This window comes from Pseudomonas sp. H3_D04, from assembly GCF_054669175.1.
This window is the reverse complement of record NZ_CP162801.1, coordinates 2,235,343-2,293,013: the sequence shown is the minus strand read 5'-3', so window position 1 is coordinate 2,293,013 and position 57,671 is coordinate 2,235,343. Positions and strand designations below refer to the sequence as shown.

Below are 57,671 nucleotides of genomic sequence, written 5' to 3'. Positions count from 1 at the left end.
GTGATAAACCGGAACTGGAAGAGGCAAAGTTGTCTCTGAATCGCATCATCCAGAGTTCGATGCGCGCCAGTGACGTCATCACCGGCATCCGTGCGTTGTCGAAGAAGTGCGTTCCACAACGTCAACATCATGCCTTCGACAAAATCGTGACTGACACTCTGCTGCTGGTTCAGCACGAGATGAGTCATAAACACATCAAACAGCATTTGTCGCTGGATGCCGCCGACGCTCGCATCAATGGCGATCGCGTGCAGTTGCAACAAGTCATCATCAATCTCGTCATGAACGCCTGCCAGGCCATGGGCAATCTGTGTGAAGGAGCGCGCTCGCTGAACATTTGCACGAGGGTTGAGCGCAACGAAGTGATCATAGAAGTCAATGACAGCGGCGAAGGCATTGATGTCGCCGATTTGCCGTCACTGTTCAACCCGTTCTATACCACCAAGGCTGAAGGGCTGGGCATGGGGCTGTCTATTTGCCGCTCGATCATCGAATTTCATGACGGCAGGATCTGGGCCACGAGCATCAAGGGACAAGGCGCTACGTTTATGTGCGCCTTGCCACTGCTCTTGCCAGAACCGCCCGTCTTGAACCCGGCCCAGGACACCGACACTGACACCCAGTGGTCGACGGATTTGGGCGTCAGTTTCGGTTGAAACTGAGGCGAACAAGCGGTGCTGGCCGCCACCTTTGGGGATTTACACCTGCGGGCCAGCAGAGGCCTGATCGCGGGTTTTCCACAGCGACAGCAGCACACCGCTCAGCAGCAACCCCAGGGTCACGCTCAAGGAAATGACCGCGGGAATCTTGCCGATGATGCCGACCAGGAAGATCTTGGCACCGATAAACACCAGCACCAGTGCCAGCGCGTACTTGAGGTAGGCGAAACGGTGAATCATCGCCGCCAAAGCGAAATACAACGCACGCAGACCAAGGATGGCAAAGATGTTGGAGGTGTAGACAATGAAGGGGTCTTGGGTGATGGCGAAGATCGCCGGCACACTGTCCACGGCGAACACCAGATCGGCACACTCGATCAGCACCAGGGCCAGGAACAACGGCGTCACCCAGACCACGGACTTGCCGCTGGCGTCCGCCTGGCGGACGAAGAAGCGCCCTTCATGCAGTCGCTCGGTCACCCGCATGTGTTTGCGCAGAAACTTCACCAGCAGGTTTTCGCTGAGGTTCGGGTGGGCATCGACCTTGCTGAACAGCATCTTCACGCCGGTCAGTAGCAGGAAAATGCCGAACACATAGAGAATCCAGCTGAACTCGGCGATCAGCGCCGCCCCCAGGCCAATCATGATCGCACGCAGCACGATGACACCGAGAATGCCCCAGAACAGCACCTCGTGTTGATACTTACGGGGGATTGCGAGAAAGCTGAAGATCATCGCCATCAGGAATACGTTGTCCATCGACAACGATTTCTCGATCAGAAAGCCGGTGTAGAAATCCATCCCGGCGTCACCGCCTTTGATCTGCCAGACCCAGAGGCCGAACAGCAAACCGGCCGTGATATAGCCGGCTGACAGCAGCAGACTTTCACGAACACCGATTTCTCGCTGCTCACGGTGCAACACCCCGAGGTCGAACACCAACAGGCCTATTACGATGCTGATAAAGGCGAGCCACAACCAAGTGGCGGTGCCGAGAAACTCGGCCAGGAAGAACGGTTCCAGGGCAGTCATAAGCCCCTCCTCTAGGTGTCGAAGTTATACAAACTGCAACTCCGACATGGCAGCGGTTAGCTGTCAGAGGGGCCCGGCATTGCGAGTTCAAATCTAGAGGGGCGTGTGGGGTTTCTCAATCCCGCAAGGTTTGCAAGTTATTTCAAATCGCTAGGTCGTAGCGGAAGTCGGAGTGCCGATAGGCAGAGATCCTATCTGCATGCAGATGCCTCACCCTGGACCCAGGCGGACCGCTTATCGCCGATTCTGCAACTCGCAAGCGACTGCTGCAGGCCCAATAGCAATCGCTCGAGCACGATCGCGACTCAGCGTGTCTCGTCCTGCCCTGCCCCATCCCTCGAATGGATCACCAGGTAGCTGTCGACGGCATCGTCAATGGTGGGAAAGAATGCCGTTTCGCCAAGTCGCGCGAAAAGACCGAATCGCTTCAGCTTGTCTTTGACCGGGTCCTTCATCTCGGCCATGCACAACTTGATGCCTGCGGCGCACAGGGTTTCGTCCAACTCCAATAACATGTCGGAAGAAGTGACGTCGACACTGGTGACGGGTTCCGCTGCAACGACTAACCAGCGCACGGGCGTTGGCGATGCCGCCACTGCGTCCAGCACGCGGTCATTGAACAGCTCGGCGTTGGCGAAAAACAACGGCGCATCCCAGCGAAACAGCACCAGGCCGGGGATGAGGCTTGCGTCGGGATAGCGCTGGATATCGTGGTAGCCCTTGACCCCCTTGGCTTGTCCCAGCACTGCGGAATACGGCCGCCAACCATCCCACAGAAACTCGATGACGGCGACCACGATGGCCAGGCCGATGCCCTCGATTGCGCCGAACACCGCCACGCCGACAGTGCAGACGATCGACAACCAGAACTCCCAGCGCTGGATGCGATAAATGCGTCGCAGGTCAGCGACTTCAATCAGACCGATGGCCGACGCGATCACCACCGCTGCCAATGCACTGCTGGGCAAACTCTGCAACAGGTCCGGCCCCACCATCAGCAGCAGGGCCACGGCCAATGCGCCGACAACGCCGGTCAACTGGGTTTTGGCGCCCGCAGCTTCGGCGACAGGGGTACGAGAGGAACTGCTACTGATCGGAAAGCCTTGAAAAAATCCGGCCGCCAGATTGGCAAAACCGAGCCCTGCCATCTCCTGGTTCGGATCGACGTGGGTTCTGGTCCGTGCTGCATAGACACGAGAGAGCACACTGGTGTCGGCGAACGACACAAGTGCGACGGCGCAGCCGCCGATGAGCACGGGGATAATATCGGCTCGGGTGATCCAGGGGATGGTCAACTCCGGTAAACCTTGTGGAAGCGAACCGAGTACCGACACCCCCGCGCGTGTACCAAGGTCCAGCATACCGACAACGACAGTGGCGCCTGCCACTGCAATCAAGATGCTCGGCACGCGTTTGTAATCCTTGAGTAGCAGGATCACGATCAAGGTGGCTGCGCCGATCATGAACGCGGTCCAGTTGGTCTTTCCTTCCATCACCGCGGTGACGACGGCCCATATGTTTCTCAGCGGGCCGTCTGACTCAATCGAAAAACCGAAGAGCTTGGGTAATTGGCTGATGAGTACAGTCAGCGCGATGCCGTTCATGTACCCGTAACGGATCGGTTTGGACAGCAACTCCGTAATGAAGCCTAAGCGCATGATACCCGCCAGGATACACACGGTTCCTGAAACGATCGCCATCATGCCCGCCAGTGCGATGGCGCGCTGTGGATCGCCGCCCGAAAGGGGCAGGACGACCGCGAGAATAACGGCGGCCAGTGAAGAATCCGGGCCAAGCACCAGAATTCGGCTGGGCCCAAACAACGCGTAAGCGATCAGAGGAACGATGGTCGCATAGAGGCCGTAGATGCCGGGCACGCCCGATGCCACGGCGTAGGCGATGCCAACGGGCACCAACATCGTGGTGAGCACCAACCCGGCCATGATGTCGTGACGCAACCAGGCAACCCGGTACCCGCGTAGCGTGCGAAGTCCAGGAAGCCAGCGACCCCACCCGGTTTCGTTACCGACACCGCGACGTGCAATCCGGCCCGGTTCAGGGACGGGAGGCAAAGAATCCGAATTGCTCATAGCGCTGTGGCCTGCGGTAATGTGATTAGACAGTAGCTCAATCAGGCAAATTGTCCCGTCCTGATGCCCGATTCCGAGGGGGCGAATGCCGGGGTCGGTAGCTGCCAATGATGAAATGCAGTTAACGGCCAAGCGGACATCCGCCAAATGTCCACCGGCAGTGAACACGCGCTGGTCGCTGGTTTCGGCATTCGGCAAATTCGCGCGAAAAAGACGGCTAGACAGTCGGCACCGTTCCGCCGTCGATGACAAACTCACTGCCCGTGATAGATGAAGCTCGAGGCGAAGCCAGAAAGCCAATCAGGTCGGCAACCTCTGACGGCGTCGATGGGCGCCCGAGCGGGATGCCCCCTAGTGCGTCCATGATGATCTGCTTGCCGCCTTGATAGTCAGTCCCTGCCTCCTGCGCGAGTCGCTCGGCCAATGCGACCGAGGCTTCGGTTTCAACCCAGCCCGGCGAAACCCGGACAACACGGACGCCTTTGGGCGAAACCTCTTTCGATAAACTCTTGCTGTAAGTCGAAAGCGCAGCCTTGGCCGCTGCGTAGGCTGTCGTAGCGTCCGGCAGAGGCAGCCGACTCTGGATGGAGGTCACGTGAAGGATGACCCCTTCCTTTCGCTCCAGCATATCCGGGAGCAAGGCACGATCCAGGCGCACGGCCGGAAACAGATTCAGATTGAGCTCACGTTGCCACTGCTCTTCGTCCAGTGCAGCGAAGCCGCCGCCAGGTGCCGACGAACCACCCAGGACATGGATGATGATGTCCACACTGCCCAGTCGCTGTCGGGTCGCGGCGATGACGGCATCACAGCCTTCCCGGGTCGAAAGATCGGCCAGAACCAACAGGCCATCCGGCAGGGCACTGTTTGGCTCCCGAGCAGAGGTAATCACCTTCGCGCCCTCGGCCAGAAACAGGTCGACTACAGCTTTCCCGATGCCCTTGGTGCCTCCGGTGACGAGGACTCGCTTACCACTCAAGCCAAGGTTCAGCATGGCGTGATCTCCAAGGAGGCTATGCGATCGCTCTCCAGCGTGAAGACGTGACTCAGCTGAACCGGGCTACCGGGAAAATGGCCGGTAAGCCGTGCAATGACGGTCAGCCTGCCCTCTCCCTGCATTGCCTGCAGAGGTTGGACTTCAAAAGAGAAAGCCCGCCGGACCTCCTTCTGCCAGACGTCGATGGCCTGAATGCCTTCATGCGTTTTGTTTTCATCGAACACCCTGGCATGCGAGCAGAAGCAGCTCGCAAGTTGTGATAGGTCGCCGCCATTGCTGACATCGAAGTACGTCTCAACGGCGACGGGAAGCTTAAGGCTCATTTGTTGATCTCCTGGATGGATTACCTGGAGTGATCTTGCGACCTGACTGATAGTTTGCTCAACTGGGATAAACTTTATGACCTATCCCATAATCCAGGACAATTCATGTCAGACCCTCGTTTAGGCCTGAGCGAGCTGGACGCCGTTATAGCGGTTGCCCGCAGGGCTTCGTTTCGACAAGCCGCCATCGATCTGAATGTCTCAACCACCGCGTTAAGCAGCACCATCGCTAAACTGGAAGCAAGCCTCGAAACGCGGTTGTTCAATCGCACGACCCGCAGCGTGGCCGTCACCGAGGCCGGCAGGATTTTTCTGGAGCAGGTGGGGCCGGCCCTGCAGGATTTGCGCGCGGCGCTCGACGCGGTGCGATCTCACAATGCCGGCCCTTCGGGTACGCTGCGCATCAATGCGTTCGCCAGCGCTGCTCGAACTGCACTCCTGCCATTGGTGGTGGAATTCTTGCGGCATCATCCGAAGGTACACATCGACCTTGTCACCGAAGGCCGCCTGGTGGATATCGTCGCTGATGGCTTCGATTTCGGCGTACGTTCCGCGAGCCTCGTGCCGAGCGATATGATCGTGATCCCCCTCGGCCTGCCGCAACGGTACGCCGTGGTCGGTACACCGGCGTACTTCGACCAATACGGCAGGCCACGGACACCGCCTGATCTGCTCAACCATCGGTGCGTGCGTGTCCGTCTGCCCAATGGGGCGATTTTCCCGTGGCATTTCGAGCGAGATGGAGAAGTGACCAGGCTCGATGTGAGCGGGCCGCTCACGCTTGATGAACCGAGCGTCGTCAAAGCAGCGGTGCAGGAAAGCATGGGGCTCGGCTTTTTCATGGAGCAGGACGTTCGGGATGAAATCGAGGCCGGACAGTTCGAGCGGGTATTGGAAGATTGGACGCCGCCCAGAGACAAGCTCTGCCTGTACTACCCGAACCGCCGCAACCCCTCCGCCGCGATCAAGGCATTCATCGCCCTGGCTCGCGCCAATCCGCCCGCCAAAGATGGACCCGCGTAAACGTCGCCCATCGATTGTACAAACGAGCCTCACGCACTGATTAACCTGGCGCTACTCGGCATCAGGCGATCAAACCCAGCGTCAATCCTTTCAGGGTCGCGGCGGCTCGGGTCGAGCATTCCAATTTGCGAAATATGCTTTCCATGTGGGTGCGAACAGTGCTCGGACTGATGTCCAGCAGTCGCGCCACCTGCTTGTTACTAGCGCCGCGGCTGATTTCCAGGAGCACGTCACACTCGCGTGCGGTGAGTAACGAGCCCTTCGGCTGATGAGCCCGCCGCTCGCCACGGGCAGCGGCGATAACCGCGTCACAAACATCCTTGTCGAACAAGCCACCGGCGGCATCCTGTGCGAGCAGTCTGGCCGCCTCCGATTCGCCATAGGCCGTCCTCCATGGCCGGGCTTCCCTTAGTGCGACCCAGGCCACGGAGGTGGCGAACAGTCGGTGCTCGGCACACAGTGCATCACCCATCACGCCTCGAAAATAACCACTGCCATTCAGCCGTTCGTAAGCATGGGCTGCAATCTCCGCAGACACGGCCAGCTCACTGATAGGCCTCAGCGCCTGCTGCGTCCAGTAGGGGACGAGGTGCACCCGCTCCACGGCGCTATAAGAAAGCGCCCCGGCGGTATTCCAGAGCTGGTTGGAAACGGCTGCCCGGCCGAGACCGTAAACGAGCGCTGCCTTGCCGATCGCAGTCAGGGAGGGTTCATCTAGCCCCCACGAACGTGCAGCCTCCATCGCGACATGCGCCACCCGTCGCGAGTGCCCCGCCAGCCAGGGTAGCTTCAAGTCAATCACGTCCCCCACTAATGTCAGCGAGACCGAACGTTCGGCCTGCGCGTCGGCCGGGTGTTGCGAGAGGCCTTCCAGGTCTGCCAGCCACTCCCTGGCGTTATCCATGAGCAACGACGCGAGGGAGGCGGGATAACGCCGATCCGACTGGTCGCGAATCCAGCGCAGCGCCGCGTCCAGGCCATGTGCTCGACTGAGAATATCCAGATCACCTGCAAGCACCACCTGATAGGCGACCTCCGGAATGTGTTCATGGGTCAAGCCCAGCGGTCGGCCAGTCCCATCGTAGGTTTCGAATACGCCGCACAAGCCGGCCTCGACAGCGGCACCCAGTTCGAGGGTTCTCGCGACTTCGCCAGAGACCTCGCAGTGCACCACGGCAAGCGGGACCGCCTGATGCACCGCGTTCATTTTCTCTTTGCTCAGGGTCAGATCGAGCATCGCACGGCGGCCATCGACGTCATCACCCAGCAGATTTGCAAACCCTTCGGCGTTGGCGGTGCAACCTGACCAGCGCAGCAAGGCGACCTGCTCCGCTACCCTCTGATGCTCGCCCTCGCCGTGTGCGGCCTGCGCCAACCTCCGCGCCAGTGCGGCAACGCGTCGGGAATGCCCGAGAGGCTGTCCCATGCTGAGGTCCCCGACCTGGCCGATCGCCCGCAACGCTCCGCTCAATGAGATGTCCAGGTGCAACGCGCTATCCATGAAAAAATGCCTTGGGTCGGATAAATGACCGATGCCCACGAAGCAGGCCAGTCAGCAGAATTTGAGCTCCCACACAGGAGCTGATGCAATGAAAACATTCAGATCGAAAGCCGCCACCGTCGCCTTTGCCCTTGCAAGCACATTGGTCGCGGGTGTCAGTCAGGCCAAAGATACAACGCCTTCGGTGGTCATCGTACACGGCGCATTCGCCGACGGCTCCGATTGGGCCAAGGTCGTGCCGCTTCTTCAGGCCAAAGGGGTTGCAGTTTCGGTCGTGCAAAACCCGCTCACCTCGCTTGCCGACGACGTCGCCGCGACGCAAAGAACCTTGAACAATCAGCCAGGCCCGGTCGTTCTGGTCGGTCACTCCTGGGGCGGCACCGTGATTACTCAGGCCGGCAGCGACGAAAAAGTCCGCGCCCTGGTGTACGTCGCCGCCTTCGCGCCTGATGCCGGTCAAACAAGCGGCGAGCAAGGAAAAGGCGCGCCCACGCCTCCGGGCATCAGCCAGATCAAGGCTGACGGCAACGGTTTCCTCTACTTGACGCCAGAAGGCATGGCAAAGGACTTCGCCCAGGACCTCCCTGCGACGCAGACCGCCGTGATGACCGCGACGCAAGGCCCCATCAAAGCCTCCGCGTTCGAGGATAAAACGACCGTTTCGGCCTGGAAGACCAAACCGTCGTGGTATCTGCTCGCCACCGAGGACCGGATGATCCATCCCGATGTCCAGCGCTCTGCCGCCAAGCGTATCGGCGCCACCCTGGCGGAGCTGCGCACCAGCCATGTCCCCCAGCAGTCGCAGCCAGCCGAAGTGGCCAAGGTGATTCTCGAGGCAGTGAAAAAAGTCGGCGAGCAGTGATTGCTGCGTGCGGCGCCACTAATAACCCAGAACTCAACCGCTGCATCGATACGGAACGGACGCATGAATCATCTGAGTGAGCGCAACTACGACTTCATCGTGTGTGGCGCAGGCACGGCGGGCTGCGTGGTTGCTGCCCGCCTTGCCCAACAGTCCAACGCACGCGTGTTATTGATTGAAGCAGGCAACGAATACAACGGCCCAGAGGTTGTAGAACCCGCGCAGTGGCCGCTGAACCTCGGTTCGGAGCGCGACTGGGCATTCGAAGGACAAGCCAATCCCCACCTCAACGGTCGTCGTCTTTCCTTGAACATGGGCAAGGGGCTCGGGGGTGGATCCAGCATCAACGTGATGGTCTGGGCACGCGGGCATCGATCGGACTGGGATCACTTCGCTGCCGAGTCCGGCGACGCTGCCTGGGGATACGATTCGGTACTGGATTACTACCGGAGAATCGAGAACTGGCACGGCAGCCCGGATGCCGCACGGCGGGGTTCTGGTGGCCCCGTGCATGTCGAGCAGCCGGCTACGCCTCAGCCCCTCGCCAAGGCAATACTGGAAGCGGCCAGCCGTCTCGGTATTCCCCGATATGACAGTCCCAACGGCGCGATGATGGAAGGCCCGGGCGGGGCCGCGATCACCGATCTGCGCATTAATCAGGGCAGGCGCGAGTCCGTTTACGATTCCTATATCCGGCCACGGCTGCACCAACCGAATCTCACGGTCCTCACCGGCGCATTGGTGGCCCGTGTCCTTCTTGACGGCTCACGGGCGGTCGGTGTCGAAGTGATAATCGAAGGTCAACGCCACTGCTTCTATGCCGAAGCCGAAGTCGTCTTGTCCCTGGGCGCAGTGAATACGCCCAAGGTGCTCATGCAGTCAGGAATCGGCCCGGAGCGCGAACTGCGCACCCATGGCATCGTTCCGATCAGTCACCTTCCCGGCGTGGGTCAGAATCTTCAGGACCATATTGCCTTTGCCTGTACCTGGGAATACTTGCGACCCCAAGCTGTGGGCGGCGGTGGTTGTGAAACCACTGTGTACTGGAAAAGCGACAGTCGCCTGGACGCCCCAGACCTGCTGCACTGTCAGCTTGAATTTGCGGTGCCCTCCCCGGCTGAAGTGGGTATCCCGCCGCCGCAACAGGGTTGGACGACGTTCGCAGGGCTGGCCAGGCCTGTCAGTCGAGGGCGCGTGCGCCTATCGGGCGCCGGGCCATTGGATGCACCGCTGATTGAACCGAACTCGCTGAGCGCACCCGAGGACATAGCGTCGGCGTTTGCGTCGATCGACCTCTGCCGGGCAATCGGCAACAGCGAAGCCTTCAATGGGTTGGTAAAGCGCGAGGTGGTCCCCGGGCCAAAAGATCACCGCGCCATGGAGCAGTTCATCCGCAATTCTGCAGTGTCCTACTGGCACCAGTCCTGCACCGCGAAAATGGGCCGAGATGCGATGTCGGTGGTCGACCATCAACTCCGCGTGTACGGCATCGAAAAATTGCGGATCGCCGATGCCTCGATCATGCCGCGCATCACCGTCGGCAACACCATGGCTCCTTGCGTCGTCATTGGCGAGCGAGCCGCCGATCTCATCCTCGCGGCGCATGGAGTGATCGCTCCGGTCACAGCGCCACTCGGATAAGGCAATGAGAACACTGACAGCGGGCGGCGGTATCGCCGACCTTGCAAAGAAAGGGAGGCAATTGACGGTCGCCCCCCACAGCAATTGACCAAACACGCCTCGCGTCGCTATCTGGCGCCCTGCTGGTATTCACGGGGCGTGCACCCCAACTCGCGGCGAAAAACGGTGTGCAGGTACTGCGCCGATTTGAAGCCGCAACTGCGCGCGATGTCGGCGATGGCTGAATCAGTGTTCTCCAGCCCGTTAGTGGCGGCTGCCAGTTTGAAACCCAGGATCTCGTCGTGGACGCTGCAGCCTCGCACATCGCGAAAGTGCGATTCCAGCGATGAGCGAGACACCCCCACGTAGGCCGCCACTTGCGCGGACTTGATGCCCTGGCAGGCATATTGGCGAATGAACAGCAGGGCTTGCATGACATATGGGTTGCCCAAGGGTTGGTGCAAACTCGAGACCTGCACGTTGATCGCATCCGGGGGTATCAGGATGTGCATGCCGGTGGAGGGCATGCCGTGCAGCATCTGGTGCAGCAATCGCGCAGCGGTGCGCCCCATGGTTTCGGTGCCCTGGATGACCGAACTCAGGGGGACCCGGGTCAAGCAGCGGGTCAACGGGTCGTTGTCGATGCCAATCAGTGCCACCTGCTCCGGGACGGCGATTCCGGCGGTCAGGCAGGCTTGCAGCAACTGCCGGGCGCGGGCGTCACTGACGGCGATGATACCAATGGGTTTGGGCAGGCTCTGTAGCCAGTCGATCTGCTGCTCGACGGCGCTGTCCCAGAGTGGCGCGCTGGTGCCCATGCCCCGATAGACCTCAGCGTGCAGACCATCGCGTTGCATCAATCGTCGAAAGGATTTTTCCCGTTCCTGCGCCCAACGGTTGGCCTGCGCTTCCGGCAGGCTGAAGCAGGCAAAACGTGTCAGCCCTGCCTCGATCAAGTGCTTGTAAGCAAGGGTAATCAAGGCGTCGTTATCGGTGGCCACATACGGGATACCTTTCGGATAGGCGCGCTCATCCTCGTAGGAACCGCCCACCGCCACCACCGGTAACTCGATGCCGGCCAACGCCTCACCGATCAGCGGATCGTCGAAGTCGGCAATGATCCCATCCCCCTGCCATCGTTCGATGCCTTTCAGGCGACAGAGAAAATCCTCCTCCAGAAAAAGGTCCCAAGAGGCACGGGTGCTGCTCAGGTAATTGCCGATGCCGCTGATGATGCCGCGGTCATAGATCTTGCTGCCGTTGAACAGCAGCGCGATGCGGTGCACGGGAGGTACGGTTTTCATTGTTTTTATTATGGTCTGGAGGCAAGCCGTCCTGGACGGCGATTGGCACAGACTAGGCGCCCGGTCGACGAATCTCAATACTCAAAATCGCACCCTGTGTTGATGATTTTCGTAATCAGCGGTAACGGGGCCGTTGCTAGTATCGGGACACCGCCAAGAACAACAAGGACATTTGCCTGATGCCGTACTTCCCCAATGTCGACCAGATTCGCTACGAAGGCCCTGACAGCAACTCGCCTCTCGCCTTCCGGCACTACGACGCCGACAAAGTCATCCTCGGCAAACCCATGCGTGAACACCTGCGCATGGCTGCCTGTTATTGGCACACCTTCGTCTGGCCAGGGTCCGATGTGTTCGGTGCAGCAACCTTCAAGCGCCCGTGGCAACACACCGGCGACCCGATGGAGGTGGCCATTGACAAGGCGGCCGCCGCGTTCGAGTTTTTCTCCAAACTGGGTATCGACTATTACTGCTTCCACGACACGGATGTCGCCCCGGAGGGCAATTCGCTGAAGGAGTACCGCCACCACTTCGCGCAAATGGTTGATCACCTGGAGCGACATCAGGAAGACAGCGGAATCAAGCTGCTGTGGGGAACCGCCAACTGTTTCAGCAACCCACGCTTTGCCGCCGGTGCCGCCAGCAATCCGGACCCCGAAGTGTTTGCCTGCGCCGCCGCCCAGGTGTTCAGCGCCATGAACGCCACCCAACGCCTGAAAGGCTCCAATTACGTGTTGTGGGGCGGTCGCGAAGGTTACGAAACCTTGCTCAATACCGATCTGAAACGTGAACGCGAACAACTGGGCCGCTTCATGCGCATGGTGGTCGAGCACAAGCACAAGATCGGCTTCAAAGGCGACCTGCTGATCGAGCCCAAGCCGCAGGAACCGACCAAGCACCAATACGATTACGACAGCGCGACCGTTTTCGGCTTTCTCCAGCAGTTCGGTCTGGAAAAGGAAATCAAAGTCAACATCGAGGCCAACCACGCAACCCTGGCAGGCCATAGCTTTCATCACGAGATTGCGACGGCCGTCTCGCTGGGCATTTTCGGCAGCATCGACGCCAACCGCGGTGATCCGCAAAACGGTTGGGACACCGATCAGTTCCCCAACAGCGTCGAAGAAATGACCCTGGTGACCTATGAAATTCTCAAGGCCGGCGGGTTCATGAATGGCGGATTCAACTTCGACTCCAAGGTCCGCCGCCAGAGCCTCGATGAGATTGATCTGTTCCATGGCCATATCGGTGCAATGGACGTTCTTGCCCTGTCCCTGGAACGGGCAGCCACCATGGTTCAGAACGACCGACTGCAGCAACTCAAGGATCAACGCTACTCCGGCTGGCAGCAGCCGTTCGGGCAGGCGGTGCTGACGGGTGACTTCAACCTCCAGTCACTGGCCGAACATGCATTCGCTAACGAGCTGAACCCGCAAGCCGTCAGCGGCAGGCAGGAGATGCTCGAGAACGTCGTCAACCGGTTCATCTATCGCTGATCGCCAGCGAAGTCAGCCGGCAGCGGGGCTGTGACATTTACGCGACAAATCTGTGTCCGCAACGCCTGCCGACTCTCTACAGTCCTACCAGCCCGATACTCATCATCAGGCAGTGTCTTTCCAACAACAATAAAAGGACGCACCACCATGAAGAACGTAAAACGCACGCTATTGGCCGGCGCCTTGGCTCTGCTGTCGTTGCCGGTGATGGCCGATGCCGCCCACCCGAAAATCGGTTTCTCCATTGATGACCTGCGGCTGGAGCGCTGGTCACGGGACCGCGATTACTTTGTCGCAGCAGCGGATAAAATGGACGCCAAGGTCTTCGTGCAATCGGCCGATGGCAACGAGCAAAAGCAGATCTCGCAAATCGAAAACCTCATTTCCCGCGGCGTCGATGTGATCGTCATCGTGCCGTTCAATGCCACCGTCCTGACCAACGCCGTCGCCGAAGCGAAGAAGGCCGGAATCAAGGTTGTGTCCTATGACCGTCTGATTCTCAACGCCGATATCGACGCTTACATTTCATTCGACAACGAAAAGGTCGGCGAAATGCAGGCCAGCGGCGTGCTGCAAGCAGCGCCCAAGGGCAATTACTTTCTGCTGGGTGGCGCGCCCACCGACAACAACGCAAAAGTTCTGCGCGAAGGGCAGATGAAAGTGCTGCAACCGGCCATCGACAAGGGGGACATCAAGATTGTTGGCCAACAATGGGTGAAGGAATGGAGCCCGACCGAAGCACTGAGCATTGTTGAAAACGCCTTGACCCGCAACGACAACAAAATCGATGGCATCGTTGCCTCCAACGACGCCACGGCAGGCGGCGCCATACAGGCATTGGCGTCTCAGCAACTGGCTGGCAAGGTGCCGATTTCTGGGCAAGACGCGGACCTTGCAGCGGTCAAGCGAGTGATCGATGGCACTCAAACCATGACCGTGTATAAGCCGCTGAAACTCATCGCCTCAGAAGCCGCCAAACTCTCGGTACAACTGGCGCGTAACGAGAAACCCGCCTATAGCTCGCAGTACGACAATGGCAGCAAAAAAGTGGACACCATCCTGCTCACGCCAACCCCGTTGACCAAGGACAACATTGACCTGCTGGAGCAGGACGGGTTCTACACCAAGGCACAGATTGCCGGGAAATGAACAGCAGAGCGTAACGTCTCAACGGCCCGCTGCAGGAGCCCGGCCAGCCCCTGGTTCCTGCAGTGTCAGCCACATACCTCACGCTCATGAGTCTCTGCCATGCCCGATTATCTGCTGCAAATGAACGGTATCGTCAAAACCTTCGGCGGTGTCAAAGCGCTCAATGGCATCGACATCAAAGTCAGGCCGGGTGAGTGCGTTGGACTGTGCGGCGAGAACGGCGCCGGCAAGTCCACACTGATGAAAATCCTTTCGGCGGTCTACCCCCATGGCACCTGGGACGGCGAAATTCTCTGGGATGGTCAACCGCTCAAGGCCCAATCCATCAGCGAAACCGAAGCCGCCGGTATCGTCATCATTCACCAGGAACTGACGCTGGTTCCCGACCTGTCGGTGGCCGAGAACATTTTCATGGGCCATGAACTGACGCTGCCCGGTGGACGCATGAATTACCCGGCGATGATCCACCGTGCCGAAGCCTTGATGCGTGAACTGAAAGTGCCGGACATGAACGTGTCGCTGCCGGTTTCGCAGTACGGCGGCGGCTATCAGCAACTGGTGGAAATTGCCAAGGCACTGAACAAGCAAGCGCGCCTGCTGATCCTCGACGAGCCTTCATCGGCCCTGACCCGCTCAGAAATCGAAGTGTTGCTGGCCATCATCCGCGACCTCAAGGCCAAGGGTGTTGCCTGCGTCTACATCTCCCACAAGCTCGACGAAGTAGCCGCCGTGTGCGACACCATTTCAGTGATCCGTGACGGCAAGCACATCGCCACGACCGCCATGGCGGACATGGACATTGCGCAGATCATCACCCAGATGGTCGGACGGGAAATGAGCAACCTCTACCCTACCGAGCCGCACGACATCGGCGACGTGATTTTCGAGGCCCGCCACATCACCTGCTACGACGTCGATAGCCCCAAACGCAAACGGGTCGACGATATTTCGTTCGTTCTCAAACGTGGGGAAATCCTCGGAATTGCCGGCCTGGTCGGCGCCGGCCGTACAGAACTGGTGACCGCGCTGTTTGGCGCCTACCCCGGCCGTCATGAAGGCGAGGTCTGGCTGGACGGCCAACCCATCGATACCCGCACGCCGCTCAAGTCAATCCGTGCCGGCCTGTGCCTGGTGCCCGAGGACCGCAAGCGCCAAGGCATCATTCCAGACCTGGGCGTCGGCCAGAACATCACCCTGGCCGTGCTGGACGGTTACTCGAAACTGACCCGCATTGATGCCGAAGCCGAGCTGGGTTGCATCGATCGGGAAATATCGCGCTTGCACCTCAATACCGCGAGCCCGTTCCTGCCGATTACCAGTCTCTCCGGCGGCAATCAGCAAAAAGCCGTGTTGGCGAAGATGCTGCTGACCAAACCCCGGGTGCTGATCCTCGATGAGCCCACCCGGGGTGTGGATGTCGGCGCCAAGTACGAAATCTACAAGTTGATGGGAGCGCTGGCGGCCGAAGGCGTGTCGATCATCATGGTTTCCTCGGAGCTGGCCGAGGTGCTAGGTGTTTCCGACCGAGTATTGGTCATCGGCGAGGGGCAGTTGCGTGGCGACTTCATCAACCGCGAACTCACCCAGGAACAGGTGCTCGCCGCCGCACTCAGTCAATCTGGTGGCTATAACAATAATGATCGGATACCCGCGTAATGAATCAGGTCAAACAACTTTTTACCCGCTACAAAATGCTCGCGCTGCTGGTTGCCGTGGCAATGATTTGGATGTTCTTCAGCTGGCAGACCGAGGGCGGATTTCTAACACCGCGCAACCTGTCCAATCTGCTGCGGCAGATGTCCATCACCGGGATTCTTGCCTGCGGCATGGTGCTGGTCATCATCAGTGGCGAGATCGATTTGTCGGTCGGCTCATTGCTGGGCTTGCTCGGTGGGGTGGCGGCCATCCTCGACGTGATCTACCACATACCGCTGCTGGCGAATCTCAGCCTTGTCGCCCTGTGCGGACTGCTGATCGGTCTTGCCAACGGCTACATGGCCGCGTACCTGCGCATCCCGTCTTTCATCGTGGGGCTGGGGGGCATGCTGGCTTTTCGCGGCATTTTACTGGGGATTACCGGCGGCACAACCATCGCCCCGGTGTCGCCGGAGTTTGTCTACATTGGCCAGGGTTATTTGCCACACACGATGGGCATGGCCCTGGGCGTTCTGCTGTTCGCATTGACGCTGTTCCTGACCTGGAAACAACGGCGCAATCGCGCGCTCCATGGTCTGGCGCCACATTCACTGGCGCGTGACGTTTTTCGAGTGCTGTTGATCGGTGCAGTGCTGGCCGGATTCGTCCAAACGCTCAACAGCTATGACGGCATCCCCGTGCCGGTTCTGCTTCTGCTGATTCTGCTGGGTGTGTTCAGCTACGTGACCAGTCAGACCGTATTCGGTCGACGCGTCTATTCCGTTGGCAGCAACATGGAAGCAACGCGCCTGTCCGGTATCAATGTGCAAGCCGTGAAGCTCTGGATTTTCGGCATCATGGGCGTAATGTGCGCGCTCGCCGGCGTGGTGAACACGGCGCGCCTCGCCGCCGGCTCGCCCTCGGCCGGCAGCATGGGCGAACTCGACGCCATCGCTGCGTGCTTTATCGGTGGCACCTCCATGCGCGGGGGCTCCGGTACGGTCTATGGTGCACTCCTCGGCGCGCTGGTCATTACTAGCCTGGACAACGGCATGTCCATGCTTGACGTCGACAGTTACTGGCAGATGATCGTCAAAGGCAGCATTTTGGTGTTGGCCGTATGGATAGACGTGAGCACCCGGACCGGACGACGCTGATCCGCTGCGGGATGAAATCATTCACGACCGCATTGGACATAAGCCCTTTTTCTCAAGCCGAAGCCTCCCTATTTCAATGCCGAACATAACCGCCCAAGCAATTTAGGGTCGTTGATCTTGTCGAGGGAGGTTCAGCTGGCAAGCACTGAGTATTCAAGAGTAGGACAGAGGCAGACGCCATTTGCGGTGGATCCGTCTGGAATTGGTCAAATTCACCATCGAGCAGGCCATCATCAAGAAGGCAGCCAGGCTCATCCACAGCTATTCGAAGCCGACGCTGAGCTACTGATCAACAATGACGAGTTACTTAAGCACGAGGTGTTTGGCCCGGTGGTCGTCGTCGTTGCGGTTAATGACCGGCACCAACTGCAGCAAGCCCTGATTTTCGGGGGGATTCACCAAGGCGATTCATGAAGCTCGGCGGATTTACGGTATCGCACATTACACGTAGCACATGAGCGCCAGGCTCCTGAGCGCGGTTTCAATGCTGTCCATCTAGCCTGGCAATTGCGCCTTGACCTGATGTGCAAATTCCGGACTCCCATTGACGAACCTGCTCAAAATGCTCGGGGAAAAGTGCAGCCTTCGAATGAACACCAGCCGCTCTTCCAGTTTGAGCGTAACAGCCAAATGAATCGTGCCCATTGTCAGTCCTTTTCTTTCAGCATATCTTGTACAAAACCTATACAAGGTCGCTAGAAATGTACAATAAAAAGGATTGGCCACTGACGCTGTACTTCGACGGTCAATGTCCACTGTGTGCGCGTGAAATCAAAATCCTGAATCGACACGCCACAGAGAGTCGACTGCTTTTTATTGACATCAGCAGCGGTGCGTTCGACGCCAAGGCACTCGGGTTCACTTTCGAGCAAATGCAGTCCTCGCTGCACGCCCGTTTCGCCGATGGCCGCTGGGTAACCGGTCTGGACGCCACCTTGTGGAGCTGGCGAGCCGCAGGCCTGGGGTTTTGGGCTGCGCCATTGACATGGCGTGCCATCCGACCGCTGCTTGCTTTAGGTTATCGCTGCTTCTGCCGCTTACGCCCCCATTTGGCATGGCTTCCTCACCCTGATGGCCGCCGTCGCTGTGGGGATGACCGTTGCGGGGTGCCGGAGTCAAAACCCGCACCAGACGAGCGGCCCACGTTGAAAACAAAGCAGCCCTAGAACGCTTCGCTTTGACATTGGCCCGACGAAGGAACTGGGTCATAGCTGATCGGGTGCACAACGTGTTTTCTGGTGCGCAGCAGGCACTCTCCTACTGCCAAGGATTGCCGAAACATGAAGCGCAGCATGGCTGCGAGGAATCTAAATGAACCCATCAATAGCCAAGCATTACCGTGAAATTCTCGTCGCCGTAGGCGAGAACCCTGAGCGTGAAGGACTGCTGGACACGCCCAAGCGCGCAGCCAAAGCGATGCAATACCTTTGCAACGGTTACACGATGAGTCTGGAAGACGTGACCAACGGTGCCCTGTTCGAATCGCAAAACGATGAAATGGTCATCGTGCGCGATATCGAGCTGTATTCATTGTGTGAGCATCACCTGCTGCCCTTCATCGGCAAGGCTCATGTCGCGTACATCCCCACAGGAAGGGTATTGGGTCTATCAAAGGTCGCCCGAGTCGTCGATATGTTCGCCCGCCGCTTACAGATCCAGGAAAACCTCACAAAACAAATTGCTGATGCCATCCATCACATCACCGATGCGGCCGGCGTGGCCGTGGTCATTGAGGCAAAGCACATGTGCATGATGATGCGGGGCGTGGAAAAGCAAAACTCTGTGATGACGACCTCAGTGATGCTGGGGGCCTTTCGCGAGTCATCCGCTACGCGTCTCGAGTTCCTGCAACTGATTGGGCGACGCAGTTAAGGCCCAAAATCCGTACAAGGTGTGGGAGAGGCAAAATGAACAGTTCCTTTGAGATGAACTCACTCGGCTACGGCTACCGCGCCTTGGTGATAGGCGCCAGTGGAGCGCTCGGCGCGGCGTTTTGTGAGTTGCTCAACGAAGATCCAAGATGCTCGGTTGTTCGTGAACTGGGGCGCAACAGTGCTCCAGGATTGGATCTGGAAAAGCCCGACAGTATCGCCAGCGCAGCCGCCGAATTAGCCGAAGAAGCCCCGTATCAGTTGATTTTGCATGCAGCCGGTCTGCTTCATCGCGAAGACATCAAGCCTGAAAAAAGTTACACCTCTATTGAAGCGGATGCGCTTCAGGCGATATTCCAAGTCAACACACTCGGGCCTGCACTGATTTTGCGTCACTTCTTGCCCTTGCTTGACGCTCGCGGCGCAATGGCCGTGCTCTCCGCCAAGGTCGGCAGTATTGGCGATAACCGTCTGGGCGGCTGGTATGCCTATCGCGCCTCCAAGGCGGCGTTGAACATGTTGATTAAAACGGCTGCGATTGAACTGGCACGAACACGCCCTCAGACCCGTTTACTGAGTCTTCATCCAGGCACGGTCATTTCGGGCCTGTCCCAGCCCTTTAAAGGCGCTTCTGCCGCCAGGCCTGCAAGCCTCGCTGCCCGCGAATTGTTATCACTGATTGACCGCTTGGCGCCTGCCGACAGCGGCAATTTCTTTGCTTATAACGGAGAACGCCTACCGTGGTAGGCAGGGAGTGAACCTTGAATCTGCAAGCGTTGACCGAACGGGCCGCCAATGGCGAAGTACGAGAGTTGGAGCTGCTGTCTCTGGAAGGCGGTTTTTATCTGGCGCGAGTCGGGCTGGATCACGGCCAGTTCACGTTGCTGGACGATACAGCGAAGCCTATGCACCTTCGCTCCATCAATCACCTGCGTGAGTTGTTGCAGTTTGTCCCGCCATTCCCCTGCGTGCTTGTGCAGCAGTGCGTCCATGACGAGATGTGCGGCTCACGTGAAGGGCGCATTGAGCCGTTACGCATTCCTTTCTCGCTGACTGCGCCTTGGTGAGTCACCTTCCGTTGGACTCTGTCGAATGAATAAGACTCACCGACTATGCCTGGTTTTGGGCGACCAGTTGTCTTTTGACCTGGCCTCATTGAAGGGGCTGGACAGCGAGCGTGATACGGTTTTACTGGTCGAAGTGATGGAGGAAGCCAGTCATGTGCCCCATCACCCGCAAAAAATCGCACTGATCTTCAGTGCCATGCGCCATTTTGCTGAGGCATTGCAGCAGCGTGGCATTCGCGTGCAATACGTCACGCTCGATGATCCGCAAAATAGCGGCTCGGTGCCGGGCGAGTTACGGCGCTGGCAGTCGCTGCTGCAGCCGGATGAGTTGCACCTGACAGAATGCGGTGACTGGCGCCTGGAGCAGTCGCTCAAAGATTGCGGCTTGGCGATTCAGTGGCATACCGATACCCGTTTTTACTGCACCCGATTCGAATTTGCATCCTGGGCCGAAGGCAAAAAGCAGCTGCGCATGGAGTTCTTCTACCGCGAGATGCGACGCAAGAGTGGCTTGTTGCTCAACGGCGATGGCAGCCCGGTCGGCGGCGCCTGGAACTTTGATGCCGAAAATCGCAAGGCACTGCCTAAAGGCGTTAGAGCCCCCTCACCCCTCCGTTTTTCGGCCGATGCCATCACCCAGGACGTGCTGGCGCTGGTTGCAAAAAACTTTTCCAGCCACTACGGCGCCCTCGACACCTTTGACTACCCGGTGACTCACGCCGATGCCCAAGCGCTGTGGGACTACTTCCTTGACTGGGGTTTGGCAGCCTTCGGCGACTACCAGGATGCGATGGCCAGTGATGAACCCTTCCTGTTCCACGCGCGGATCAGCGCCGCGCTGAATATTGGCCTGTTGGATCTGCGTCAATTGTGCAGCGACGTCGAGGCTGCTTACTGGGCGCACAGCATTCCATTAAACGCTGCCGAAGGCTTTATCCGTCAACTCATTGGCTGGCGTGAATATGTACGCGGCGTCTACTGGCTGAAAATGCCCGACTACGCCGGCGGCAATCTGTTTGGCAACAGCAGGCCGCTTCCAGAGTTCTATTGGACAAGCGACACCAAGATGAACTGCATGGGCCAGGCGATCGGCCAAAGTTTGAAACATGCCTATGCCCACCATATCCAACGGTTGATGGTCACCGGCAACTTTGCGTTGTTGGCCGGCATCGCGCCGAGCCAGATTTGCGACTGGTACCTGGCGATCTACATGGACGCATTCGACTGGGTCGAGCTACCCAATACATTGGGCATGGTCATGCATGCCGATGGTGGTTACCTGGGCTCCAAGCCTTACTGCGCCAGTGGCCAATATATAAAGCGTATGTCCGACTACTGCCGTAACTGCGCGTACAAAGTCAGTGAAAGCACGACGGACGACGCCTGCCCTTTCAATTCGCTTTACTGGCATTTTCTAATGCGTCACGGCGACCTTTTGCGCAGCAATCAGCGCATGGGCATGGTCTATAAAAACCTCGATCGTATGACTGAATCCAAGCAGCAAGCACTCTGGGATCGTGGCCAGAAACTGCTCGCCAAACTGGATGTCGGGGAGTCGTTTTGAAGAAGAGTGAACTACCGATCAAAACCTGTGCGGTCTGCGGATTGCTCTGCCCTACTAGAAAGATCTTCCAGTCCTAAAAACTTTCGTGCTGCTACGCCGATCTCTTCGACGGAGGATTCGCGATGCCAAATTCAGATCTGCTCCCTTCCCTGCGACTCAAGATCTATCAAAACCAGCTTGCCTTTGAGGCCGCCATCATGGAACTCACGCTTTGCGTCGAGCAGCGTGGATCGGTTCAAGGTAAGCAACGGACAAGCAAGTCCTCAAGCTAATAGCTAGTTTAAAGATGTATGGCAATTGGAGAAGGCCTGAAAGGCTCTCGTCTGGCCGAATATTTTTATCGCCATAACCAGCAAAAATATGGTCGGAATAGGCCTGCGCACCCTAGTCATACGATCTCCAATCATTAACCAAAGAAGCAAAAAATCACCCCTCCAACGCAATACCAGAGCCTGCAGCGCCCGAAACCCTCTTGCCCGGCCTACTCGAATACGATACAAACCAATCCAGTTGTACGACAACATTATAAAAATGCCCCCGCCACCTGAGTCGGCCTATCACTCTTCGAGACCTGCCATGCCCCGCCCTACGTATGCCCAAACCATACCCTTCCCCCGCCATCTCGCCGTGATCATACTTTTGTGCATGGGCTGCGCGTTCGCCGGTAACCATGTGGCGGCACGGGTCGCTTTTGACGATGGCGCGGGTGTGTTGTTGGCGATTTTGATGCGTTCTGGCGGGACCTTGCTGGTGCTCGCCATCCTGGTGTTGTGGCAAAAACAAAGTCTGCGTCCGCCGCCGGGTACCTGGCACTGGCAGTTGCTGTTGGGCCTTCTGATTACCGTGCAGAGCCTGTGTCTGTACTCCGCTGTAGCACGAATCCCAGTGGCGCTGGCGCTGCTGGTGGCCAACGTGTTTCCTATCTTGCTGGCGTTGCTCACCTGGGTAGTGGGTGGCCCGAGACCGACTGCACGCACCGCTACGTTGATGGGTTTGATTCTGGTTGGGCTGGTGTTTGTGTTGGATGTCCCCGGGCGTGTGTCGACCACGACCAACGTCAGCCAAGAATGGCTGCTGGGCGTCGTGTTCGCGTTCTGCGCCGCCAGCGTATTCGCATGCGCGCTGTGGATTACTGACCACAAGTTGTCTCAGGTACGTGGTTCGGTGCGCAGTCTGTTGACCATTTTTATCGTATTCGGCAGCGTCAATCTTGCGGGGTTGGCTGGCGCCCTTCCAGGCGGACTAAATCTGCCCGCGACGTCAACCGGATGGTTGGCCCTTGCCACCTTGGTGGTGCTGTACGGCACGGGTTTTATCGTACTGTTTATTTTGGTGCCTCGGCTGGACATGCCACGCAATGCGCCGGTAATGAACATCGAGCCGCTGGCGACGTTACTGATGGGCTGGATTGTGCTGGATCAGATGCTCAGTGCGGGGCAGGTTCTGGGTGGGGCGATTGTGGTCACCTGTATCGTTTTGCTGACGTATCGCACATCAGCTATCAAGGCTGACGAAAAAGCGCGACGGGCACAGTGCTAATAGCAGGGATACTGCTTGGGGTTAAACAACGTAACCGCCGTCCTACCCGAGAACTTAGGTAGTCATCCATTGTGACTTCATTGAACGAGCGCCCTTTGGAAAATCGGAGGTGTGGAATGAACCCAGTAACACCTGACGGTCGTTACTTTGTTGTCAAAGGGCAGCTGTGGCGATGTTCTAATCCATCGCTTAAGGAGGATGTGCGGCAGAGTCTCGTAGATGAGCTCATGGCAGCTCGACGTGAGGTGAAGAAAGCTAAGGCTTCGGGAGACGCATCGCAAACGAAGCTGGCCGGGAAAAGGTGCAAAAGGCCAAGGTAGCGCTCGGTGAACGGGGCCCTGTCTGGTGGGAAGATGATAGTCCTGACCTCAACAGGTACCGGGTGACGAATACTCCGTATGCGGAGTGGTTCAGCTCGCTTCATGAAGCCGAATAACTGCCGGTTCAAGGTCAATATCTGAGTGGTGATGCCAGTGGCCAATTTGAGCACGCCTTCGACACGACTATCGGCGCCCCGGTCAGGGTTGTAGCCCGCTCAAACCGACATCACTTGGCCGGTATCCTTCAAGACGTCAGTCAGGCACAGCGGTTCGGCATTCAACCGGGGCGCGAAATACCATGCTGGCGCAGTTTGCGGTAGAGCGTATTACGGCTGATCCCCAGGCGGGCGGCGACATGAGCGATGTGCCAATGTTCCGCCTCAATCAACGTTAGCAGTGTCTGCCGTTCGGACACTCCAAGTGGGTTTTCGGCTAACACGGCTGGAACTGCCGGTAGCAACTCCGCCAAGTCCTCCAGAGTGACACGTCCCTCCATCGACAACGCTATCAGTGTGCGCAGACACGTGCGCAGCTGCCGGACATTACCCGGCCAAGGATGCGTCAGCAAGCGCTCTCTAACTCCGGCCTCGAGCCGAATCCTTGCACCTTTTGCCTCTTCGCGCAGTAGAAGGTCGAGCAAACGACCCTTGTCTGAACGCTCACGTAACGGTGGGAGCTGCACGGAGAAACCGGCAATGCGATAAAACAAGTCTTCGCGAAAACGCCCTTCGACCACACAGGTGTGCAGATCCTGGTGGCTGGCACTGATAAGGCGAATATCGAGCGGACGTGCCGTCGCGCCGCCTAGGGGCACCACCTGACGTTCCTCCAGCACCCGCAGCAGGCGAGTCTGCAACGCCAGGGGCATATCGGCGATCTCATCGAGAAATAGAATGCCGCCATGGGCTTGCTCCAGCTTACCGATCATTCCGTCCTTGCGTGCGCCAGTAAAGCTGCCGCCGTGATAGCCGAACAGCTCGCTCTCGATCAGCGTTTCTGGAATGGCCGCGCAATTGATCGCTACAAACGGCTGGCTAACCCTGGAGCTGGCGCGATGCAGCGCAGCAGAAAAAGCTTCTTTGCCTGTACCGGTTTCACCTTGTAAAAACACGGGTACGTCACGCTCCAAAACACGCAATGCGCGAGCAAAGCCGCGTTGCAAGCGCGGATCTTCGAGACACACTTGCCCGTCGTCAATTTTGGGGATTGCAGGAGTGCCGGAAGGCACTCGGCGTAAGGGTTCTCGCAACTGTCCGTAGAGCTGGCGTCCGTCCAGCAGCCGCATTGGCCAGCAGACACTTGGCTGCGAGCTGGCCTGACTCATCACCTGATCGAGAGGTGTCTCCAGCAACATCGTCAGAGATTGCCCAACCACCTGCTCACGGCTGAGGCCCAGCAGCTCGAGCGCCGCATGATTGACTGAACAGATACAAGCGCTCTCGTCGAAACTGAGCAACCCCTCCCCCAATAGCCCGACGTAGCCGGACTCCGGGTGGGAAGCGCAGCAAGTATCGCTGCGGATCATGCCCCAGGAAATAACAGCTCTCGATCAAATGGGCTGTCAGGTTGGTCAATGCCATTGCTTTGAAGTGCTGCTGAAGACCTTGTTCCTCTCGCACAGAAGAGAGGTTAAGAACGGCGAGCAACTCTCCGCTCGCATCAAATACTGGGCTGGCCGAACAGGTTAAGCCGGCATGCTTGCCACGGAAATGTTGATCACGACGGATAGTGACATGCTGTCGCTCGACCAGGCAGGTGCCGACACCGTTGGTTCCCTCACAATCCTCGCTCCATACCGAACCGAGCCAAAGTCCGGAACGCTGCAATTCGGCTCGTTCGGAGTCATTGAACACGCTGTCGATCGCCACACCGCGAGCGTCGGTGAGTAGCACCACGTGGCCATCACGTCCGAGCTGTTGGTGCAAGTTGCTCATCTGCCAGTGAGCCACAGCGATGATGTGTTCCAGTGGCGCGCGGTGATCCTGCAAGCGTGGATGCTCAACCACGTTAGGTGCGCGGCGACTGGCAGGATCGAGCTGATATTGATCCAGGCACCGGCGCCAGGATCGTGTGATAGCCAAGTCAGCAATAGGGCCATGGGTGGCGTGAGTACCCTGCACGGCTTGCAGCACTTGTTGTGCATGGGCGTTGATCAAGGCCGGCTTCATTATTCTTGTTCTCCGTTACGGTTAGGACACGGGTCTGTTCGCAGCTTATATGAAAAGATCGCAACCAGCGCTTTTTGCACCGAGTGACACTCTGTCATCCACCATTTTCAGAATCGTGACAGATCTGCGAATCCAAGCCTGAGCAACACCGCAGCAGCCGCTCTGCAATGGGGCTTTCGCGAAGGTGGCCCGAGCCTTGCTCAGGGGCAAGTTGTACAAAAACAACAAGATCGGAGAAGCCCCATGAACATCGCTTTTGAAACACCTCTGCACACGCCAACTGCTCAACTCGCGGCTTGGGTCGAAAACCTCGGCGAGCGTCTCGCCCAACGTGATGTGGACGGCGTACTGGAACTGTTTGCCGAAGAGTGTCACTGGCGTGACCTGCTACTTTTCAGCTGGAACCTGGTGACCCTCGAAGGCAAGCCTGCCATCCGAGACATGCTCGAAGCACGCCTCGACCAGACTCGTCCTGAGCGATGGAAACTGGAAGGTGAAGCGACGCTGAATGACGGTGTGCTCGAAGGTTGGATCAGCCTGGAAACCGAAGCGGCGCGAGGTAAAGGCTACGTTCGCCTAAAAGACGGTGTGTGCTGGACGCTGTTGACAGCCATGCGCGAGCTCAAAGGCTTTGAAGAACCCAGTGGCCGCCGTCGTCCAATGGGTGCAAGTCATGGTCACACCCACGCCGACAAACGCAACTGGTTAGAGCGTCGCCAAGATGAAGAAGCTTCGCTAGGCATTACCACCCAACCTTACTGCCTGATCGTTGGTGGCGGCCAAGGTGGGCTGGGGCTCGCTGCGCGGCTCAAGCGAATGGGCGTGCCAACTCTGATCGTCGACAAAGCCGAGCGTCCTGGAGATCAGTGGCGCGGTCGCTACAAGTCGCTGTGCCTGCACGACCCTGTCTGGTACGACCATATGCCTTACCTGCCCTTCCCCGATCACTGGCCAGTCTTCACCCCAAAAGACCAGATTGGAGACTGGCTGGAAATGTACACCAAAGTCATGGAGCTCAATTATTGGCCGCGTACCGAATGCGTGAGTGCCAACTTTGACGAGCAAAGTGGCACCTGGAAGGTTGAAGTGCAGCGCGATGGCGAGCGTTTGACTTTACAGCCTACACAGTTGATCCTCGCCACTGGCATGTCTGGCGTCCCCAACGTTCCTGTTTACCCGGGTGCTGAGATTTTCAATGGCCAGCAGCACCATTCCAGCCGCCACCCCGGCGGGGACGCCTGGCGCGGCAAGCGCGCGGTTGTCATCGGTGCCAACAACTCTGCTCACGATATCTGCGCCAACTTGGTGGAGAACGGTGTCGAGGTGACCATGGTGCAGCGCTCCAGCACCCACATCGTACGCTCCGACAGCTTGATGGAGCTGGTCTTCGGCGGGCTCTACTCTGAAGACGCCCTGGAGACAGGCTTGACCACCGACAAGGCTGACATGCTATTCGCCTCTATCCCCTACAAAGTGATGCCAAGCTTCCATCAACCCATCTTTGAGGCGATCAAGGAGCGTGACAAGGACTTCTACGAGGGTTTGACCAAGGCCGGCTTCATGCTCGATTTCGGTGATGACGAATCTGGCCTTTTCATGAAGTACGTCCGCCGTGGTTCTGGTTACTACATAGACGTCGGCGCCTGCGAACTCATCGCTAACGGCACGATCAAGCTCAAAAGCGCGCCAGGCCTGGGTGTCGAACGCATCGAAGCAGATGCCGTCGTCCTCAACGATGGCAGCCGCCTACCTGCAGATCTGATCGTCTACGCCACGGGCTATGGCTCAATGAATGGGTGGGCGGCGAAGCTGATTTCCCAGGAAGTCGCTGACAAGGTCGGCCGTTGCTGGGGACTGGGGTCTGGAACCACGAATGATCCTGGTCCGTATGAGGGCGAATTGCGCAACATGTGGAAGCCCACACAGCAGGAAAACCTCTGGTTCCACGGTGGCAACCTACACCAGTCACGGCATTATTCGCTGTATCTGGCGTTGCAGTTAAAGGCGCGCTTCGAAGGCTTCGACACATCCATCTACGGCCTTGCAAAGAGTCATCACACTGGCTGAGTCAGAAGGCGCCCAACCGAGGTTGGGCGCTCAATCGGCACGGAAACGCTGGCTGAGCGATCCTTGAAAATGCTCCAGCAGAAAATCCAAGAACACTCGTGTTTTGGCCGGCAAAGCTTTTCGGGACGAGAAGTACACCGAAACGACACCTAGATCCACATACCAATCCGGTAACAAACGAACCAGATCACCGCGTTGCAACCAAGGCCACGCGCGCTCCATCGGTACCAGCCCGACACCCAACCCCATCAATGCACAGCTACACAATGCTTCTGGATCGTTCATTATGGCCGTCGGTTTCAGGTTGACATCAAACCGCCCTTCTCCAGCATCCCGAAGTGTCCAGTTGAGCAAACGCCCTGTGCTGGTCGAACGCATTACGATGCCATCCACCCCCTGCAAATCGCCAGGAACAACGGGCATTGTCCGCCCCTCCAACCACTGCGGAGCTGCAACAGCGACAAGATGAAGTTTGGCCAACTCTCTCGCTACGATTCCCGGAGATAATTCAATACCGCCACCAATGGCCACATCAAAACCTTCACCAATCAAATCGACGCGACGGATTTCCAAGTGCCAGTCCGGAACTACCTCGGGGTAACGCTGTTTGAAACTTTTGAGTAGTGGCAGGACATAATCGTAAGCGAAAGACGGAGACAAATTGACCCGTAATCGCCCTGCCGGGACTTCTCGGGCATCACCTATTTGCGCGATAGCACCTTGGATGGTTTCGACGCTGCCCGAGACTTGCTGGTAGAACAATTCTCCTGCCTCAGTGAGGGTCAGGCTTCTTGTGCTGCGCTGGAAGAGTCGGGTGCCTAAATTGGCTTCGAGCCGTGCCACATTCTTACTCACGGCAGCAGCGGAAATCCCCATACGCCTGGCTGCTTCGGAAAAGCTGCTGGCCTCCGCGGCGCGAACGAACGATTCCAGATTGCCGAGGGTTTCCATGGTCATCTCCAACTTTTGGTTGAAGGTGATTCTACCGATTGGAGACTAATTTATCCCTGATGCTTTGGTCATGATTGTGCCTACCGGATCATTACGATTGGAAAGCAAAGACTCATGACAAAAATTCTAGTTACTGGCGCGACAGGCAGATTGGGCAATGCAGTCTTGCGTTCACTGGTACAAAAAATCCCGGCATCAAATGTTGTGGCAATGGCACGTGATACTGAAAAGGCTGAGCCTCTGGCTGCCTTAGGCATAGAAGTGCGCTACGGGGATTACACCGACTACGATTCGTTGGTGGCGGCATTCGAAGGAGTTGAAAAAATCTACCTGGTATCAGCCGTTGCGTTCAGTGATCGTGTTGCCCACCATACAAACGTGATCGTTGCTGCCGGCCGGGCGGGTGTTCGCCATGTGGTTTACACCAGTATTCAACGGATCAACGATGAGCTGGCACCTATTGAAGGGGTGACGGAGAGCGATATTGCTACCGAGCGACTTCTTGAAAAGTCGGGCCTCACGTACACGATTATTCAACATCCGTTATACGCCGACGACTTGCCCTTCTTCATCGGTGCCAATGCGGCAAATGAAGGCTTCAGTGTCCCAGCAGGCCAAGGTCGAATTGGGCCAGTCACCTACGCAGAGCTTGCAGAAGCAGGTGCTGCCTTGCTCACCCAGACTGGGTACGAGAACCGCACCTGCTTGCTAAATGCAGGACAGACGTGGTCATTCCAAGATGTCGCAGACGGGTTTTCTCGATTGACGGGCATGCCCATTGAGTACCAGCCAATTTCCGCTGAAGCATTCATTGCAGCTCGGGAAAGTGAAGGCTGGCCAACTGCGGTCGCGAAATTCATCAGCGGCTGGGGTAACGCCATCGATAATGGCGCTTTTGACCAGAGCAGTCGTACGCTTGAAAAACTGTTGGGCCGTAAGCCAAAACATTTGGAAGGGATGCTAAAGGAAGTCTTCAAACTTTAAGTAAAGCCACTTCCCCAAGCCCAATCTCTTGTAGCAACCGCTGGAGAAACGCCAAGCCGTTTAACCCCACTTTCTGCACCTAATCATTTTCTGTACGCCGGCAAGACTCCGGCAAAGCAGGCTGTGATCAGGTTCGGAAAGCCTGGAGGCATACAATCCCCAAACCGCTGGCGCTCCTGCGACACCACATATTGGCAATGACCTGGACCTTGAAGGACTCGAAATAGGGACGGCATTCTTGTGGAATGGGCGTCCGCTTAAAAAGGCTAAAAAGAGTGAGAGATGTACGGGTCCGGCAATGCGTCATCTATCTGGAAACGGCTATCAGCAAAGCGCGGATTTCAATGTACTCATTGATGTACTTAAAATTCGTGGCTGCAGGTAGATTTCGGTAGAATTCGCCGGAACGAAAAAAGAGGCCGAAGCCTCTATTTTCTAGATTTGCAGAGCTCAATGGAGCTCTGCAAAACAACATCTGGAGCGGGAAACGAGACTCGAACTCGCGACCCCGACCTTGGCAAGGTCGTGCTCTACCAACTGAGCTATTCCCGCGTCTTGGTGTGGCGCATTCTATAGAATCCAGAAGCCCCGTCAACCCTTTGATTCAAAAAAGTTTTATTTCTTTTCCACGTCGGTCTTCAGATGCGGCCAGGCAGCCCGCAGGTATTGGACCATGGACCACAATGTCAGGCCGGCAGATACCAGCAGCAAGGCATAACCGATCAAGACCCAGAAGGTAAAGTCCGATGGATTGGCCAGCAGGATCACCAGCGCCAGCATTTGCGCGGCGGTTTTCCATTTGCCCAGGTTCGACACGGCAACGTGAGCCCGTGCACCGAGTTCGGCCATCCACTCGCGAAGCGCCGAGACGACAATTTCGCGGCCGATGATGACGGCCGCCGGCAGCGTGAGCCACAGGTTGCCGTGTTCTTGCACCAGCAACACCAGCGCAACAGCCACCATCAGCTTGTCAGCCACGGGGTCAAGGAACGCCCCGAATGGTGTGCTTTGCTCCAGACGACGGGCCAGATAACCGTCCAGCCAGTCTGTGGCGGCGGCAAATGCGAAGACCGAAGCGGAGGCCATGTAGCTCCATTGGTACGGCAGGTAGAACAGTAAAATGAAGATCGGGATGAGCAGGACGCGTAGAACGGTAATCAGATTAGGGATATTCATCGGCACAACTGGCTACGAGGTGAGGTGGCATTCTACTCGCTGTGCAGATTTGCATAAATCAACTCTGCGAGCTTTTTACTGATCCCGGGTGCTTTGGCGATCTCTTCGATGCTGGCACGAGACAGCTCCTGCAATCCACCAAAATGTTTTAACAAATCGCGGCGGCGTGTCGGTCCGACGCCTGCAACGCCCTCAAGTGTCGAGGTGCGCCGGGTTTTACCACGGCGGGCCCGGTGCCCGGTAATGGCGAAACGGTGGGCTTCATCGCGTATCTGTTGAATCAGATGCAGCGCGGGGGAATCACCGCGCAAGGTAAATTCGTGAGCTGCGTCGTTGAGGTACAGGGTTTCAAAACCGGCCTTGCGCGTCGCCCCCTTGGCCACGCCCAGCAGAATCAGGTCAGGCACCGCCAGCTCATTGAGCACGTCGCGGGCCATCGACAGCTGACCCTTGCCGCCGTCCACCAGCAGAATGTCCGGCAACTTGCCCTCCCCGTCCTTCAGTTTACTGAAGCGCCGCGTCAGGGCCTGGTGCATGGCCGCATAGTCGTCGCCCGGGGTGACGCCTTCGATGTTGTAACGACGATAGTCGGACTTGATCGGGCCTTCCGGACCGAACACCACGCACGACGCCACGGTGGCTTCGCCGCTGGAGTGGCTGATGTCGTAGCACTCCAGGCGCTGTGGCGGCTCGTCCAGGTTCAAGACTTCTGCCAGGGCATCGAAACGCGCGGCGACGTGTTGACGGTTGGCCAGCCTCGCGCCCAACGCCTGCTCGGCATTGGTGACCGCCAATTGTTGCCAGCGTGCTCGCGTACCCCGTACCCGATGGCTGATGGTCAACTCGCGACCGCGCAGCTCTTCGATGGCCACAATGAGGGTCGGAAAGTCTTCGTGAACCACGTTGACGATCAGTTCGCTCGGCAGGTCGCGCTCAGGACTGGTAATGAAGTACTGGCCCAGAAAGGCAGCCATGACCTCGGAAACGTCCTCGTCGATGCCGACCTGAGGGAAGAAATTCTTGCTGCCCAACACCCGCCCACCGCGCACGCTGATCAGGTGAACACAGGCACCGCCCGGATTGACGAACGCAGCGATCACATCGATATCGCCGGTTCCGCCTTCCATGCTTTGCTGATCCTGGACTCGACGCAGCAGCGAAATCTGGTCACGCAACTCGGCGGCGCGCTCGAACTCGAGGTTGATCGCCGCCTCTTCCATGCCCGCGGACAACTCGTCGGTCAGCGCATTGCTGCGGCCTTCAAGGAACATCACTGAGTGGCGAACGTCCTCGGCATACACTTCAGGCTCTACCAGCCCGACACACGGGGCCTTGCAGCGCTTGATCTGGTATTGCAGACAAGGGCGCGTGCGGTTCTTGTAATAGCTGTCTTCGCACTGGCGAACAAAAAACGTTTTTTGCAGCAAGCTCAAGCTTTCGCGAATCGCGCCCGCGCTGGGATACGGACCGAAATACTTGCCCTTGGCCTTTTTCGCACCGCGATGAATGCTCAGACGAGGAAACTGGCCATCCGAAAGAAAGACGTAAGGGTAGGATTTGTCATCGCGCAGCAGGATGTTATACGGCGGACGCCACTCCTTGATCAGCGTCTGCTCAAGCAGCAAGGCTTCCGTTTCGTTGGCCGTGATGGTGGTTTCGACCTGGGCGATACGGGCGACCAGCGCCGCCGTCTTGGGCGCGAGACCGGATTTGCGGAAGTAGCTCGACAGGCGATTTTTCAGGTTCTTGGCTTTGCCGACATACAGAAGGCGAGCATCGCTGTCGAACATGCGGTAGACGCCGGGGCGCCCACTGACGGTCGACAGAAAAGCGCCTGGATCAAAGACTTCGGTCATTTTCAGAGGCTGGCATCGACCATGCCGTGACGCACCGCCAACAGCGTCAGCTCGACATCACTGCTGATCGAGAGCTTCTCGAAAATGCGGTAACGGTAAGTGTTGACCGTTTTGGGCGACAGGCAGAGCTTGTCGGAAATGATCTGGACTTTCTGACAGCCGACAATCATCAATGCGATCTGGATCTCGCGTTCCGACAGCGCGTCGAAGGGCGAATCGTTGGTCGGCTGAAAGGATTTGATCGCCAGTTGCTGTGCAATCTGCGGGCTGATGTAGCGTTGCCCGGCAAACACCAGGCGAATGGCCTGGACCATTTCCGGCAACCCGGCGCCCTTGGTCAGATAACCGGCGGCACCGGCCTGCAGCAGCCGCGTAGGAAACGGATCTTCCTCGCACACGGTAACCGCGACGACTTTGATGTCCGGATGACTGCGCAATAACTTGCGCGTGGCTTCAAGACCGCCGATCCCGGGCATCTTGACGTCCATCAGCACCACATCGGGTTTCAACTCACGCGCTTTAAGCAGGGATTCCTCCCCCGACTCAGCCTGGCCGACTACTTGCAGGCCATCGATGTCAGCCAGCATTCGTGTAATGCCTGTACGAACGAGATCATGGTCATCGACTACTAGCACCCTAATCAAGCAGACACCTCGCGATATGGTCTTATTGGGTTGCCGGACACCTTAGCAAAAAGCGACTGGCAGACCTAGCGGCAAGCGCTATATAAAAAGTTTCAATACATCTTGAAAGGCTTGTCGCTAGCGTGTTTCAGCGGTACAGCTCATCGAGATCACGCTGCATTCTCAGGAAACACTCGTCTTGGCCGGCTACCTTCAGTCCTTTTCTCTCGTACAGCGCTTTGGCCGGATTCGTTTCAAAAACTGTCAGGCGTAATGCTGGACGCCGTTCCTTGCACGCCATGGCCAATACCTGATCGATCGCCCAGGAACCGGCACCCTGCCCCTGAAACGCTTCCAGCACGTGCAATTCGCGGATATACAAAGCCCTGGAGTCGCGACTGAGGCTCACATAACCCAGCAAGACATCGTCCCGGACAATCAACCAGTTCTCGCGCCCGGCCCAGGCGACATCGAACGCCTCGTCCTGCCAGAGCAGGTCATTTTGAATGTAATAGCGGAGCATGTTGCGACAGGTCAGTTCGCGAGCGAAATCAAGGTCGCCGGATGTTGCCGGGCGCCAGTCAAAAGCCATTAAAACCTCCGCAGGTGCCAACGATCAGTGTCGTCATGGTTCGCCCTTGTGACATCACTCGTGAGCGACGCCCAAAGTGTGTCACAAACCTCGACCACTCAAGCGATAGAAAGGGTGATCGGTCATCGATAGCATTTTCTGATTGAAACCGCGCACCGGCCTCTAGTAAGCTCGGGGCATTCATCGGAGACAGACCATGTTCAACGCCCTCTTACAGCTTCGTACCGCCAGCGCCTCACGCTCGGTTACGGCTGCCCGGGCGACTGACGTTTGTGCTCCGGTCAGCTTTTATTTTGGGTATTGGTTTAGCCACTGGCGCGCCTGATACCCACACGGCGCCCACTTTAAACGGGTCGCCACCAGAGAATTCTCAACCCCCGGTCGGCTTCCCGACCGGGGGTTTTGTTTTTTCAGCTCCTGATTTTTTTGCGACACACCAGACAACCAGAGGATTTACGAAATGAACTACGCCACCTATTACCGTTACGACAGTTTTTCCGCCTGGCGATTTAGCAGCCTCCGCTCGGGACAGCCTGCCGCCTCCGATCGGTCACCCACAGGTGGCAAGCACACACACGCAGCCAATCCGGCCAATTGTCGAACACCCCAGTAGGGCCGAGCGCGCGGGAACGAACCCGCCGCCAGCCCAGGAAGCCTGAATATGAACTCGTCCGTCTCTGCTCTGCCGCTGTCCACCTTGAGTCCCGCCAATGAAGCGCTGACCCTGCGTCTGCCCAGCTCGTTGCAACTCAAGCAGCAACTGCCCCTCAACAACGCCCTGACCCGGCAAGTCGCCGCCCACCGCGACGCGGTCCGCGCGATCCTCAACGGTGAAGATTCCCGTCTGCTGGTCATCGTCGGCCCTTGCTCGATTCACGATCCCCAGTCCGCCCTCGAATACGCCACCCACCTCGCTCGCCTCGCCGCCGAAGTCAGCGACCAGCTGTTGCTGGTAATGCGCGCCTACGTCGAAAAGCCCCGCACCACGGTCGGCTGGAAAGGCCTGGCCTACGACCCGCAGCTTGACGGCAGCGATGACATGGCCGGCGGCTTGACCCTGTCCCGTGAACTGATGCGCGAAATGCTGCGCCTCGGCTTGCCAATTGCCACCGAACTGTTGCAACCGATGGCGGCCGGCTACTTCGACGATCTGCTGAGCTGGGTCGCCATCGGTGCCCGCACCACTGAGTCGCAAATCCACCGGGAAATGGCCAGCGGCCTGAGCATGCCCGTCGGATTCAAGAACGGCACCGATGGCGGCGTGGCCGTTGCCAGCGATGCCATGCGTTCGGCCGCCCACCCGCATCGTCATTTCGGTGTCGACAGCCAGGGGCATCCTGCGATCATTCAAACCCCGGGCAATCCCGACACCCATCTGGTGTTGCGCGGCGGTCATCGCGGGCCGAACTACGATCGCGACAGCGTCGCCCAAGTGAACAGCGACTTGACCCGACTCAAGATCCCCGCACGGATCATGGTCGACTGCAGCCACGCCAACAGCGGCAAAGACCCGGCTCGTCAGCCCGCCGTATTCAACGATGTGCTTGAGCAACGCCTGCAAGGCGATCGATCGCTGATCGGCATGATGATCGAGAGCCATTTGTTCGAAGGCTGCCAGCCCTTGAGCCCATCGCTGCGCTACGGCGTATCGGTGACTGATGGCTGCCTCGGCTGGACCGGAACGGAACACCTGTTGCGACAGGCCGTCGACCGGCTGCGGGAACAGAACGGCGTTCAGCGACCGGCGTAACCACCGCCGACCTCCCAGCCCTCGGTTCGAGGGCTGGGCGTCTGAAAAGCGAATCGGTTGACAGGTAAACGGCGTTGACACAGTAGGCCGTTGCATTGATGCGCTCGGCGAGCGACAAAAAGATGTCCAAATATTCCGAACGGGACCTCAGGCTCTTTCGAACTTTCCTACGTTTTCTATACCTTTTTCATCAACTTACAGCGGATTCCTCATACATCGCCGAGCCGCTGGTGTGCTTTAGAGTGAGCCCATATTCACCTCTCTGAACCATCGCGAAAAAGGAATGAACATGCTACGGAATGCAACTACTCAGTATCCAATCCTGTTGATCCACGGCCTCTTCGGCTTTGATCGCATTGGCAAAGTCGAACTCTTCCATGACGTCAAGCAGGCCCTCAGAAGTGCCGGTGCAAGAGTGTTCATCCCCCACCTCTCGGCTACCCAAAGCAACGAAGTGCGCGGTGACCAACTGTTGGCACAGATCGAACGGGTGCTGGAAGGAACCGGCGCCCACCAGGTCAACCTGATCGGTCACAGTCAGGGTGCCCTCGCAGCACGTTACGCCGCCGCCATCGCGCCGGAGGTCGTCGCGTCGGTGACTTCGGTCAGCGGCCCGAACCACGGCTCGGAACTGGCCGATTTCCTGCGCAAGGCCCTCACACCGGGACGCCTGCCGGAACACGTCGCGGCCACGGTTGCCACGCTGTTTGCTGACTTTCTGTCGTTGCTCAGCGGTCATCAGCATTTGCCGCAGAATGCCATCGCTGCGCTCAACGCCTTGACCACCGAAGGTGTGGGCGCGTTCAACGACAAATACCCGCAAGGACTGCCGAAAACCTGGGGCGGCAAGGGGCGCGAACTGGTGAACGGCGTGCGTTATTACTCCTGGAGCGGCACATTGCAGGGTGACCTTCTCGATAAAGGGCTGGGGGCGGTCAGTCCGCTGCACGGTTTCCTCCAGGCCTTCTCTCGCTACTTCACCACCGAGGCAGAGCAAAATGACGGCATGGTGGGCCGCTACAGCTCCCATTTAGGCAAAGTCATCCGTTCCGACTATCCGCTGGATCATCTGGACAGCCTCTGTCAAACCGCCGGCCCGCTGCGCAAGGGCATCGATCCAATTGCCTTGTATGTGCAGCATGCCGAGCGCCTGAGAAATGCCGGCCTATAATCTGTCCGGAACTTTGTCGAGAAATAGGCCACTGAATCCGGTAGGCTCCGCACTTTACTGAACATTGAAAGGAGAATTTTCCATGGCTAAAGCCACTGCCCGTCACATCCTGGTTAGCTCGGAAGACAAGTGCAACGAACTCAAGGCCCAGATCGAAGGCGGCGCTGATTTCGCCGAAGTTGCCAAAGCCAACTCCACTTGCCCATCCAGCCGCCAGGGCGGCGACCTCGGCTCGTTCGGTCCAGGACAGATGGTCAAGGAGTTCGACACCGTCGTCTTCAGCGCACCTATCAACGTGGTGCAAGGCCCGGTCAAGACCCAGTTCGGTTACCACCTGCTGGAAGTGACCAGCCGTCAGGACTGATCAGCACTCTGATATTCTGCACAGCGGCCCGCCTTTTGGCGGGCCGTTGTGTTTCGGATACGTAATACGGCTGGCGAGGGACGCGCCGCTAGCGTACAAATTGCGGTTATCGACCACCCGGCTCTAAGGCTGACAATGCGACTGGCTTTCCCCACTTTGTTGTTCACTGCCATGGCCCTGCTGTTGAGTGCCGTCGGTGTGAATGCTGCACCGCAACATGCGTTGACCGTGTACGGCGAACCGGCGAAGTACCCCGCCGGCTTCAGTCATTTCGCCTACGCCAACCCGCAAGCCCCCAAGGGCGGCACGATGCGTCGCTCGGCCATCGAGATCGGGCATTTCGACCATATATTGCCGTACATCGACAAAGGCATTGGCGTCACGCAGATCGACGGCTTGCTCTACTCGCCCCTGGCCCAGCGTTCGCTGGACGAACCCTATACCGTGTACGGTCTGGTGGCACAGAAAATGGAGCGCTCCGACGACGGTATGTCGCTGCGCTTCTATTTGAATCCGAAGGCGCGTTTCGCCGACGGCACACCGATCACCGCCCAGGACGTGCGCTACACCTTCGACCTGCTGATGACCCAGGGCAGCCTGCGCTATCGCACCCAGTTCGCCGACGTCAAAGGCGTCGAAGTCGAAGCGCCGCTAACGGTCCGGTTCGACTTCAAAAGCAACGAAAACCGTACCCTGCCCCTCGACATCGCCACGTTGCCGGTATTTCCCGAACACTGGTGGAAGACCCGTGACTTCGCCAATGGCGGTGGTTATGAGGCGCCATTGGGCAGCGGCCCTTATAAGGTGGGCAAGGTCGACTCCGGCCGCAGCATCACCTTCGAGCGCAATGCCACCTGGTGGGGCAAGGATTTGCCGGTCAGCCGCGGCCTCTACAACTTCGATCATTTCAGCATCGAGTACTTCGGCGATACCGACGTCGCCCGCCAGGTCCTGCGTGGCGGCGCCTATGACTACAACCGCGAATTCTCCGCGACCGGTTACTCCATCGGCTACGAAAGCCCGGCCCTGAGCGACGGTCGCCTGCAAAAAGCGCATCTGGCCACAGAAGCTCCGCAATCGGCCCAGGGTTTTGTCTTCAACCTGCAAAAACCGATATTCCAGGACCGACGAGTGCGCCAGGCCCTGGCCATGCTCTGGGATTTCGAGTGGAGCAATCGGCAGATGATGCGCGACCTGTACATCCGCCAGCAAAGCTTCTTTTCCAACACCGACCTCGCCGCCCGCAAACTGCCGGACGCCGGAGAGCTGGCCATTCTCGAACCGCTGCGTGGGCAGATTCCCGACGAAGTCTTCACCCAGGTCTTCGAAGCGCCGAAAACCGATGGCAGCGGTCTGATTCGCGACAAACAATTGCAAGCGCTGGACTTGCTCGAGCAGGCCGGCTGGAAACCCGACGGCGACCAACTGGTCAACGCCGATGGCACGCCACTGAGTTTCACTTTTCTGGTCAGCCAAAACGGCATGGACCGATTGCTCCTGCCATACAAGCGCACCTTGAAACAGATCGGCATCGACCTGAACATCCGCCGCATCGACGCGTCCCAGTATGTGAATCGCCTGATGAGCCGCGATTACGACATGATCGTCACCGGCTACCCGGTCACCACTTCACCGGGTGGCGAGCTGTTCAACTACTTCGGCTCGGTCTCGGCCAACGACCCCGGCGCCAACAACTACATGGTGCTGAAGAACCCGGCGGTCGACACCCTGATCAACGGCCTGGTCCGCGCCAACACCCAGCCCGAAATGCTGCGTTACGCCCACGCACTGGACCGGGTGCTGCAATGGAACTACTACTGGATTCCCAACTATTACCCGCCGGGCACTTCAACGGTGTGGTGGAACCGGTTCGGCATGCCCAACGAGCAGGCCAGTAATGACGAAGCCATCGAAAGCTGGTGGGAAGTGAGCACCACGCCGCTGACCAACCAGCAGATGACGGCGGAAAAAATCCGCCGTGGCACACCCGGAGGGCCGCATTGATGTGGGCTTACATACTGCGGCGTCTGCTGCTGATCATCCCGACGCTGGTGATCATTCTTCTGGTCAACTTCGTCATCGTCCAGGCTGCACCGGGCGGTCCGGTGGAGCAGGCCATCGCGCATTTGCAAGGCATCGGTGGCGCCAGTGTCGGCGGCGGCTCCGGGGAGACCATGTCCGGCACCTCCCGGGCCAGTCGCGGTCTCGACCCGCAATTGATCAAGGACATCGAAAAGCAGTACGGCTTCGACAAGCCCGCACACGAACGCCTGTGGCTGATGCTCACCAGCTACGCGCGCCTGGACTTTGGCAAGAGCTTCTTCCGCGGCGCCACCGTCACCGACCTGATCCTGGAAAAAATGCCGGTGACCATTTCCCTCGGGCTATGGGCGACGCTGATCACGTACCTGGTGTCGATCCCGCTGGGCATCCGCAAGGCCGTGCATCATGGCAGCCATTTCGACATCTGGAGCAGCACGGCAATCATCATCGGTTACGCGATGCCGGCGTTCCTGTTCGCGATGTTCCTGATCGTGGTCTTCGCCGGTGGCACCTCGCTGAACTGGTTCCCTGTGCGCGGACTGGTGTCGGACAACTTCGAATCGCTGTCGACCGTGGGCAAGATCGCGGACTATTTCTGGCACTTGGTGCTGCCGGTGACGGCGTTGGTGATCGGCGGTTTCGCCACGCTGACGATCCTCACCAAGAACTCGTTCCTCAATGAAATCACGCGCCAGTACGTGGTCACCGCACGGGCCAAAGGTTTGAGCGAACGACGCGTGCTGTACGGCCATGTGTTCCGCAATGCGATGTTGCTGGTGGTGTCGGGGATTCCCCAGGCGTTCATCAGTGTGTTCTTCGCCGGGTCGCTGCTGATCGAAGTGATTTTCTCCCTCGATGGTCTGGGGCGCATGAGCTATGAGGCTGCCGTGTCGCGGGACTATCCGGTGGTGTTCGGCTCGCTGTTTATCTTCACGCTGTTCGGGCTTTTGATAAAACTGATCGGCGACCTCTGCTACACCCTGGTCGACCCGCGTATCGACTTTGCCGCGAGGAACGCCTGATGTTCAAGCTCTCGCCGTTAGGCCGTCGCCGCTTTGAACGCTTCAAGAAAAACCGTCGGGGCTGGTGGTCGCTGTGGCTGTTCATTGGCCTGTTTCTGCTGACCTTGGGCGGTGAGTTGATCGCCAACGACAAACCGCTGGTGGTCAGTTATCAGGGCCAGTGGTACTTCCCGGTATTCAAGCGCCACACCGAGCAGGAGTTCGGCGGGCAACTGCCGTTCCAGGCTGACTATCGCAGCGACTACGTGCAAAAGCTAATTCACAAGGACGGCGGCTGGATGCTGTTCCCGCCGATCCCGTTCAGCGATGACACGCCCAACTATGAACTCAATACACCGGCGCCGAGCCCGCCCTCCAGCGTCAACTGGCTGGGCACCGACGACCAGTCGCGGGACGTCATGGCCCGGGTGATTTTCGGCGCACGGGTGTCGATCCTGTTTGCGTTGATGCTGACCTTCGTCAGTGCCTTGATCGGCATCGCCGCCGGCGCTTTGCAGGGCTATTACGGCGGCTGGGTCGACCTGCTGGGTCAACGCTTGCTGGAGGTCTGGTCCGGTTTGCCGGTGCTGTACTTGCTGATCATTCTGTCGGGGTTCGTCGAACCTAATTTCTGGTGGCTGCTGGGGATCATGGCGCTGTTTTCCTGGCTGGCGCTGGTCGACGTGGTGCGCGCCGAGTTCCTGCGCGGGCGCAATCTGGAATACGTCAAAGCCGCCCGGGCGCTGGGCCTCACGGATCGAAAAGTGATTGTCCGGCATATCCTGCCCAACGCCATGAACGCGACCTTGAGCTACCTGCCGTTCATTCTCACCGGCGCCATCTCCACCCTCACGGCCCTGGATTTTCTCGGTTTCGGCATGCCGGCCGGCAGCGCATCGCTGGGCGAGCTGATCGGGCAAGGCAAGCAGAACCTGCAAGCGCCGTGGCTGGGGCTGACGGCGTTTTTCACCCTGGCGCTGATTCTTTCCTTATTGGTGTTTATCGGCGAGGCGTTGCGCGATGCCTTTGATCCCCGATCCTGACGCGGACTGTAGATATGAGTACCAACCTGATCGAAATCCGTGACCTCAGCGTGGCCTTCAATGGCCAGACGGTGGTGCGCAATCTGTGCCTGGACATCCATCCCGGCGAATGCCTGGCATTGGTCGGCGAATCGGGCTCCGGCAAATCGGTGACCGCCCACTCGATCCTGCAACTGCTGCCCGAGACCGGCACCCGGACCACGGGCAGCATTCGCTATCGCGGCAAGGAGTTGCTCGGTGCCCCGCCCCAGGTGTTGCGTGAGCTACGCGGCAACCGGATCGCGATGATCTTCCAGGAACCGATGACCTCGCTCAACCCGTTGCACAGCATCGAAAAGCAGATCGGCGAAACCCTGCTGGTGCACAAGGGCCTGACGGGCAACGCGGCGCAAGCGCGGATTCTGGAGTTGCTGCAACTGGTCGGCATCCAGAAACCCAAAGAGCGGCTCAAGGCCTATCCCCATCAGCTGTCCGGTGGCCAGCGGCAACGGGTAATGATCGCCATGGCCCTGGCGTGCGAGCCGCAGTTGCTGATCGCCGACGAACCCACCACGGCGCTGGACGTGACAGTGCAGCGCAAGATTCTGATTCTGCTCAAGTCCCTGCAACAGCGTCTCGGCATGTCGCTGCTGTTGATCAGCCACGACCTCAATCTGGTGCGCAGCATCGCTCAGCGTGTGTGCGTGATGAAGGCCGGGGAAATCGTCGAAGAGGCCACCTGCGAAACGATCTTCACCGAACCGAAACATCCCTACAGTTGCGTGCTGCTGAACGCCGAACCGGAAGGCGAAGCCCTGCCCCGGGACGAGCGCGAGAACGTTCTGGAAGTGGACAACCTGCGCGTGCAGTTTGCCCTCGGTGGCGGCTTGTTCCAGCGCAAGACGTATTTAAACGCGGTGGACGGCATCAGCCTCAACATTCAGCGCGGCAAGACCCTGGGTATCGTGGGCGAGTCCGGTTCGGGCAAATCAACCCTGGGCCAGGCGATTCTGCGTTTGCTCGATTCCGAAGGCAGCATTCGCTTTCAGGGCGAGGCACTGGACGGTCTGACGCAAAAGCAGTTGCGGCCATGGCGCAAGAAGATGCAGGTGGTGTTCCAGGACCCCTTCGGCAGCCTCAGTCCACGCATGTCCGTGGCACAGATCATCAGCGAAGGGCTTGAAGTGCATAGCCAATTGACCGCTGATGAATGCAAAGCCGAAGTGATTCGTGCACTGGAAGAAGTCGGCCTCGACCCGCAAAGCCGTGATCGCTATCCCCACGAGTTCTCCGGTGGCCAGCGTCAGCGCATCGCCATTGCCCGGGCGCTGGTGCTGAAACCGGCGCTGATTCTGCTCGATGAACCGACCTCGGCACTGGATCGCACCGTGCAGAAACAAGTGGTCGCCCTGCTCCGCCAACTTCAGGAAAAACACGGCCTGACCTACCTGTTCATCAGTCATGATCTGGCGGTGGTACGTGCCCTCGCCCACGACATGATCGTGATCAAGGACGGCAAAGTGGTAGAAAGCGGTGCCAGCCACGACGTATTCGATTCGCCGCAGCATCCGTACACCAAAGAGCTGTTGGCGGCGGCGCATACGCGGTAGGCATAATCGCGTCCACATCGATGAACCGCGTCGCGGCCTTCGCGGGCAAGCCTCGCTCCCACAGGTTTTGTGGTTATCGCTGAATTTGTGGCTCGACACAAACCCTGCAGGAGCGAGGCTTGCCCGCGAAGAGGCCCGCCAAGACAACACACATTCTGGACATGAAACCCATGAACACCACCGAAAGCCTCAAGGACTACCAGCGCGTTCGCTTGCTGGCGATCCGTTCGCTGTTCGAGATCATCGAGCAATCCAGCGAGGGCACGGTGATTGTCGACCGCGACGCGAATATCGTCTGGATGAACGAGCGCTATGCCCGCCGCTTCGGCCTGGAATCAGCCGAAGTGGCCATCGGCAAAGCGTGCGAAAGCGTGATACCGGGCAGCTTGCTACGTGAGGTGGTTCGCACCGGTCGCCCGATTTTGCTGGATATGCAGGACACGCCGAAAGAACCCCTGGTGGTCATGCGCTTGCCGATCCACGACGACGCGGGCGCCGTCATCGGCGCCATTGGTTTTGCGCTGTTCGACGAATTGCACAGCCTGTCTCCGATGCTCAAACGCTACCTGAGCATGCAGGAAGAACTGGCCTCTACCCGCTCGTTGCTGCGGTCGCGGCAGACCAAATACAACTTCGCCCACTTCATCGGGACCAGCGCCGCCAGCCTGGAAGTCAAACGCCGCGCCCGGCGCAGTGCCAGTGCCGAGTCACCGGTGCTGTTGCTCGGCGAAACCGGCACCGGCAAGGAGCTGCTGGCCCAGGCGATCCACGGCGCTTCACCCCGCGCGCACAAAGCCTTCGTCAGCATCAACAGCGCAGCGATTCCCGAGTCGTTGCTCGAAGCCGAATTCTTTGGCACCGCGCCGGGCGCCTTCACTGGCGCCGATCGCAAAGGCCGGGCCGGCAAGTTGCAGATCGCCCAGGGCGGCACGCTGTTTCTCGATGAAATCGGCGACATGCCGCTGCCGCTGCAAAGCAAGTTGCTGCGCGTTTTGCAGGAAAAGGAATTCGAGCCGGTCGGTTCCAATGAGGTCATCCAGAGTGATGTGCGAGTGATCGCAGCGACCTCCACGGACCTGGAAGCGGCGATCAAGCGCGGCGAATTTCGCGCCGATTTGTATTACCGGCTCAACGTGCTGCCGATCAACGTGCCGCCTCTGCGCGATCGTCTTGATGACTTGCCAGCGCTCAGTGAAGCGATCCTTGAGGAACTTCGCAGCCAGCATGAGCTGAACACCGAAGCCTTGGACCTGCTGGCGCATCACGCCTGGCCGGGCAATATCCGTGAGCTGCGCAACGTACTGGAACGCGCGGCGCTGCTCAGTGATGACCTGGTGCTGAATGCAGGGGACATCCGCGCGGCAATCGGGACGTTCACACCAGTGACGCGTGTGGCGCCGAGGGTCGTTGAGGCCGTTGCGCATGAAACGTTCAGCGAGGCGCGGGAGCGGTTTGACCGGCAATTGATTGAATCTGCCCTGGCGCAATGCGGGGGCAAGGTGATTGAAGCGGCGGCGCGGCTGGGGCTGGGGCGGTCTACTTTGTATAAGAAGATGGTGGCGCTAGGGATTGCCGAGTCTCCATAAAGAGACATTGATCTCTATTGGTAGATTGGGCCTCTTCGCGGGAAATCCTCGCTCCTACGGGACCAAGGCGCTCTTGTTTGTGCGGACGACCGCAAATCATGCAGGAGCGAGGCTTGCCCGCGAAGACACTCTCACAGCCGCAAAAAAATCTCGAATAAGAGACAAATCATTCAGAATCACCTTATACATAAATAAATATCCTTATATTTCAATGCCTTAAATAAATGGCACGAATCTCGCTAAAGCCCTCTCCCACAAAAGTTCCACCCTACAAAAATAACAATCCAGGAGACACACCATGAGTGTGATCATTGCCTTGGCAGCCCTCGCGCTGCTGATGCTGGCTGCTTACCGTGGCTACAGCGTTATTCTCTTCGCCCCGATTGCCGCCCTCGGCGCCGTCTTGCTCACCGACCCTTCCGCCGTCGCCCCTGCCTTCACCGGGGTGTTCATGGAGAAAATGGTCGGCTTCATCAAACTGTATTTCCCGGTGTTCCTGCTCGGCGCGGTGTTCGGCAAGCTGATTGAGCTGTCGGGATTCTCACGCTCCATCGTCGCGGCAGCGATTCGGTTGCTCGGTACACGTCAAGCGATGTTGGTGATCGTGTTGGTCTGCGCCCTGCTGACTTACGGCGGCGTGTCGCTGTTTGTGGTGGTGTTCGCGGTCTACCCGTTTGCCGCTGAAATGTTCCGCCAGAGCAACATCCCCAAGCGCTTGATCCCGGCGACCATCGCCCTCGGCGCGTTTTCGTTCACCATGGACGCCCTGCCCGGCACCCCGCAGATCCAGAACATCATCCCCAGCACCTTCTTCAACACCACCGCGTGGGCGGCGCCGTGGCTGGGTGTAATCGGCGCGATCTTCGTAGTCTGCGCCGGCATGCTGTTTCTCCAACGCCAGCGCAACAAGGCGCAGGCCGCCGGTGAAGGTTATGGCACCGAACTGCGCAACGAGCCGGAAACCGCGGCCGACATCAAACTGCCGAATCCATGGATCGCCCTGTCGCCGTTGCTGGCAGTCGGCATCATGAACCTGCTGTTTACCCAGTGGATTCCGCAGTGGTATGGCAAGACCCACAGCCTTGCGCTGCCGGGCATGGCCGCGCCGGTCACCACCGAAATCGCCAAGCTCACGGCGATCTGGGCGGTGCAAGCGGCCTTGCTGGTCGGCATCATCATGGTGCTGGTGTTCGGCTTCCAGGCGATTCGCGGCAAGTTGGCCGAGGGCAGTCGAAGTGCAGTCAGCGGTTCATTGCTGGCGGCGATGAACACCGCGTCGGAGTACGGTTTTGGTGCGGTGATCGCTTCCTTGCCGGGCTTCCTGGTATTGGCCGACTGGCTCAAGAGCATTCCCAACCCGTTGGTCAACGAAGCGATTACCGTAACCCTGCTCGCCGGTATCACCGGTTCGGCGTCGGGCGGCATGAGCATTGCGCTGGCGGCCATGGCCAATGACTTCATCGCTGCGGCCCACGCTGCCAACATTCCGTTGGAAGTGCTGCACCGAGTGGCTGCGATGGCCAGTGGTGGCATGGACACCCTGCCGCACAACGGCGCAGTGATTACCCTGCTGGCGGTCACCGGCCTGACCCACCGTGAAGCCTACAAAGATATTTTCTGTATTACGCTGATCAAGACCCTGGCGGTTTTTGTGGTGATCGGTACTTTCTACGCCACTGGCATTGTGTGAGGTATTCATGACGACTCTTTCGGGCAAGACTGCACTGGTCACCGGTTCCACCAGCGGCATCGGCCTGGGCATTGCCCTGAGCCTGGCCAAGGCTGGCGCCAATCTGATTCTCAACGGTTTCGGCGATGCGTCCAAGGTGATTGCCGAGGTCGAGCAGTTCGGTGGCAAGGTCGGCCATCACCCGGCCGACGTCAGCGACCCGGTGCAGATTGCCGACATGATTGCTTATGCCGAGCGTGAGTTCGGCGGCGTCGACATCCTGGTGAACAACGCCGGTATCCAGCACGTAGCGGCGGTAGAAGACTTTCCCGTGGAACGTTGGGACTCGATCATTGCGATCAACCTGTCGTCGGTGTTTCACAGCACCCGCTTGAGCCTGCCGGGCATGCGCACCAAAGGTTGGGGGCGGATCATCAACATTGCCTCGGTGCATGGCCAGGTGGGCTCGGTGGGTAAAGCCGCCTATGTCGCGGCCAAACATGGCGTGATCGGCTTGACCAAGGTCGTCGGGCTGGAAACGGCAACGACCAATGTGACCTGCAACGCCATTTGCCCGGGCTGGGTATTGACGCCGCTGGTGCAGAAGCAGATTGATGCTCGCATAGCGACCGGGATCGAGCCGCAACAGGCGCAGCATGATTTGCTCGCGGAGAAGCAGCCGTCGCTGGAATTCGTCACCCCGCCGCAATTGGGCGAACTGGTGTTGTTCTTGTGCAGTGAGGCCGGAAGCCAGGTGCGCGGCGCGGCGTGGAATATTGATGGTGGGTGGTTGGCGCAGTAATTCGGCAGTAAACCGCGTTATCGTTCATCGCGGGCAAGCCTCGCTCCCACAGGTTTTGTGGTTGCAGCCGGATTTGTGGCTCGACGCAAAACCTGTAGGAGCGAGGCTTGCCCGCGAATGGATCTGAAAATAGAAGAAGAGGCAAGCCATGTCCGACATCCTCTGGCAACCCAGCGCCGAGCGCATCAGCAAAACCCGCATGGAGGCCTTCCGGCGCTTCATCATTAAACGGCACCACATTCACCTCGACGACTACCCCGCCCTGCACCAATGGTCCATCGATCAGCGCGTAGCTTTCTGGCAGGCGATCGTCGACTTCTTCGACATCCGTTTCCACGATCAGCCGGACGCAGTGCTGGTGGAAGGCGCGCAAATGCCCAGCGCCGAGTGGTTCCCAGGCGCCACCCTGAATTTCGCCGAGCACCTGCTGCGCCGTCGCGACGATGCCGTGGCGATCATTGCGATTGGCGAGAACGGCCAGCGTGAACACCTGACCTGGGCGGAACTCGCCGAGCATGTCGCCGGTTTTCAAAACAGTCTGAAAGCCGCTGGCGTCGGCCTCGGCGACCGTGTCGCCGCGTGCATGCCCAATACCTGGCAAACTCTGGTGGCCATGCTCGGCACCACCAGTCTGGGGGCGATCTGGTCTTGCTCATCACCGGACTTCGGCACCCAGGGCGTCATCGACCGCTTCGGCCAGATCGAACCGAAAGTGCTCATCACCTGCGCCGGTTACCGCTACGCCGGCAAGGACATCGATCAGACCGCCAAGGTCAATGAAATCCTCGAACGCCTGCCATCCTTGCAACAGTTGATCCTGGTGCCCTATGCCCGACCACAGGCACGCATCGAACAGTTCCACACCCGAGCCAACGTGACGCTGTGGGATGATTTTTACGACATCGGTGGCGAGCCGGATTTCGTCCCCGTGCCGTTCGCCCATCCGCTGTACATCCTCTACTCCAGCGGCACCACCGGCGTGCCGAAATGCATCGTCCACAGCACCGGCGGCGTGTTGCTGCAACACGTCAAGGAACACGGCCTGCATTGCGATCTCGGCCCCGGCGACCGTTTGTTTTACTACACGACATGCGGATGGATGATGTGGAACTGGCTGGTCTCGGCCCTGGCCGTGGGCAGTGCAGTGGTGCTGTACGACGGCTCGCCGTTCCATCCGGACCCCCGGCGTTTGATCGACCTGATCGACGATGAACGCATCAGCGTCTTCGGCACCAGTCCAAAATTTCTCGCCACCCTGGAAACCCATGGGATCAAACCGCGCGAAAGCCATGACCTGAGCAGCCTGAAAACCCTGCTTTGCACCGGTTCTGCGCTGTCGCCGCAGAGTTACGACTACGTGTATCGCGACCTCAAGAGCGACCTGTGCCTGGCCTCGATGTCCGGTGGTACCGACATCGTTTCGTGCTTTGTGAACAGCAATCCTTTTGAGCCCGTGCGTCGCGGCGAAATCCAGGGCAAAAGCCTGGGTATGGCGGTCGAAGTCTGGAATGACGACGGCAAGCCTGTGATCGGCGAGAAAGGTGAACTGGTCTGCACCCGGCACTTCCCGGCGATGCCCATTGGCTTCTGGAACGACCCGCAGCAAGAGAAGCTGCACGCTTCATATTTCAGCCAGTTCCCCGGCGTCTGGGCACAGGGCGATTACGCCGAACAGCTGCCCCACGGCGCGATGATGATCCACGGCCGCTCGGACGCGGTGCTCAACCCTGGCGGCGTGCGCATCGGTACCGCGGAAATCTATCGTCAGGTGGAGAAGGTCCCACAGGTGCTGGACAGCGTGGCCATTGGTCAGCAATGGCAGGATGACGTGCGGGTGGTGCTGTTCGTGAAGTTGCGCGACGGCGTCGAACTGGATGAAGCCTTGCAGCAGCAGATCCGCCAGGTCATCCGCGCCAACACCACACCCCGGCATGTACCGGCGAAGATTGTCGCGGTGACCGATATCCCACGGACCATCAGCGGCAAGGTCGTCGAGCTGGCGGTGCGGAACGTGGTGCATGGGCAGAAGGTGAAGAACACCGATGCGTTGGCCAATCCCGAGGCGCTGGAGCAATTTCGGGATCGGCCGGAACTGGCTTTTTAAACGGTTCGATCGAACGCTCGGGCCGGGGCTGCCGTGCCCTGTGCAAACCTCTGCGCAGTCACGGGTTTGTTCAGCGTGATCAGCACCGGATCGACAATCGCACGTTCGGGGTTTGCTTCCAGCGTGCTCCGAAGGAGGGACATGTTGCGGTCAAACCCGCCCTCGTCGGTGTACAACTGGCTCAGCAGCGAAGTGACCACCGCCAGTGAGTCGGCGTTTTCAAAGGCTTTGGAACGGGCGTGACGGGCAATGCCTCCATCTGTCACCGCAAGCTGTCCGGAGGCCAGGTTCAACAGCGACGCCACGTCCAGCGACTGGCCACCCCCAACGTTGCCGGCGTCGCGGGCATAGGCGACATCACCGATCTGCGCAGGTCCGTGAAACAGCTCATGGATCAAGTCGTCTGCGACGACGTCAAGGTTGAAACCCTGGCCGATGAAGTGACGGTTGAGATTGACGGTGTAGATTTCAACGAACTTCGCGTCGGATTGCCCGGTTGCACCTTTCCACTGCTGGTAAGCGTTCGCGTCGAAAGCGGCAATGTGGTGGGTGTCCTTGAGTGGATCAAGGACGAAGTTACTGATGGAAACGCCCGCGAAGTCTGCCCTGACCGCTCTCAAATAATTCAATAACTGATTGATTGCTTCATTCGAATCGCTTCCCATCAGCAGCCTGGCGACCAGCGTGCGCTGCGCCTCAAAGTCACGGTGGATCAAGGCATTGATTGCGTTTTCGATTTTAGTCCGGGCTCGCGGCAGACTTTGTTCAATGAACTGTCGGGTGTAACTGACAGGCAATGTTTTGGTTGGGCGCGGCAAGCCGACAGGCGCCACGTAGGCAAAGTGCTCCAGTTTGGGCCCCCAGGCTTTGCCCAGGCGGTCGAGGGCATACCATTGGAGTTGGTTGCGCGCGGCCACCACTGACAGGGCCTCACCCACTGCACCACGTGGCCGCCAGCTACCCTGTCCGGTGTGGACGTGACTGGCGGCGCGGAGCAGGTCATAGGATTTGTGGCTGCCATGGAGTCTGCCCAACTGGGACTTCGCCAGTCCAAGAAGCGCTTCAGCCTGACTGCTGAAACGTAACGCGCCCTTATGGATGAGTTTGCCGGCACCATAAAACACCGTTGGCACATCATCCACGGGGTTGAAGAGGGAAACGGAGGTGACAAAGGCCAGTTTGGTCAGACGGGCGCCTTTGGACGACAGGGAGATCGCCTTCGACGAGATGCTCAGCGCTTTGGCGCCCGCCCCCACGAATGCCCCGCCCAACGCCATGGCGTCCATGACGCAACCGTAGATCCCGTCTACGACCTTGTTGTGCTCTCCGGAAGACAAATCCTCGATGCACTTTTTGAACGGAACCACCAGATTCACGATGTAATCGGCAGTCTCTTCGCCTTTTTTGCGTTCGGTTTCAAGCGCTGTCGGCACGGTGGCCATCAACTCGATTTCGTCCAATGTGCGCAACGGATGATTGTTCACAACGAACGCCGCAATTCGCGCCAGTTGCGGATTGCCAACATTCATATAAGTACTCTGCTGGCGAGCCGTTACTTGCAGTGGCGCGGGGAGTTCGCCCAGTTTTTCAATAATTGCCATGTCGCTGCTGGCGTCATTCCCGGCGAAAACGCCGTCGGTATATTCAATAACAGAAAGAGGCAACCATTCGGGGGGCGCAGGTCGTTCCGGCGCATTCAGGTCCCCGGTGAAATCCATTCTCGCGGCCGTTCGCAATTTACCTGTTGAGATGATCAGCGAGGCGAGCGTGTTGTTTCTCCGTAATTCACCCCGCAAGGTGAACAACTCATAACACACCGCCGTGTTTGCGTGAGTTGCAAACATGACAATGCCGAAGCGTCCCTTGACAGCATCGCTACCTTGCCGGGTTTCGTAAGTCGTTGAAACAGGGACTGGCGATATTGAAAAGAAAGACTCGGTTCTGGTGGCCGGAAGACGAACGGTAAAAAAGCTGATTTTTCCGTTCAGAAAGACGTCCAGATCATGAGGAAGCATGTGTGAAAGGGCCAACTTGATGTTGCTCGCCAGCGCGTTATTCAACTGGCCGTGATAATCGCGCAATTGGCGATGGTACTCGACATTGTTGGGAGGCAGGCTCCGCAACCTTGGAAAGCGACTATAAAGGCTAGTGACCGAGGGGTCGTACCGAGTTGGTCTTTTGTAATGGGTGATACCGGCCAACAAATCAGGGGTCCCGGAAATAACTTTATCGGGAAAGACCGCAGGAAAATCCCACTGGCCACCTTCCAGATCCGCCGACATGTGCAACTCGACCATGGACATGGGGTTGGAGGACGCATAAAGGCCGGGGTGTTGATAGAGCACTTTATCGTCGAGAAAATCACACTCCGGCACCGCTCCTTGCAAGGCTTCGCGCGCGATGGTTTCGCGGTTGGGCATCGGGATGGAATAGACGCGCGCCAGATGGGTGAAGTTTTCCGCATATGCCTGGAACGCGGTGATGGCCCGCTCGGTGCTGTCCTTTGCCGCTTGAGTCAGCTCGCTTGCGCTGATAACGCTGTTGATCAGGGCCCAGTCGACGATCGGATCGATCATTGCCAAATCCCTCAGTCGGGACAGCGGCTCGCTGACAGGCTCCAGTTCGACATACGCCATGATTTGCGCATACGTCAGCACACGCGACGCGCCCTTCCTGACCGCTTCCGCCAAGGCAACGCCATGGCAAAAGGTTACCCAGGCAACCGAGCCCATCGTCATCGACGATGGCACGCCCCTGACCAGAAATTCCGGCGCAATGTCCGCCAGCAGCAGATGACACGCCAGTGGCGCCGCCGCAGGATCAACCCAGCCCTTGGTATAGAGAAAGGCTTGCAGCTCTTCGCGGACCATGGCCGGCGACCGCTCTACGTTGCTCGGCGCATATAAAGCGAAACCACCGAGACTCTTGCGGTCCCCGGTGCTACCAAGAGACGGATAAAGATCCAGCAACAGGCTGGTGACCAGCAGTTGCTCGAGATCTTGCGCAGAGACGTTCTGCCCGGGATGCGCGCCGAACCAGTCCGACGCTTCCAGAATCTGCCTGGCACAGGCCTGGGCCACCGGATGCTTGACCAACGCGACGATCCGCTCGGCGGCATTTTCGTGTGTCGCAACGGCGCGTCCCGTTTCGCGGTACAACATGTCCAGCAGTCTGGTGTTCTGGGTAACACGCTGAGTAACCTGCCGAATGGCGGTCCGTTGCTCAGCCGACAAGACGGCTAACGATGAATCATCCGTAACCAACTGCCCCCAATAGTGCCCCAACTCATCGACATCAGGATCAAACTCGAAAAGCGCGATCAGGTTTCTGGTTTCGCTCACGTTCGTTGGAACCGTCAGGCCATGAAACCTCAGCCATTGGTCCACATCGACGAAATCTTCGGTGTAAATGTATCCACCGGCTTGCCTGGCAATATCACCTACCACCAGCAGCTTTTGATAATAGTGCGACGCCTGGACGATATTCACGTCGACGACTTCCCACACTTGCCGCTCTTTTCGGAATATCTCAAGTCCGCCGTTTTCGTTAATACGGGTTGCCGCCATATTCTCCGGACGGTGGCGACGGAGTTCGTCCATTACGACCGTGTAGTTGGCCAGGTTATTCCATGCCACTCGCCCCGGCATATGGACTTCATACAGCGAAGAACCTTTTGCCAGCTCAAACTCATAACCTTGCCAACAGTACGGCCCTTCATCCTCTTGATCCTCGAAGACACTTTGCAACAAGCGCGCGACCACTTGTCGTTCAGCGGCATCGGCCCTTAACCACTGGTGCTGGACTTCTGAAACGGCTCCGGACAACGGATAGTCTTTATATTTCAACTTAACAACCATAAAACAACCTTATGTATTTAGTTCACTGATTCATTAATCGAAGGTGAATCCTGACCCACCAAAAATTAACTAAACAGTAAAACTTCATAAGACAACATTTCATCGTCGCCGCCTTACCCACCTCATCAATCCACTAACCCCCAGTCCCCATTGGGCGCATTGGCGGTCGAAGGCCCACCGCCATACAGCTTGAGGCGCAACTTCAGATTGCTCAGCGAGTCCGCATTTTTTAGCGCCTCTTCCTCACTGATTGCGCCTTCCATCACCAGTGCATACAGTGCGCCATCGAACGTCTGCATACCGAACTCTGCGGACTTTTCCATGATGTCTTTAAGTTCGTCCAGTTGATTGCGCCTTATCAAGTCACCGATCGTGGGTGTTCCCAACATCACTTCCACTGCCGCCCTGCGCTGACCGTCACGGGTCCGCACCAATCGTTGGGAAACAAACGCTTTCAGATTGTTGCTCAAGTCATGCAGCAACTGCGTCCGTCGCTCTTCGGGAAAGAAATTGATGATGCGGTCCAGCGCCTGATGGGCGTTGTGCGCGTGCAACGTCGAGATCACCAGATGGCCCGTATCGGCAAACGCCAGCGCGTGCTCCATGGTTTCGCGGTCGCGGATTTCGCCGATCAGTACCACGTCCGGGGCCTGGCGCAGGGTGTTTTTCAGGGCAGCATGAAAACTGCGGGTATCGACGCCGACCTCGCGCTGGTTGATGATCGACTGCTTGTGCCGATGGATGTACTCGATCGGGTCCTCGATGGTGACGATATGGCCAGTGCTGTGGCGGTTGCGGTAATCGATCAGCGCCGCGAGGGAGGTTGACTTGCCGCAATCGGTGGCGCCGACGAACAGTATCAATCCTTGTTTGAGCATCACGGTTTCGAGCAGCACCGCCGGTAGTTTGAGGTCTTCGAAACGCGGGATGTCGAGCTTGATGTTGCGTGCCACGATTGACACATCGTTGCGTTGCTTGAAGATGTTGACCCGAAAGCGCCCGACACCCGCCAGGGAGATTGCCAGGTTCATCTCCAGTTCCCGATCGAACTCCAGGCGCTGTTCGGCGTCCATGATGGACTCGGCAATGGCCGCGACTGCTCCCGGCTTGAATGGCTGGTCGGTCAGCGGCTTGAGCACACCGTCGAACCGCGCACTGGGTGGTGCGCCGGTGGAAAGATAGAGATCGGATCCATTCCGGTCAGACAGTATCTGCAACAGTGCATCGATTTCCATGGCAAAAAACACCCGCGAAGCATTCAATGAAAAAGTAATGACCCATGGCAGGTCATCCAGCGTCTACCGCCCTGCAAGGATAGTAGACGCCGCGCCACCGACTTAAGTGCAGGACAATTTGATGAACGCAACACTGACGGGCAGCGATGCACAGGCCTTGATCGCCAGACTGGACTGGACACGCACCCCGCTGGGCGCTGCCAGCACCTGGCCACAGAGCCTGCGCACTGCCGTGGACATCGTGATTCATTCACCGATGCCGATGCTGTTGCTGTGGGGGCCGCACCTCACGCAGATCTACAACGACGGCTTCGCCCTCCTCGCCGGCAGCAAGCATCCACACGCTTTCGGACAACCGACGCACCAAATCTGGCCAGAACTTCAGGACTTTACCAGCCCCATTTACAGCGCTGTCCTACAAGGCCAGGTGCGTACCTACAGCGAACAACGTTTTACCTTGCAACGCGACGAAGGTGATTCCGACTTCTGGCTGGACCTGACCTACAGCCCGATCCGCGATGAAAACGCTGAGGTTGCTGGCATTCTGGTCACCGCCATCGAAACCAATGAACGCCGACGCATCGCGCTGGAACTGGAACAGCGGTCGGCCGCCAGTCTCAAGGCCCAGCACGAAACCGAACAGCGCCTGCAACTGGCGCTGGCGGCCACCGACGCCGTCGGCACCTGGGATTGGGACATCGGCGAAGATCGCTTCATCGCCGATGCGCATTTCGCCGAACTGCACAACATCGACCCGCTGCTCGCCAGTCAGTTGCCCATCAGCGCCTACCTCCAGGCCGTGCACCCGGAAGATCGCGCCATGGTCGCCCGCAGCATCAAATATTCCATCACCCACGGCACCGAATACGCCGAGGAATATCGCTTGCTGCAACCCAGCGGTCACCTGCGCTGGGTGTTTGCCCGCGGTCGCTGCTACAAGGACCACCATGGCCGGCCGATCCGCTTCCTTGGCGCCGCGCTGGATCTGACCGAACGCAAGCTCACCGAGCAAGCCCTGCGCCAGAGCCAGACCGAGTTGCAGCTGATCATCAACGCCATGCCCATCCTGATCAGCTACGTGGACAGCGAGGAACGCTTTCGCTTGAACAACGCCGCTTATCTGGACTGGTATGGCCTGACACCGCAGGAACTCTATGGCCGCACCATTCGTGAAGTGCTGGGCGAGGAAGCCTATGCCTTGCGCGCCGAACACATTGCCCTGGCGCTGACGGGCAAGTCTTGCTGTTTCAGCATCAATACCCCGCACCGGGACGGCAGTAACCGCCATGCCTTGATGAATTACTTGCCGCGCCACGGTGCCGACGGCACGGTGAATGGTTTCTACATCTTTGTCATTGACGAAACCGAGCGCAAACAGACGGAAGAAGCCCTGCGCAATCTCAACGATACCCTTGAGGAACGGGTCGCGGCCCGCACCCAGCAGTTGGCCGAAGCCAACCAACGGCTGCAAAACGAGATGTTCGAGCGTGAACGCGCGGAAGACGCCTTGCGCCATGCGCAGAAAATGGAGGCGGTCGGGCAGCTCACCGGCGGCATCGCCCACGACTTCAACAACATGCTGACCGGGATCATCGGCAGCCTCGATCTGATGCAGCGCTATATCGCTGAAGGGCGCGCCGCCGAGATTGGCCGTTTCACCGAAGCCGCGGTGTCCTCGGCCAATCGTGCCGCCGCCCTGACCCATCGGCTACTGGCGTTTTCCCGGCGTCAGTCGCTGGATCGCCGGCCGCTGAACGCCAATGACCTGGTGCACTCCCTGGAAGACTTGTTCAGCCGGACCAAGGGCGATCACATCGAACTCAAACTGCTGCTGGCCGGCGAGGTCTGGCCGGTGAGCACTGACGTCAGCCAACTGGAAAACGCTCTGCTCAACCTCGTCATCAACGCCCGGGACGCCATGCCCGATGGCGGCGAGTTGCTGATCGAAACCGCCAACGTTTACCTCGACGGCAGCGACATCACCACGTTGGAACCGGTCAAGGCCGGGGATTACGTGATGATTGCCGTCAGCGATAACGGCACCGGGATGACACCGTCGGTGCTGGCCAAGGCGTTCGACCCGTTCTTCACCACCAAACCCATCGGCCAGGGTACCGGCCTTGGGTTGTCGATGATTTATGGGTTCGCCCAGCAGTCGGGCGGGCATGTCAGCCTGTTCAGTTTGCCGGGCAAGGGCACCAGCGTTCGCCTTTACTTGCCCCGATTGCACGCCACGGAACCGGAAAAAGTACTGCTGCCGTTCACGGGCGAGGCTCCGGCGGCGATTGCCGGCGAAACCGTGGTGTTGGTGGAAGACGACCCGGCGGTGCGCATGCTGGTGCTCGACCTGCTCAACGAGCTGGGTTATCACGCCCACGAAGCCGAGGATGCGAAGACCGCCCTGCCCTTGCTGGAATCCGACCTGAGGGTCGATCTGCTGGTGACCGACGTAGGCCTGCCGGGCATGAACGGCCGGCAACTGGCAGAGATCGCTCGCCAGCACCGCCCCGAACTCAAGGTCCTGTTCATGACCGGTTACGCGGAGAAAGCCGCCGAACGCCAGGGTTTCCTGGAAGAAGGCATGGACATGGTCGCCAAACCGTTTTCCATTGACCTGTTGGCCAACAAGATTCGCACGATGATCGGCCAACCGGAGTGAGTTGAGGCATAATCGCGCGCCCCGCTGGCATCAACATAGCCATCACCGTTGCAAGGTATGCCCCCATGAAAGCTCAAGCCCGCCATATTCTGGTGAAAACCTCGGAAGAAGCCGAGCAGCTCAAACAACGCATCGCCAAGGGCGAAGCCTTTGATGTGCTGGCCAAGAAGTACTCCACCTGCCCGTCCGGCAAACGCGGGGGCGACCTGGGTGAAGTGCGGCCTGGGCAAATGGTCGGGGTGATCGACGCGGTGATCTTCAAAAAACCGCTACGGGTGGTGCATGGGCCGATCAAGAGCAAGTTCGGGTATCACCTGGTGCAGGTGTTTTACCGGGATTGATGGGTTTGGCTTAAAGGCCCTGTGGCGAGGGAGCTTGCTCCCGCTGGGCTGCGTAGCGGCCCCAATTTACGGCTGCTGCGCACCCGAACGGGAGCAAGCTCCCTTGCCACAAAAGCTTATTTCAATCTTTGGGAATCAGTGCTCCAGGCACTTGAATCACCCGACTCGCCAACCGATGCCCCGCCTCGGCCGCCTCAACCGCACTTCCACCCTTGAGCCGACTGGCCAGATACGCCGCGCTGAACGAATCCCCCGCCGCCGTGGTGTCCACCACGCGCTCGACCTTCTGCGCGGGCACCTCGAACGACTCGCCATCACAGCGAATCAGACACGCCTCGGCGCCACGCTTGAGCACCACTTCGGGGGTGCCAATCTGCTCGTAAGCGGCAAACACCGCCTCGCCATCGGAAAAATGAAACAGCGCCTGCTCGTCATCGACGGTCAGCAACGCCAGATCGACATAGGGCAAGACGCTGCGATAAGCCGCCCGCGCCTCTTCGACTGACGCCCACAAGCGTGGCCGGTAGTTGTTGTCGAACACGATCCGCGCATCCCGCTGGCGGGCCTCGATCAGGGTTTCCAGCAGTTTCACCCGACCTTGCACGCCGAGCACTGCCAGGGTGATGCCGCTGAAATACAGCACGTCGTAATCCGGCAGCGCGGCCAGGATCGGCGCGGCGGCCGGGGTGGTGAAGCAGTCGCGCACGGCCGCTTCGTTACGCCAATAGAGGAAGCGGCGCTCGCCCGCCGCATCAGTCTGGATGCAGTACAAACCGGGCAGTCGCCCGGGCAGGCGCTGAACCATGCCCAACCCGATGTGTTCGTCGGCCC

The 57,671-nt window shown here is 58.6% G+C and carries 43 protein-coding genes, 1 tRNA gene and 3 pseudogenes (2 of these 47 only partly in view); 31 read left to right on the top strand and 16 right to left on the bottom strand.

Features of this window, described 5'->3' with window-relative positions; genetic code table 11:
* A protein-coding gene (locus AB4N91_RS10735; protein ID WP_154912140.1) for a sensor histidine kinase crosses the window boundary here: on the top strand, positions 1-656 show its end. It extends 877 nt beyond the left edge of the window; only the last 656 of its 1,533 coding nucleotides appear in the window; the start codon falls outside the window, past its left edge; the stop codon is at positions 654-656.
* 42 nt (positions 657-698) lie between these two features.
* On the opposite strand, the gene AB4N91_RS10730 is transcribed toward AB4N91_RS10735, so the two are convergent.
* From AB4N91_RS10730 to AB4N91_RS10715, 4 genes are all read right to left on the bottom strand, one after another.
* Positions 699-1,691: a TerC family protein gene (locus AB4N91_RS10730; protein ID WP_154912139.1), complete on the bottom strand. Its 993-nt coding sequence runs from the start codon at positions 1,689-1,691 to the stop codon at positions 699-701.
* A gap of 305 nt (positions 1,692-1,996) precedes the next feature.
* Positions 1,997-3,781, bottom strand: coding sequence for a SulP family inorganic anion transporter (locus tag AB4N91_RS10725; RefSeq protein ID WP_154504873.1), 1,785 nt, complete (start codon positions 3,779-3,781; stop codon positions 1,997-1,999).
* 217 nt (positions 3,782-3,998) lie between these two features.
* Positions 3,999-4,775, bottom strand: coding sequence for an SDR family oxidoreductase (locus AB4N91_RS10720; RefSeq protein WP_460112417.1), 777 nt, complete (start codon positions 4,773-4,775; stop codon positions 3,999-4,001).
* Positions 4,769-5,101, bottom strand: coding sequence for a nuclear transport factor 2 family protein (locus AB4N91_RS10715; protein WP_460112415.1), 333 nt, complete (start codon positions 5,099-5,101; stop codon positions 4,769-4,771). Before AB4N91_RS10715 ends, AB4N91_RS10720 begins: the two co-directional genes overlap by 7 nt.
* 105 nt (positions 5,102-5,206) lie before the next feature.
* Between AB4N91_RS10715 and AB4N91_RS10710 the strand changes: the two genes are divergently transcribed.
* Positions 5,207-6,124 carry a LysR substrate-binding domain-containing protein gene (locus AB4N91_RS10710; RefSeq protein ID WP_460112414.1) on the top strand — a complete coding sequence of 306 codons (918 nt, stop codon included), beginning with the start codon at positions 5,207-5,209 and terminating at the stop codon, positions 6,122-6,124.
* A 61-nt stretch (positions 6,125-6,185) separates the two neighbouring features.
* On the opposite strand, the gene AB4N91_RS10705 is transcribed toward AB4N91_RS10710, so the two are convergent.
* Positions 6,186-7,625: an HD domain-containing phosphohydrolase gene (locus tag AB4N91_RS10705; protein WP_010460792.1), complete on the bottom strand. Its 1,440-nt coding sequence runs from the start codon at positions 7,623-7,625 to the stop codon at positions 6,186-6,188.
* 88 nt (positions 7,626-7,713) lie between these two features.
* Here AB4N91_RS10705 and AB4N91_RS10700 point away from each other — a divergent pair, with 88 nt between their 5' ends.
* Both AB4N91_RS10700 and AB4N91_RS10695 read left to right on the top strand, forming a co-directional pair.
* Complete coding sequence (locus tag AB4N91_RS10700; RefSeq protein WP_077747721.1) at positions 7,714-8,487, top strand: alpha/beta hydrolase; 774 nt, start codon at positions 7,714-7,716, stop codon at positions 8,485-8,487.
* 63 nt (positions 8,488-8,550) lie between these two features.
* On the top strand, positions 8,551-10,128 hold the full coding sequence (locus tag AB4N91_RS10695; RefSeq protein WP_460112413.1) for a GMC family oxidoreductase: 1,578 nt from the start codon (positions 8,551-8,553) through the stop codon (positions 10,126-10,128).
* A gap of 107 nt (positions 10,129-10,235) precedes the next feature.
* On the opposite strand, the gene AB4N91_RS10690 is transcribed toward AB4N91_RS10695, so the two are convergent.
* Positions 10,236-11,411: a XylR family transcriptional regulator gene (locus AB4N91_RS10690; RefSeq protein ID WP_154504883.1), complete on the bottom strand. Its 1,176-nt coding sequence runs from the start codon at positions 11,409-11,411 to the stop codon at positions 10,236-10,238.
* Positions 11,412-11,590: 179 nt separating this feature from the next.
* Here AB4N91_RS10690 and xylA point away from each other — a divergent pair, with 179 nt between their 5' ends.
* The 12 genes and pseudogenes from xylA to AB4N91_RS10630 all read left to right on the top strand — a co-directional run bounded on the left by xylA (position 11,591) and on the right by AB4N91_RS10630 (position 23,325).
* A complete protein-coding gene (xylA, locus tag AB4N91_RS10685) occupies positions 11,591-12,907 on the top strand; it encodes a xylose isomerase (RefSeq protein WP_460112412.1) in 1,317 nt (438 codons plus the stop codon).
* Between the two features lie 147 nt (positions 12,908-13,054).
* Positions 13,055-14,056: a D-xylose ABC transporter substrate-binding protein gene (xylF, locus tag AB4N91_RS10680; protein ID WP_460112411.1), complete on the top strand. Its 1,002-nt coding sequence runs from the start codon at positions 13,055-13,057 to the stop codon at positions 14,054-14,056.
* Positions 14,057-14,155: 99 nt separating this feature from the next.
* Positions 14,156-15,712 (top strand): D-xylose ABC transporter ATP-binding protein, encoded by a 1,557-nt coding sequence (gene xylG, locus AB4N91_RS10675; protein ID WP_460112410.1) that lies wholly within the window; start codon positions 14,156-14,158, stop codon positions 15,710-15,712.
* Positions 15,712-16,848, top strand: coding sequence for a sugar ABC transporter permease (locus tag AB4N91_RS10670; protein ID WP_010460804.1), 1,137 nt, complete (start codon positions 15,712-15,714; stop codon positions 16,846-16,848). Before xylG ends, AB4N91_RS10670 begins: the two co-directional genes overlap by 1 nt.
* A gap of 210 nt (positions 16,849-17,058) precedes the next feature.
* A pseudogene (locus AB4N91_RS10665) lies at positions 17,059-17,229 on the top strand (aldehyde dehydrogenase (NADP(+))); the annotation flags it as partial.
* A 320-nt stretch (positions 17,230-17,549) separates the two neighbouring features.
* Positions 17,550-18,014: a thiol-disulfide oxidoreductase DCC family protein gene (locus AB4N91_RS10660; RefSeq protein ID WP_460112408.1), complete on the top strand. Its 465-nt coding sequence runs from the start codon at positions 17,550-17,552 to the stop codon at positions 18,012-18,014.
* Positions 18,015-18,159: 145 nt separating this feature from the next.
* Positions 18,160-18,720: a GTP cyclohydrolase I FolE gene (gene folE, locus AB4N91_RS10655; protein ID WP_010460809.1), complete on the top strand. Its 561-nt coding sequence runs from the start codon at positions 18,160-18,162 to the stop codon at positions 18,718-18,720.
* 35 nt (positions 18,721-18,755) lie between these two features.
* Positions 18,756-19,466 carry an SDR family NAD(P)-dependent oxidoreductase gene (locus AB4N91_RS10650; RefSeq protein ID WP_169857657.1) on the top strand — a complete coding sequence of 237 codons (711 nt, stop codon included), beginning with the start codon at positions 18,756-18,758 and terminating at the stop codon, positions 19,464-19,466.
* A 14-nt stretch (positions 19,467-19,480) separates the two neighbouring features.
* Complete coding sequence (locus AB4N91_RS10645) at positions 19,481-19,786, top strand: DUF6482 family protein (protein ID WP_010460813.1); 306 nt, start codon at positions 19,481-19,483, stop codon at positions 19,784-19,786.
* 25 nt (positions 19,787-19,811) lie between these two features.
* Positions 19,812-21,350, top strand: a complete 1,539-nt coding sequence (locus AB4N91_RS10640; RefSeq protein WP_460112407.1) for a cryptochrome/photolyase family protein — start codon at positions 19,812-19,814, stop codon at positions 21,348-21,350.
* Positions 21,351-21,926: 576 nt separating this feature from the next.
* Positions 21,927-22,889: an EamA family transporter gene (locus AB4N91_RS10635; protein WP_460112406.1), complete on the top strand. Its 963-nt coding sequence runs from the start codon at positions 21,927-21,929 to the stop codon at positions 22,887-22,889.
* Between the two features lie 116 nt (positions 22,890-23,005).
* A pseudogene (locus AB4N91_RS10630) lies at positions 23,006-23,325 on the top strand (hypothetical protein).
* 161 nt (positions 23,326-23,486) lie between these two features.
* Here the strand turns inward: AB4N91_RS10630 and AB4N91_RS10625 are convergent.
* Positions 23,487-25,377 (bottom strand): annotated as a pseudogene (locus tag AB4N91_RS10625) (sigma-54-dependent Fis family transcriptional regulator).
* A gap of 243 nt (positions 25,378-25,620) precedes the next feature.
* Here AB4N91_RS10625 and AB4N91_RS10620 point away from each other — a divergent pair.
* The gene (locus tag AB4N91_RS10620) at positions 25,621-27,444 is read left to right on the top strand and encodes an NAD(P)/FAD-dependent oxidoreductase (protein ID WP_460112405.1); all 1,824 of its coding nucleotides are present in this window, start codon (positions 25,621-25,623) and stop codon (positions 27,442-27,444) included.
* 30 nt (positions 27,445-27,474) lie between these two features.
* Here the strand turns inward: AB4N91_RS10620 and AB4N91_RS10615 are convergent, their stop codons facing one another.
* On the bottom strand, positions 27,475-28,395 hold the full coding sequence (locus AB4N91_RS10615) for a LysR family transcriptional regulator (protein WP_169857653.1): 921 nt from the start codon (positions 28,393-28,395) through the stop codon (positions 27,475-27,477).
* Between the two features lie 114 nt (positions 28,396-28,509).
* Here AB4N91_RS10615 and AB4N91_RS10610 point away from each other — a divergent pair, with 114 nt between their 5' ends.
* Positions 28,510-29,379 (top strand): NmrA family NAD(P)-binding protein, encoded by an 870-nt coding sequence (locus AB4N91_RS10610; protein ID WP_010460826.1) that lies wholly within the window; start codon positions 28,510-28,512, stop codon positions 29,377-29,379.
* Positions 29,380-29,855: 476 nt separating this feature from the next.
* Here the strand turns inward: AB4N91_RS10610 and AB4N91_RS10605 are convergent.
* From AB4N91_RS10605 to AB4N91_RS10585, 5 genes are all read right to left on the bottom strand, one after another.
* Positions 29,856-29,931, bottom strand: a tRNA-Gly gene (locus tag AB4N91_RS10605).
* A gap of 63 nt (positions 29,932-29,994) precedes the next feature.
* The gene (pgsA, locus tag AB4N91_RS10600; protein ID WP_010460829.1) at positions 29,995-30,555 is read right to left on the bottom strand and encodes a CDP-diacylglycerol--glycerol-3-phosphate 3-phosphatidyltransferase; all 561 of its coding nucleotides are present in this window, start codon (positions 30,553-30,555) and stop codon (positions 29,995-29,997) included.
* Between the two features lie 32 nt (positions 30,556-30,587).
* Entirely contained in the window at positions 30,588-32,411 is a 1,824-nt protein-coding gene (uvrC, locus tag AB4N91_RS10595; protein WP_077747709.1) for an excinuclease ABC subunit UvrC, read from the bottom strand.
* A gap of 2 nt (positions 32,412-32,413) precedes the next feature.
* The gene (gene gacA / locus AB4N91_RS10590) at positions 32,414-33,055 is read right to left on the bottom strand and encodes a response regulator transcription factor GacA (protein ID WP_008015884.1); all 642 of its coding nucleotides are present in this window, start codon (positions 33,053-33,055) and stop codon (positions 32,414-32,416) included.
* A 127-nt stretch (positions 33,056-33,182) separates the two neighbouring features.
* Entirely contained in the window at positions 33,183-33,626 is a 444-nt protein-coding gene (locus AB4N91_RS10585; protein WP_010460839.1) for a GNAT family N-acetyltransferase, read from the bottom strand.
* Positions 33,627-34,287: 661 nt separating this feature from the next.
* On the opposite strand from AB4N91_RS10585, the gene AB4N91_RS10580 reads away from it, so the two are divergent.
* The 11 genes from AB4N91_RS10580 to AB4N91_RS10530 all read left to right on the top strand — a co-directional run bounded on the left by AB4N91_RS10580 (position 34,288) and on the right by AB4N91_RS10530 (position 48,748).
* A complete protein-coding gene (locus AB4N91_RS10580) occupies positions 34,288-35,376 on the top strand; it encodes a 3-deoxy-7-phosphoheptulonate synthase (RefSeq protein ID WP_460112403.1) in 1,089 nt (362 codons plus the stop codon).
* 289 nt (positions 35,377-35,665) lie between these two features.
* Positions 35,666-36,547, top strand: coding sequence for an esterase/lipase family protein (locus AB4N91_RS10575; protein WP_010460843.1), 882 nt, complete (start codon positions 35,666-35,668; stop codon positions 36,545-36,547).
* 82 nt (positions 36,548-36,629) lie between these two features.
* On the top strand, positions 36,630-36,911 hold the full coding sequence (locus tag AB4N91_RS10570) for a peptidylprolyl isomerase (RefSeq protein ID WP_007912303.1): 282 nt from the start codon (positions 36,630-36,632) through the stop codon (positions 36,909-36,911).
* 135 nt (positions 36,912-37,046) lie between these two features.
* A complete protein-coding gene (locus AB4N91_RS10565; RefSeq protein WP_010460848.1) occupies positions 37,047-38,915 on the top strand; it encodes an extracellular solute-binding protein in 1,869 nt (622 codons plus the stop codon).
* A complete protein-coding gene (locus tag AB4N91_RS10560; RefSeq protein WP_010460849.1) occupies positions 38,915-39,976 on the top strand; it encodes a microcin C ABC transporter permease YejB in 1,062 nt (353 codons plus the stop codon). The genes AB4N91_RS10565 and AB4N91_RS10560 overlap by 1 nt, the downstream gene beginning before the upstream one ends.
* A complete protein-coding gene (locus tag AB4N91_RS10555; RefSeq protein WP_010460851.1) occupies positions 39,976-40,998 on the top strand; it encodes an ABC transporter permease in 1,023 nt (340 codons plus the stop codon). Before AB4N91_RS10560 ends, AB4N91_RS10555 begins: the two co-directional genes overlap by 1 nt.
* 14 nt (positions 40,999-41,012) lie before the next feature.
* Positions 41,013-42,587: an ABC transporter ATP-binding protein gene (locus AB4N91_RS10550; RefSeq protein ID WP_083376592.1), complete on the top strand. Its 1,575-nt coding sequence runs from the start codon at positions 41,013-41,015 to the stop codon at positions 42,585-42,587.
* A gap of 170 nt (positions 42,588-42,757) precedes the next feature.
* Positions 42,758-44,173 carry a sigma-54 interaction domain-containing protein gene (locus tag AB4N91_RS10545; protein WP_169857651.1) on the top strand — a complete coding sequence of 472 codons (1,416 nt, stop codon included), beginning with the start codon at positions 42,758-42,760 and terminating at the stop codon, positions 44,171-44,173.
* Between the two features lie 298 nt (positions 44,174-44,471).
* Positions 44,472-45,863 (top strand): GntP family permease, encoded by a 1,392-nt coding sequence (locus AB4N91_RS10540; protein ID WP_010460857.1) that lies wholly within the window; start codon positions 44,472-44,474, stop codon positions 45,861-45,863.
* A gap of 7 nt (positions 45,864-45,870) precedes the next feature.
* Positions 45,871-46,644: a 3-hydroxybutyrate dehydrogenase gene (hbdH, locus tag AB4N91_RS10535; protein WP_010460859.1), complete on the top strand. Its 774-nt coding sequence runs from the start codon at positions 45,871-45,873 to the stop codon at positions 46,642-46,644.
* A 148-nt stretch (positions 46,645-46,792) separates the two neighbouring features.
* The gene (locus tag AB4N91_RS10530; RefSeq protein WP_311095927.1) at positions 46,793-48,748 is read left to right on the top strand and encodes an acetoacetate--CoA ligase; all 1,956 of its coding nucleotides are present in this window, start codon (positions 46,793-46,795) and stop codon (positions 48,746-48,748) included.
* On the opposite strand, the gene AB4N91_RS10525 is transcribed toward AB4N91_RS10530, so the two are convergent.
* Together AB4N91_RS10525 and AB4N91_RS10520 are read right to left on the bottom strand one after the other, a co-directional pair.
* Positions 48,745-52,605, bottom strand: coding sequence for a hypothetical protein (locus tag AB4N91_RS10525; RefSeq protein WP_460112402.1), 3,861 nt, complete (start codon positions 52,603-52,605; stop codon positions 48,745-48,747). The genes AB4N91_RS10530 and AB4N91_RS10525 overlap by 4 nt on opposite strands.
* Before the next feature lie 125 nt (positions 52,606-52,730).
* Entirely contained in the window at positions 52,731-53,840 is a 1,110-nt protein-coding gene (locus AB4N91_RS10520; protein WP_154912118.1) for a PilT/PilU family type 4a pilus ATPase, read from the bottom strand.
* A gap of 121 nt (positions 53,841-53,961) precedes the next feature.
* Between AB4N91_RS10520 and AB4N91_RS10515 the strand changes: the two genes are divergently transcribed.
* Positions 53,962-56,499: a PAS domain-containing hybrid sensor histidine kinase/response regulator gene (locus AB4N91_RS10515; protein WP_077747701.1), complete on the top strand. Its 2,538-nt coding sequence runs from the start codon at positions 53,962-53,964 to the stop codon at positions 56,497-56,499.
* Between the two features lie 65 nt (positions 56,500-56,564).
* Positions 56,565-56,840, top strand: a complete 276-nt coding sequence (locus tag AB4N91_RS10510) for a peptidylprolyl isomerase (RefSeq protein ID WP_007898282.1) — start codon at positions 56,565-56,567, stop codon at positions 56,838-56,840.
* A gap of 121 nt (positions 56,841-56,961) precedes the next feature.
* Here AB4N91_RS10510 and AB4N91_RS10505 read toward each other — a convergent pair whose 3' ends face one another.
* On the bottom strand, positions 56,962-57,671 hold the 3' portion of the coding sequence (locus AB4N91_RS10505) for a sugar kinase (protein WP_083376588.1). It continues 226 nt past the right edge of the window; the window shows 710 of its 936 coding nt (coding positions 227-936); its start codon lies off the right edge, out of view — the gene reads right to left on this strand; its stop codon occupies positions 56,962-56,964.

Bases quoted from the DNA above. Each gene is read 5' to 3' on its own strand.
- AB4N91_RS10730 (WP_154912139.1), bottom strand. From the start codon at position 1,691: ATGACTGCCCTGGAACCGTTCTTCCTGGCCGAGTTTCTCGGCACCGCC.
- AB4N91_RS10725 (WP_154504873.1), bottom strand. From the start codon at position 3,781: ATGAGCAATTCGGATTCTTTGCCTCCCGTCCCTGAACCGGGCCGGATT.
- AB4N91_RS10720 (WP_460112417.1), bottom strand. From the start codon at position 4,775: ATGCTGAACCTTGGCTTGAGTGGTAAGCGAGTCCTCGTCACCGGAGGC.
- AB4N91_RS10715 (WP_460112415.1), bottom strand. From the start codon at position 5,101: ATGAGCCTTAAGCTTCCCGTCGCCGTTGAGACGTACTTCGATGTCAGC.
- AB4N91_RS10710 (WP_460112414.1), top strand. From the start codon at position 5,207: ATGTCAGACCCTCGTTTAGGCCTGAGCGAGCTGGACGCCGTTATAGCG.
- AB4N91_RS10705 (WP_010460792.1), bottom strand. From the start codon at position 7,625: ATGGATAGCGCGTTGCACCTGGACATCTCATTGAGCGGAGCGTTGCGG.
- AB4N91_RS10700 (WP_077747721.1), top strand. From the start codon at position 7,714: ATGAAAACATTCAGATCGAAAGCCGCCACCGTCGCCTTTGCCCTTGCA.
- AB4N91_RS10695 (WP_460112413.1), top strand. From the start codon at position 8,551: ATGAATCATCTGAGTGAGCGCAACTACGACTTCATCGTGTGTGGCGCA.
- AB4N91_RS10690 (WP_154504883.1), bottom strand. From the start codon at position 11,411: ATGAAAACCGTACCTCCCGTGCACCGCATCGCGCTGCTGTTCAACGGC.
- xylA (WP_460112412.1), top strand. From the start codon at position 11,591: ATGCCGTACTTCCCCAATGTCGACCAGATTCGCTACGAAGGCCCTGAC.
- xylF (WP_460112411.1), top strand. From the start codon at position 13,055: ATGAAGAACGTAAAACGCACGCTATTGGCCGGCGCCTTGGCTCTGCTG.
- xylG (WP_460112410.1), top strand. From the start codon at position 14,156: ATGCCCGATTATCTGCTGCAAATGAACGGTATCGTCAAAACCTTCGGC.
- AB4N91_RS10670 (WP_010460804.1), top strand. From the start codon at position 15,712: ATGAATCAGGTCAAACAACTTTTTACCCGCTACAAAATGCTCGCGCTG.
- AB4N91_RS10660 (WP_460112408.1), top strand. From the start codon at position 17,550: ATGTACAATAAAAAGGATTGGCCACTGACGCTGTACTTCGACGGTCAA.
- folE (WP_010460809.1), top strand. From the start codon at position 18,160: ATGAACCCATCAATAGCCAAGCATTACCGTGAAATTCTCGTCGCCGTA.
- AB4N91_RS10650 (WP_169857657.1), top strand. From the start codon at position 18,756: ATGAACAGTTCCTTTGAGATGAACTCACTCGGCTACGGCTACCGCGCC.
- AB4N91_RS10640 (WP_460112407.1), top strand. From the start codon at position 19,812: ATGAATAAGACTCACCGACTATGCCTGGTTTTGGGCGACCAGTTGTCT.
- AB4N91_RS10635 (WP_460112406.1), top strand. From the start codon at position 21,927: ATGCCCCGCCCTACGTATGCCCAAACCATACCCTTCCCCCGCCATCTC.
- AB4N91_RS10620 (WP_460112405.1), top strand. From the start codon at position 25,621: ATGAACATCGCTTTTGAAACACCTCTGCACACGCCAACTGCTCAACTC.
- AB4N91_RS10615 (WP_169857653.1), bottom strand. From the start codon at position 28,395: ATGGAAACCCTCGGCAATCTGGAATCGTTCGTTCGCGCCGCGGAGGCC.
- AB4N91_RS10610 (WP_010460826.1), top strand. From the start codon at position 28,510: ATGACAAAAATTCTAGTTACTGGCGCGACAGGCAGATTGGGCAATGCA.
- pgsA (WP_010460829.1), bottom strand. From the start codon at position 30,555: ATGAATATCCCTAATCTGATTACCGTTCTACGCGTCCTGCTCATCCCG.
- uvrC (WP_077747709.1), bottom strand. From the start codon at position 32,411: ATGACCGAAGTCTTTGATCCAGGCGCTTTTCTGTCGACCGTCAGTGGG.
- AB4N91_RS10585 (WP_010460839.1), bottom strand. From the start codon at position 33,626: ATGGCTTTTGACTGGCGCCCGGCAACATCCGGCGACCTTGATTTCGCT.
- AB4N91_RS10580 (WP_460112403.1), top strand. From the start codon at position 34,288: ATGAACTCGTCCGTCTCTGCTCTGCCGCTGTCCACCTTGAGTCCCGCC.
- AB4N91_RS10575 (WP_010460843.1), top strand. From the start codon at position 35,666: ATGCTACGGAATGCAACTACTCAGTATCCAATCCTGTTGATCCACGGC.
- AB4N91_RS10570 (WP_007912303.1), top strand. From the start codon at position 36,630: ATGGCTAAAGCCACTGCCCGTCACATCCTGGTTAGCTCGGAAGACAAG.
- AB4N91_RS10565 (WP_010460848.1), top strand. From the start codon at position 37,047: ATGCGACTGGCTTTCCCCACTTTGTTGTTCACTGCCATGGCCCTGCTG.
- AB4N91_RS10560 (WP_010460849.1), top strand. From the start codon at position 38,915: ATGTGGGCTTACATACTGCGGCGTCTGCTGCTGATCATCCCGACGCTG.
- AB4N91_RS10555 (WP_010460851.1), top strand. From the start codon at position 39,976: ATGTTCAAGCTCTCGCCGTTAGGCCGTCGCCGCTTTGAACGCTTCAAG.
- AB4N91_RS10550 (WP_083376592.1), top strand. From the start codon at position 41,013: ATGAGTACCAACCTGATCGAAATCCGTGACCTCAGCGTGGCCTTCAAT.
- AB4N91_RS10545 (WP_169857651.1), top strand. From the start codon at position 42,758: ATGAACACCACCGAAAGCCTCAAGGACTACCAGCGCGTTCGCTTGCTG.
- AB4N91_RS10540 (WP_010460857.1), top strand. From the start codon at position 44,472: ATGAGTGTGATCATTGCCTTGGCAGCCCTCGCGCTGCTGATGCTGGCT.
- hbdH (WP_010460859.1), top strand. From the start codon at position 45,871: ATGACGACTCTTTCGGGCAAGACTGCACTGGTCACCGGTTCCACCAGC.
- AB4N91_RS10530 (WP_311095927.1), top strand. From the start codon at position 46,793: ATGTCCGACATCCTCTGGCAACCCAGCGCCGAGCGCATCAGCAAAACC.
- AB4N91_RS10525 (WP_460112402.1), bottom strand. From the start codon at position 52,605: ATGGTTGTTAAGTTGAAATATAAAGACTATCCGTTGTCCGGAGCCGTT.
- AB4N91_RS10520 (WP_154912118.1), bottom strand. From the start codon at position 53,840: ATGGAAATCGATGCACTGTTGCAGATACTGTCTGACCGGAATGGATCC.
- AB4N91_RS10515 (WP_077747701.1), top strand. From the start codon at position 53,962: ATGAACGCAACACTGACGGGCAGCGATGCACAGGCCTTGATCGCCAGA.
- AB4N91_RS10510 (WP_007898282.1), top strand. From the start codon at position 56,565: ATGAAAGCTCAAGCCCGCCATATTCTGGTGAAAACCTCGGAAGAAGCC.